We start from the raw sequence: 53,912 nt of genomic DNA, 5'->3' as shown, positions 1-53,912 counted from the left end.
ACTGGCTGGAAGACCGGCTGGGCCGCAACCGTTACCTGATGGGCGATCGCATCACCGAGGCCGACTGGCGGCTGTTCACCACGCTGATCCGGTTCGATCCGGTCTATCACCTGCATTTCAAATGCAACCGCCGGCGGCTGGTCGATTATCCGAACCTATGGGCCTATACCCGCGAGCTGTATCAGTGGCCCGGCGTGGCCCAGACGGTGCATATGGACCATATCGTGCGCCACTATCATTACAGCCATGACAGCATCAATCCGCACCGGATCATCCCGACAAACCCAGTTCTGGATTATTCAGAACCGCATCGGCGGGATCAGCGCCCGGCGGCGTAATGTTCGACCATCGCCGCCAAGTCCTCGGGCGGGGTCGAGCTTTGGACATAGGCGCAGGCATTGGCGCTGTGGGCAAAGATCGACCCGTCCGAGAAGAAGGTGGTGTTGGTGACAAAGATCACCCGCGCGTCCGGGCGGCGATAGCTGGCAAAATCGGCCACCGCCAGAGCGCTGCCGGTTTCCAGAACCAGATCCAACACGATGATATCGAAGGCCGTCCCGTAAAGCGCCAGAATGGCGGCCTCTTGCGTTTCGACCAATGTGACCTCGGCCCCCTGCCTTTGCAGATGCCGCTGCCAGACCCGACCGAGGTCGGGGTTACTCTCAACAATCAGTACTTTCATTTGCAACAACCTCGGCACGTGATATGGGTGAATAAGTGCCGACCCCTGTGGTCCGTGATCACGCGATTTCCTTAACAAAGTGTTAACGATGCCTGCACAGGCCCGTGATCCGGCGGATTCGCTTGTGCGAACGGCAAAAATCCGCTTGAAGCAGCAAGACTTGGCGATTCCGGCAGGGGCAGATGGTGGAAACGGTAGACAGATTGAATCCCCGGAGCGCACGCGATCATGGCGGCGGGCTGGACGGGGCAATGGCGCGCTTTGGCGGCGCGCGAGGCGACTGGATCGACCTGTCGACCGGGATCAACCCGCACGCTTACCCGGTCGCGGGGCTGCAGCCTGCGGATTGGATGGAACTGCCTGATCATGGCGCGTTTGAACGGCTGTCGGACGCAGCACGCAGCTTCTGGAGCGTACCGGACGAGGCAGTAATCCTGCCTGCACCCGGAGCGTCGGCTCTGATTGCGCGGATGCCCGCATTGGCGCAAGCGGGCCGGGTGCAAATCACCTCGCCCACCTATAACGAACACGCCGCCGCCTTTACCGCGCAAGGCTGGCAGGTGCAGGAGACCGGCCCGGCCGAAGCGCGCGTCATCGTGAACCCCAACAACCCCGATGGGCGTATCTGGGACACGGATGACGCCGATGCCCCCCTTACGGTGATTGACGAGAGCTTTTGCGATGTGACGCCCGAGGCTTCGCTGATCCATCTGGCGGGACAACCGGGCGTCGTGGTCCTGAAAAGCTTTGGCAAGTTCTGGGGGCTGGCGGGTCTGCGTCTGGGCTTTGCCATTGGCCATCCCGACCTGATCGCGCAGCTGAACGATCTGACCGGGCCGTGGGCGGTCTCCGGCCCCGCGCTGCGGATCGGCGCGCAGGCGTTGCGCGATGTGCACTGGGCCGAGGAAACGCGGGTGCATTTGGAGAATGAGGCGACGCGATTGGATCAGCTTGTGCTGGCAAAGGGCGCGCATCTGGTCGGCGGCACCAGCCTGTTCCGGCTCTATGAGGTTGATAACGCCGCCGCGTGGCAGGATCGCCTTGCCCACGCGCATATCTGGAGCCGCATCTTCCCCTATTCCACAGCTTATCTGCGCCTCGGCCTGCCGCCTGATACCGGCTGGACCCGGTTGGAGGCGGCGCTGTGAGCACCGCCTTCGTCCTGATCTGCGCACTGTGTCTGGACGCCGTTCTGGGCGAGCCGGACTGGCTGTGGTTGCGCCTTCACCATCCGGCGGTGTTGATCGGGAACATTATTGGCTGGTTGGACAAACGCCTGAACCACGGCACGCAGCGGCGACTCAAGGGGATCACGGTGGTTCTGCTGCTGGTGCTGGGGGCGTATGCTCTGGGTCGGGTTATTGCGCCGCTGGGACCGATTGCCGAGATCGTGATCTGCGCGATCCTGCTGGCGCAGAAGTCGCTGGTGCAACACGTCCGCGCCGTTGGCGACAGGTTGCGGGCCTCGCTGGCTGAGGGGCGCTTGCAGGTGGCGATGATCGTCTCGCGCGACACGCGTGACATGAGCGAGGCACAGGTCGCTCGATCCGCCATCGAAAGTGCAGCCGAGAACCTGAGTGACGGGGTGATTGCCCCAGCCTTCTGGTTTCTGGTCGCGGGACTGCCGGGGCTGTTGATCTATAAGGTGATCAATACTGCCGACAGCATGATCGGTTACCGCAACGAGAAATACGCGGCCTTTGGCTGGGCCGCCGCACGGCTGGACGATCTGCTGAACCTGATCCCGGCGCGGCTGACATTCTTGCTGATCGTTGCGCTGTCCGGCCAATGGTCCCGCTGGGCCGAGATGGTGCGGGATGCCCGCCGTCACGTCTCACCCAACGCAGGCTGGCCCGAGGCGGCGATGGCGCGCGCGCTCAACGTCGCGCTGGCCGGGCCGCGCAGCTATGACGGCCAGTTGCGTGATCTGGCCTGGGTCAACGGCGATGCCCCGCGTGACATCGGCACGGCGGAGATTTTCCGCGCCTGTGACATGCTGTGGCGCGTCTGGGGGCTTGCGCTTGGGCTGATCTCGGTGTGGGTTGGGATCAACATGATCTTTTGAAGGACGCCGGATGCGCTTTCTCTCTGCCCTCGTGGCCACCGCCCTGTTCGCCTCGCCCGCCTTTGCCCAATGCGGCGGCGGCTTCAATTCTTTCGTGAAGGGCCTGAAATCCGAAGCGGTGGAGCGCGGGTTCGACACCGCAACCGTCAACGCCTTCTTCCAAGGCGTCCAGCAGGACAATGCGGTGCTGAAAGCCGACCGGGCGCAGGGGGTGTTTCAGAAACCATTCATCGAGTTCTCACGCCATCTGATCTCGCAAAACCGGATCGACCGGGGCAAGGCGATGGCGCAGAAATACGATGCGGTGTTTGACCGGATCGAGGCGGAATACGGCGTCTCGCGCGGGGTGCTGCTGGCCTTCTGGGCGTTCGAGACCGACTACGGCGCGTTTCAGGGTGATTTCAACACCCGCAACGCGCTGGTGACGCTGGCCCATGACTGCCGCCGCCCCGAACTGTTCCGGCCGCAGATCTTCGCCGCCATCGAGCTGTACGATCAGGGCGATTTCGACCCTGCGCGCACCACCGGCGCTTGGGCCGGTGAGATCGGCATGGTGCAGATGCTGCCGCAGGACATTCTGGAGAACGGGGTGGATGGCGATGGGGATGGTCAGGTCTCGTTGAAAACCTCGGCCCCTGATGCGCTGATGTCAGGGGGCAAGATGCTGTCGCATCTGGGCTGGCAGCCGGGCCAGCCGTGGCTGCAAGAGGTTACAGTGCCCGCAGATATGGACTGGTCGCTATCGGGGCCGGGCAAGCCGCGCGCCGTGTCTGACTGGCAGGCGATGGGCGTCAAGGCGCGCAGCGGGTCGCTGACCAACCTGCCCGCGTCGCTGATCCTGCCGCAGGGGCACAAAGGGCCCGCCTTTCTGGCCTATCCCAATTTCGACGTCTATTTCGAATGGAACCAGAGCTTTGTCTATGTCCTGACCGCCGCCTATTTCGGGACGCGGCTGGAGGGTGGACAGATTTATGATGCAGGTAACCCGGCACCGGGCTTGTCGGGTGCGCAGATGAAACAGCTGCAGAGCAAGCTGCAGGCGCGCGGTCATGATGTCGGCAAGATCGACGGCATTCTGGGCGCGGGAACGCGGGCTGCGGTTCAGGCCGAGCAGGTGCGGCTGGGGTTGCCAGCGGATGCATGGCCGACGGCGGAGTTGTTGGGGCGGTTGTAGCAGATTGGGAGTTTCTGGCACGACCAAACAAAACTGAGCATTCGTAGACCAGTTAAAGCAGAAAAGAATGGACAAAAAACAGGAATAAAGTGCCAGTCTTGCCATGTGCCCTAAAGGCAGTCATACAACCTTTACGATAGTCGCGAATTCATTTTCTGAGGAACTAAAACTGTTACGCATTGCTGGTCTATTTATCTTACTGTCGTCGCTGCCACATCTGACACTGGCCCAAACTACAACGTCCAGATGTGGGCGCGTGAACGTCCCACCTCAGAGCGAAGCGCTTGTGCTTGATCGCAAGGGCGGCATTAAGCGCAAGCTGGGACCCGGAACGCACTTTTGTACCCCATTGCTGGAAAACGTAATTATTGAGGAAACCATACCTGAAAGATACGTAGGCGAAGAAAGCTCCGAAATGATTGATGGATGCAACATTACGGTATTTGTTGTCTGGAGGATCGCGGATTTGGAAGTTTATCATGCCAAAGGGCGCGAAGCTGCAACTCCGCTGATCCGGCAAAAGATCAAAGACGCAATTGATCGCGCGCACGCATCCGAATTGGAACAAGGAGAAATTCACTCTTTTGTTCAATCCACACTCCGAAAGGAAGCGCAGCCACTGAAACAAATCGGAGTGAGGTTAATCCGCGCCTTCCCGCGCTCTGGTAACTGTACGCTAAATTAAGAAGCAATCAGAGAAGGTCGGCATATTTGGGATGTGCCATACTTGCACATGGCGGCAGAACCCGAGGCTTTTGAAAGAGACGTCACTCTGGTCTGACCGGATACCGGTTCCCCTTCTCATCAATGAGGATCAACCGCTCGCCACTGCGCACATACAGATCACACCGGCTAAACCCGTTGCGATAGGCGATACAGATGCTGCCATCCTCGGCGATGGAATAGGTGCCAAAGGCGGATTCTCCGCTGGCGTATGTGTAGGAATAGGCCCCGCCGGCCGAGTATTTGGACTGACCGTCATCGAAAAAGGTCAGGGTGCGGCCAGCCAGACCGTTCAGTTCCTCGGCGGATAACGGGATATCTCCGGGTTTGGTGGCCCATTCGGCGGCGATCGCCGGGCTGGCAGCCAGCAAAGCGAGGATCAGATAGCGGGTCATGCGGGCAGTCTAGCCCGAAGCGCCCTGCAACAGGCATAACGATGCAGTTATCGGTCAGGCGACCATCTGCTCGGCCTTCTTCAGGTCAACCGAGACCAGCTGGCTGACGCCCTGTTCCTGCATGGTCACGCCAAACAGCCGGTCCATCCGCGCCATGGTCACCGCGTGGTGGGTGATGATCAGGAACCGTGTGTCGGTCTGCCGGCACATCTCGTCCAGCAGGTCGCAGAAGCGCGTCACGTTGGCATCATCCAGCGGGGCGTCGACCTCGTCCAGCACACAGATCGGGGCCGGGTTGGCGAGGAAGACGCCAAAGATCAGCGCGGTGGCGGTCAGGGTCTGTTCGCCGCCCGACAACAGGCTGAGGGTCGAGAGCTTCTTGCCCGGCGGCTGGCACATGATTTCCAGACCTGCATCCAGCGGATCGTCGCTTTCAACCATGACCAGATTGGCCTCACCACCGCCAAACAGGTGCTTGAACAGCATGGCGAAGTTCGAGTTCACCTGTTCAAACGCGGTCAGCAGGCGTTCGCGGCCTTCTCGGTTGAGGCTGGCGATGCCGCTGCGCAGGGCTTTGATCGCCTCTTCCAGATCCGCCTTTTCGCCGTTCAGCGTGTCGAATTCTTCCTGAACCTCTTTGCTATCTTCTTCAGCCCGTAGGTTCACTGCGCCCATAGCATCGCGCTGGCGTTTGTGGCGGTTGACCTCGGCCTCAAGCGCATCGGCAGCGGGCATCTGATCGGGATTCACGTCCAACTGGTTGAGCAACTGGTTGGGGGTCAGCTGCTGATCCTCGGCGATGCGTTCGGCGGCCGCCATCACGCTTTCCCTGGCGGCGTCACAGCGCGCCTCGGCTGCCGCGCGGCTTTCGCGAGCTTCCGAGGCCAGACGTTCCGCTTCGCGTTCGGCCAGCACAACCTCGCGCTGCGCGGTTTCGGCCTCGGCCAGCTCATCGGCGGCTTCGGCACGGCGGGTTTCGGCGGTTTCGATCAGCTCGTTCAGCTCTTCGCGCGCCTCGGCAATCTCGCCGGGGGCGGCCATGGCCTCTTGCAGTTCTTCTTCCGAGCTTTCCTTGCGTTCAGCCAGTTCCGCGATGCGTTTTTCCGCTGTTTCAAGACGATGCTTCCAGCCGCTGAGGTCTTTGGTGACTTCTTGGCTACGCCGGGTGCGGGCCTCGCCCTCACGGCGCAATTCGTCATGGGTCGAGCGGTGGGTCAGCATGGTGATCCGTGCGGCCTCGACCGTCTGCTTGAAGTCTTCGACCTGCGCGCGGGCGCTGTCGAGATCGCCCAGACCGGTCAACGCGCCTTCGGCCTCGCGCAGTTGGGCGCGGGCAGACATGGCGTCTTCTTTGTGGCGGTCGACGGCGAGGGTCAGGGTTTCCAGCTTGCCCTGCGCAAGATTGCGATCCGCCTCGGCCCGACTCAGCTGGCGCGCGGTGTCGGCCATGCGCTGATCGGCGGCGCGGCGGGCCTCGCGCGCGCGGCGGTCGGCTTCGGTCACGTCGGCCAGTTGCTGCGACAGCGCCTCATGCGCAGCGCGGGCCCCGTCAGCTTGCGCCTCGGTGCGGGCGAGTTCCTGTTTCAGCGTTTCCAGCTTGTTGAGCTGTTCCAAACGCAGGGCGGCGGCGCTTGGGGCATCCTCGGCCCAGGCGCGGAACCCGTCCCAGCGCCACAGGTCGCCCGAGCGCGAAACCAGCCGTTGACCCGGCTTCAGCGAGGCTTGCAGGCGAGCGCCCTGATCCGCGTCGACCAGACCAATCTGCGCAATGCGGCGGCTGAGGCGGTCGGGGCCGGAGATATGCAGGGCTAGCGGTTCAGCCCCATCGGGCAGCGGTTGATCGGCGTCATAGCCTGCAACCTGCACCCAGCCAGATGGCCCGTCGCCTTCGACCAAAGGCGCGCGCAGGTCATCGGCCAAAGCCGCGCCCAACGCCTTTTCATAGCCCGGTGCCACCCGCAGCAGGTCCAGCACCTGTCCGCCTTCGGCGGTGTCGCGTTCGACCAGTTTGGCCAGCGCGGTGGTTTCGGCCCGGATCGCGCCCAGCTCACCTTCGGCCTCTGACCGCTTGGCACGGGCCTCGGCCTCACGCGCCTGCGTATCATGGCGCAGCTCATCGGCGGCGGCGAGCGCTTCTTCGGCAGCCTCGGCGGCTTCGCGGGCTTCCTCTTCGCCCTCTTGCGCGGCCTCGAACGCCTCATTGGCGCGGATCAGGGCGGTTTTGGCGTCATCCACGGCAGCGCGGGCTTTTTCCTCTTCGCCCTCGGACCGGGCCAGAGTCTTGCGGCTGTCTTCAACCAGCCGCTGCGCCGATTGGTGACGGGCGACCAGGCGGGCCATGTCTTCGGTCTGCTGCGAGAGGTGATCTTCGCGATCCTGCAGAACCGACGCGGCCTCGCGGGCGATCTCGGCAGCCTCAGCGACCTTTTCGTCATAACCTTCGGCGGCTTTGGCAAGCTCCCGGGCCTCCCACTCCAGCCGTTCAATCATCTCTCCCGCATCCCGGTTCAGGCCGGATTCGCGTTCGATATCGTTGCCAAGCTGCTGGATGCGGTTGGTCAGGGTTTCAATGGTCTGGCGGGCGCGGGTTTCCTGATCGCTCAGCTGATCGCGCTGCACCATCTGGCGCTGCAGAACGGCGGCGGCGATGGCCTCTTCCTCGCGCAGGGGTGGCAGGGTTTCTTCGATCTGGGCGCGTTTAGCAGCGGCTTCGCGGGCCTCGGCCTCGGCGCGCGAGGCTTCGGTCAGCCGGTCACGCAGCTTTTCTTCTGCCGCTTGACGGGCCATGTCGGCCTCTTTCCAGCGGCGATAGAGCAGCATCCCTTCGGCTTGACGCAGCTGCTCGCCAATCTCGCGGTATCGCGCGGCCTGACGGGCCTGACGAGCGAGTTGCGCCAGTTGGCCGCCCAACTGTTCCAGCACGTCATCGACTCGGGTCAGGTTGGCCTCGGTGCCTTTCAGCTTCAACTCGGCCTCATGCCGACGTTGATAAAGACCGGAAATACCCGCAGCTTCTTCCAGAATGCGGCGGCGGGCGCGGGGTTTGGCGTTGATCAGTTCGGCAATGCGGTTCTGCCCCACCAGCGCAGGCGAATGCGCCCCGGTCGAGGCGTCGGCGAACAGCATCTGCACATCGCGGGCGCGGACGTCCTTGCCGTTGGTCTTATAGGCGCTGCCCACGTCGCGAGTGATGCGGCGCACGATCTCAAGCTGGTCGCTGTCGTTGAAGCCGGAAGGCGCCAGCCGTTCCGAGTTGTCCATGGTCAGGACCACCTCGGCAAAGTTCCTCGCTGGCCGGGTCGCGGCACCGGCAAAGATCACATCCTCCATCGCGCCACCGCGCATGGATTTGGGTCGGTTTTCGCCCATCACCCAGCGCAGGGCTTCCAGAAGGTTGGATTTGCCGCAGCCATTGGGACCCACCACACCGGTCAACCCGTCCGCGATGATCAGATCGGTCGGGTCGACAAAGCTTTTGAAGCCGGTCAGTTTGAGTTTGCTGAAACGCAATGGCTGCTCTTGATATGATTCCTCTGACTACAAAGTCTGCGCAAGGGATAGCGTAGGTGTCAACGTGATTGCGCAGGATATGGGTCATTCGCCCGAGTTATCCACAACATCTTGGCAAAACTACGCGCAGGCCCGCGTATCTCAGTACGGTGTGCATTCAAAGACCTGATAGCCGTATCCGCCCGAATAACCATAGTTGACGCATTCGTAGGAGCGCATCATCAGCGCGCCGAATATCAGCTTTTCACCCAGTTCGCGGTCGCAAGCCAGCACCCCCACGGTCACCGCTGCATCGCCCAGAACATCCAGCAACGGACAGCCCGAAACCTGCGCCATGGCCAGCGCGGCGCGGTCACGGATCGGACCCAGACGCGGGGCGTATTGGGGGTTTATGCGCACCGCCTCGGCCAGCGCGTCCCTGACGCGGACGTCAAAGACGCTGCCGTTGACCTCGACCCGCGTCGCGGGCAGGCCGTGGAAATGAGGCGAACCGCCCGAACAGGCGGCAAGAAACAGGAAGGCAAAGAGGCGGATCATGCCGCCTTTCTAGCGGCAGAATGGTTAACGAAACCTTTCGCAGGGTCAGCCGCGCAGCACCTCGCCCAGCCGACGGATACCTTCGCGGATCGTGGCCTCGTCCGAGTTGGAAAAGCTCAGCCGGATGGTGTTGGCCCCGGTCTCGTCGGGGTAGAACGCCTGACCGGGGACAAAGGCCAGTTTGACCGTCTCTAACGCCCGGGCGAGCAGGTCTGCCCCGTTCATACCCTTGGGCAGGGTGACCCAGACGAACATGCCGCCCTCGGGGCGGGTCCAGTCGACACCGTCGGGCATGTGGTCCTGAAGCGCCTCAAGCATCGCATCGCGGCGCGAGGAATAGGTCTGGCGCAGCATGGGAACGTGGGTATCGAACCGGTCCCGCGCCACCTGATACACCGCCATCTGGTTGATGGTCGAGGAATGCAGATCGGCCGCCTGTTTCAGCAGCACCAGTTGCGAGATCACCGGTTTCGCCGCAGCCACCCAACCCAACCGCAAACCCGGCGACAGGGTTTTCGAGAAACTGCCGCAATAGATCGTCCGGCAGTTCTCGATCGACCCCTTGCGCGCAATTTCCAGTGCGAGGATCGGAGGGATCGGGTCGCCGTCATAGCGCAAGGCCTGATAGGCTCCGTCCTCAATCACCGCACAGTCCAGATCGTCGGCCAGATCCAATAGGGCTTCCCTGCCCCGCTGATCAACGGTTTCGCCGGTGGGGTTCGAGAAATCGGCAGAGAGATAGGCGAACTTGATCGGGCTGCCCCCGGCGGCGGCCCGGTATTCGGCGGCGCCGCGATTGCCGTTGATGCTAAGCTGATCGAAGCGCGGTTCATAGGCGTCAAAGGCGTTGAGCGCGCCCAGATAGGTGGGCCAGCCGACCAGCGCAGTATCGCCCGGCGACAGGAACAGCTTACCCAAGTAGTCCAGCGCCTGCTGCGAGCCAGACGTGATCAGGATGTTGTCGCTGTCACAGTCCACTCCGATCCCGCGCATATGACCGGCCAGCCAGTCGCGCAGCGGCGCATAGCCTTCGCTGACCGAATATTGCAATGCCTGCGCCTGAAGATCGGGACCCAGTGCGCTTTGGAAAGCCTCGGCAAAGGCGTCTGCTGGAAACAGCGCCGGATCAGGGATGCCGCCCGCGAAGGAAATGATACCGGGCTGGCCCAGCAATTTCAGCAATTCGCGGATTTCGGATGCTTTCATCCGGGACGTGCGGGTGGAGAATAAGTGATCCATCGACTCGGGCCTCCTTTGCCTTGGTGGAGCCTAGGGAGGTCGCGCATTAAGTCAACATCTCTGACCTAGTGTTTCAATCAACGTGAGAGGGGTGTTCTTGAACGTGCCCCGGATACGTGGTCATATCACTTGACCAATTTGACATGATGACGTGATGCCTTTCCAGAAAGTTCAGACCGAGAAACTGTCTCTCGCCGTTGTGCGCCAGATCGAGTTGCTGATCCTGCGCGGCATCCTGCGCCCTGGCGAACGCCTGCCATCCGAACGCGAACTGGCCGAACGCATGGGTGTGTCGCGCCCGTCGCTGCGCGAGGCGATCTCGGACCTGCAGGATCAGGGATTGCTGGCCGCCAAGGCCGGATCGGGCATCTATGTGGCCGAGGTTCTGGGCTCGGCCTTTTCGCCCGCGCTGACCCGGCTGTTCGGCAATCATGACGAGGCGGTGTTCGACTACCTCTCATTCCGCCGCGATATGGAGGGGCTGGCGGCCGAGCGGGCCGCGCGGATGGGGTCGGGCAGCGATCTGAAGGTGGTACAGACCATTCTGGACAAGATGGAAGCCGCACACGCACGCAACGCTGCCGAGGAAGAGGCGCATCTGGACGCCGAGTTCCACATGGCGATCATTGAGGCCAGCCATAACGTGGTGATGCTGCATATGATGCGGTCGATGTTCGATCTGCTGCGGCAAGGCGTGTTCTACAACCGCCAGATCATGTTCCAGCAACGCACCACCCGCGACGCCATTCTGGACCAGCACCGCGCCATTAACACCGCCCTGCAGGACCGCGACCCCAAGGGCGCGCGGCGGGCGGTCGAAGATCACCTGAACTTTGTCAAAAGCTGCATGGCCGATCAGCAGAAGGCCCTGCGCAATGAAGAGATCGCACAGCAGCGGCTAAAGCACGAGACGGGCGAGGCCTGACGGCAGACCCGGACTTGACGCAACGTACGCGCGCCATATACTACTGAGTAGCATCGGAGAGCATCATGAGCGTCAAAGCCTCAGTATCCCTGACAGAGTCACAGGATTCCTATGCCCGCGAGCTTGTGGCGCAGGGCCATTACCCCAGCCTCAGTGCCGTGGTGCAACAGGGGCTGGAGCTGATGCGCGCGCAGTCCCAGACCACCGACGCGCTGCGCGAATTGCTGGATCGCCGTCGGAGGGGCGCATTTGTCGAACTGGACGATGGCAAACAGCGCACCCGGGACATGATCGCGCGCAAACGGGCAGAGCGTGGCCTATAAGATCCTTCGGGCCGCCGCAGTCGATCGCGATTTCGAACAGATATTCGACTTTCTTGTCGGAGACGGCGCTGCATTTCGGTGAAAGCGCCGAAGACGCCTTTCTGCGCGCCGAGACCCGGCTGGCCGAGATTGAAACCAGTCTGGAGCGATTGGCCGAGGTGCCACATCAAGGCACATTGCGCCCGCATCTGGGCGCGGGCATTCGCAACGTCACCAAGGACCGCGCCGTCATCTATTTTGACACCGATGACGAGGCGCACCTGCTGCGGGTCTTGGCCGTATTCTACAGCGGGCAGGATCATGACGCCCGCATCTTGCTGAGGCTGCTGTCGTAACGAAAAAACCCGAGCGCGGGGCGCTCGGGTTTCTCAATTCGTATGATCCAGCGGATCAGTGCAGCTTTTCACCAACATCCGCGATGGCGGCGTCGATCAGCTTGTTCGCCTGTGTGGCGGTCATCTGCTTGGCCAGAACCGCGTTGGCTGCGGAAACAGCCACCGTGATGGCCTGATCGCGCACCTCTTTCACAGCCGAAGCCTCGGCCGATGCGATCTGATCCTGCGCGGCTGCCAGACGGCGGGCGATGGATTGTTCCAGATCGGCCTTGGCCTGCTCGGCCGCGCGAACGGCGTCTTCGCGGGCTGCCTCGACGATGGCGTCGGCCTGACCCTGAACTTCGCGCTGCTTGCGCTCGTACGAGGCAAGCAGGCTGCGCGCTTCTTCATGCAGGGCGCGGGCTTCGTCCAGTTCGGACTTGATGCCTTCGGCCCGGTTGTCCAAAGCGCCGCCGATCATGCCGGGGACCTTGAAGTAGAACAGGACCGCGATGAAGACGATGAAGCCCAGAAGGACCACAAAGTCGGTGTTGCCAAGCGAGAAGAACGGGCCGCTTGCGGCCAGCGCGGGGCTGGCGGCACCGACGGTCAGGATAAGGGCAAGAGTGTTCCGCATGTCACTTATCCTTTCGTCTGCGCGTCTACGGCACTGTTGATGGCTTTGGCATCCGCCTCGCCGCCCAGTGCTGTGACCAGTTCAGCCGCCGTATCCTTGGCAACCACTTGAATGCTTTCCAGCGCACCGGCACGGATTTCGGCAATTGCCTTTTCCGATTCAGCCGCCTTTGCAGCGATTTCCGCATCCGCCTTGGCAATCGCGTCATCCAGACCAGACTGGATTTCGGCGCGCGCCTCAGCAGCGATACGCTGCGCTTCGGCACGGGCATCGGCCAGCGCCTTGTTATAGGCCTCTTCGGCCTCGACCGCCTTGGCCTTCAGATCTTCGGCCGCAGCCAGGTCATTTGTAATGGTCCCCTGACGCTCAGCCAGGATTGCCGCGATGCGGGGCAAAGCCACGCGAGACAGGACCAGAAAGATGACGACCAGCGTAATGACCAGCCAGAAAATCTGGTTGGGGAACCAATCGAAGCAGAGCTGCGGCATACCGATCGCCGACCCATGAGAGTCAACGCAGGTGCCAGCTACTTCTTTGGCAAGGGGTTCAGTCGCCATGATGTCCTCCGTCGGAACGTTGTCTTTACAACAGGTGGGCCGCTATGGCTTGGGCCCACCTGCGCGTAAGGATCAGGTTCCGCAGATTAGACGGCGAACATCAGCAGCAGCGAGACCAGGAATGCAAAGATGCCCAGCGCTTCTGCGAATGCGATACCGATGAAGAGGGTTGCGGTCTGCGAAGCAGCCGCCGAAGGGTTGCGCAGGGCGCCGGCCAGGAAGTTGCCTGCAACGTTGCCCACCCCGATTGCGGCTGCGCCGGAACCGATTGCTGCCAGGCCTGCGCCGATGTGTGCGAGATCGCCTTCCATGATGTGTCTCCTTACGAATTGGAAGTTTCGATGTTGGGTGTTCGGACCTTAGTGCGACGGATGCAGCGCATCCTTCAGGTAAACACAGGTCAGAATGGTGAAAACGTAGGCCTGAATGAAGGACACGAGGACCTCAAGGCCATACATTGCGGTGATCGCCAGAACCGACACGGGGGAGATCACGGCAATCGCGGCAAAGCCTGCGAACACTTTGATCACCGCGTGGCCTGCCATGACGTTACCGGCAAGACGAATGGAGTGGCTGACCGGGCGCACAAAGTACGAGATCAGCTCGATAATCGCCAGAACCGGGCGCAGCGCCAGCGGGGCGCTGGAGACCCAGAACAGGCCCAGAAACGCAGCACCGTTCTTGACGAAACCCAGAACGGTCACGGTCAGAAACACGGCCAGCGCCAGCGGGATGGTCACGGCGAAATGCGATGTGGTGGTGAAGGATGTGGGGATCATGCCCAGGAAGTTCGCGCAAACGATGAACATGAACAGGGTCATGACATAGGGGAAGTACTTGACGCCTTCCTTGCCGCAGATGTCTTCCAGCATCTTGTAGATAAAGCCATAGGCCAGTTCGGCCACCGACTGCATCCGGGTCGGAACAATCGCGCGCTTCGAAGTGCTGAGAACCAGCAGACCAAAGATCGCCGCAATCGCCAGGAACATCCACAGGGTCACGTTGGTGGGCGTGTACCAGGCAATCGCACCGTCGCCAAAGAGCGGCTTGACGATGAACTGGTCCATCGGGTGGAAAACCAGGCTGCTGCCTTCTGCTGCGGTGGTCTCGGTCGCCACGTTCAGTCCCTCTCGTCCTTCTCGGCAGCTGTCGCCGCCTCTTGTTTCTTTTGAACCTCAGTCGCGCTGCGGAGCATAACCTTCACGCCCGCGACAAGGCCCAGCAATGTGAACAGCACCAGAAAGATCGGGATCGTCCCGAGCAGGCTGTCCAGCCCGTATCCGATGCCAAATCCGATCCCCAGACCGGATACCATTTCGATGACCATCCTCCAGGCAAGCTCGCCCCCGGACACGTCAGCATCTGCGCGGGGCTTGGGCGCTTTGGCCTTTTTCGCCGCTTCGATCTTGGCCTCAAGCTGCGCCATACGCTGCTTTTGGTCGTCATCGGTCACGGGCGGGTCCCTCGTACAGTCTTGGGTAGGGTGCTAAGGGGCGATGGGCGCAGAGTCAACGGGGTTGAGGTCGCAGGAGAGATGCCGGTAAGTCCAAGATTTTTATGCTAAAAATCTTGGACCCCTGCGACCGGGCGGTGGCGCGAAACTGGTGGATTGGGTGAAATCACCGGAATCCTCATATTCAACCTTTTGGTTGATCTTTCTCTGCCGGACCCCGCCGCAGGCGCCGGACAATCCGCCCGTCGATCAGCAGCAGGCCCGCAAAAATCGCCGCCATGCCCAGCAGGTGTTCAGGCCGCAGGGTCTCGCTCAGAACCCATGTGCCCAGCACCAACGCCGAGACCGGGGCGATCAGCGTCACGGTCGATATATTGGTCGGCCCCACCTTGGGCAGCAGCCAGTAGAACACGATGAACGCCACCGAGGTCAGCACAAACCCGATCATCATCAGCGAGGCCCAGGTCTCGGCCCGGGTGATATGCGGCAGCCCCTCCCGCCAAAGCGCCAGCGGAGCGATCGACAGCGTCGCACCGGTCAGGGCCAGCGCCACCAGAACCACCGGCTGCATATCCCGGAACGCGCGGGCGAAATTCACAGAGAAGGCATAGCAGACCGGGGCGAGAAGGATGAGCAAAACCGCCCAGAACTCGGACTTTTCCCCCGATTGCAAAAGCGGCAGGGACAGCACCACGATACCGGCAAAGCCGCAGACCACGCCCAGCGATTTGAGCAGCGTGGCCCGTTCGCCTCCGGGCCAGAAATGCGAGACGATGACGGCAAAGGCGGGTGTTGTGGCGTTCACGATCCCCGCCACGCCTGCGCCGATATACTGCTGGCCCAGCGCGTAGAACGCAAACGGCGCGGCATAGCTGAGCGCGCCGAAGCCCAGCAGGCCCGCCGCCCGGCCAGCGGTCAGGCTGACGGGCAGGCGCCGGCCCAGCACATAGGCCCAGCAGCCCAGCGCCCCGAACCCGACCCGGCCCATCGACACCGACAGCGGCCCAAGTTCGCGCAGCAAAATGGCGTTGAACATGAAGGACATGCCCCAGCCGATGCCGAGGATGCAGATCACCAGCCAGTATTTCAGCGCCATTGCCGCCCCCTTGCACGTTCTGGCGCAGCATGGCGTGGGCTTGGAAATTGTCAAACCGCTTCCTGCGCATTAGGAAAGGGCCATGTCCAACGACCTCGACACCGTATTCGCGGCCCTCGCCGACCCCACCCGCCGCGCCATCCTTGCGATGCTGCTTGAGGATGACATGGCCGTCACAGATGTGGCCGAGCCGTTCGAGATGTCGCTAGCTGCGATCTCGAAGCATCTGGTCATTCTGACCCGCGCCGGGCTGATTTCTCAGGAAAAACGAGGCCGGGTGAAATGGTGCAAGCTGGAACCCGACGCGTTGCGGGCCGCGTCCGTGTGGATGCAGGGGTTCGGGCAGTTCGAACCGGTCAATCTGGATGCGTTTGAACGGTTTCTGGAAATCGAACTGCCCTCGGACGAGGCTTAACGGACGACAAAGACCGACATCGTCGCGTGTTTGGCCAGATGGCCCGCATGGCTTGAGAAGATGTAGTCGGTCAGCCGCGGCGCATGGGTGCCCACGACGATCAGATCGGCCCCGATCTCTTCCGCGGTGCGGGTCAGATCGCCATCGGCCTCGACCGAGACATCGACCGAGCGGAGCGTGCGCGTTTCGACCACCCCACCGCTGCGCGCGGCGATCTGGTCGGCAAGGCCCTGCAATTCAGTGCTGACGGCGCTGTCGGTCAACGCCGGGTCGCCGGGCTGGGTCCAGACCACGGTGGCAAGGGTGATCTTCGCGCCCTGCCATTTGGCAATATCGGCAGCGATATCAGCGGCCTTGCGCACCTCGGGCGGCAGGTGCAGATCGACGGGGATCATGATGTGGGTGAACATGGCAAACTCCTCCTCACATTAAAGCATAGGGAAATTTGCATGTTTATGCCTTGATCTGCCTCAAGGGTGCCGGGGCTATCCCTCGCGGCTGTATTCCACTCCGGTCACAACGCCGGTCGCATCAGCGCGGCAGAGCCACGGGGCCTCGGCCCCGGCCACGAAAACGCTGGTGACCGAGCCCGTCGGCCCGGATTGGGTCGAGGTCGCGCGGACCCCATCGGGTTGGGTGCCGGTCCCGGCGGCCACAAGGGCCTCGCAGCTGGCTTGCAGATCGGCCTCGGGCGACGGGCCGCCTGTTGCGCAGGCACCGAGCGCCAGCAGCGCCGGGAGGATAAGGGGTGTTTTCATGGCTCAGGTCCTTGGGCAATGCGCAGGCAGGCTGCCATATCCGGCGCAGAAGGCAAGGCTCAATCCCGGGTGGCGGGTCTGTTGGCCGGGGCCTCGTCGGTCTTGAGCAACAGCAGCAGCGCCACGGCCGTCAGAACCGCACCGACCAGCACCAGCGCGGTAGGCGCTGGGCGGCCCAGCGCGATCTCCCAAAGGATGACCCAGCTGGGGATTAGGTAGGTATAGGCCATCACCTTGGCAGCAGGCAGACAGAGCGCCGCGAACTGGACCAGAACAAAGCTGGCGGCGGTGGCAAACAGCGAGATATACAGCAAGGTCAGCCAGACAATGCCCGGCAGGTTGGCCCAATCGGTCGCGCGGATATCGGACCAGCCCCAGAGCGTCAGGATCAGGCATCCCGCGACCAGCGTGCCAAAGGCGAACACCACCGCAGGCTCGCCCCGGTTCAGTTTCCGCACCATCGGCGTATAGATCGCATGGGCGGCGCAGCCCCAGAAATAAATGATCTCTCCGCCGCCGATCTGGAAGGCGCGGAAGGCCTGCCAATCGGCCCGGAAGATGACCCAGAGCGCACCCACCGCCCCCACGGTCAACGCCAGCGCCATACGCGGCGTGGTGATCTGGCGCAGCAGCACCCATCCGGCCAGCGCCGACATGACAGGCGTCAGCGTAAAGACCGCCGCCGCGCTGACCGGCGGTGCGGTTTTGAGCCCATAGAACATCAGCACAAAATAGCTGCCGAACAACCCGCCCAGCACCAGATAGCGCCACGGCGCGCGCGCCGCGCTGCGCGATATCCCCGTGGTGGCAAGCGCCGCGATCCCGATGACCAGCGCCGCAACCCCAAACCGAGCCGCCGTGATCGCCGCGGGTGCGATTTCATTCGCCACCATCGAGCCCAGCGAGAAGCTGCCCGCCACCAGCGCCGAAAATGTCAGCATGGCCAGATGGCCGCGCGCCTGTGGTGTCACGGCAGCCAGTCCTTGGACTGGTCTTTCAGGAAGGACAGGAAAGCCTGCACCTTGGTGGTCCGGTGCAGGTCCACATGGGTCACCAGCCACAGCTTGCCGGACCATTCGGGCAGAGGCTCCATCACCTCGACCAGGTCGGGATCGCGCGCGGCCTCCCACCGGGCCATGAACCCGATACCCGCGCCGGCCAGAACCGCCTCGCGCATACAGAAGTTGTTGGTGCAACGGAAGGTGATCGCCTGTTCCGGCGCGTTGGCGCGCAGCCAGCGGGAAAACGGCGCGCGGCTGTTTTCGTCATCATTGCCGACGAAGTGGTGATTGGAGAAATCCTCGACGCCAGACGGTTTGCCGTGGCGCGCGATATAGGTCTTGCTGGCGAACAGCCCGACCTCTTGCGGGATGAAGGGCTGCACCACATTGTCCGGCTGATCCGGTGCAGCACCCGCACGGATGGCCACATGCGCCTCGCCATATTCCAGCCGGAACAGGCGGTCGCCGGTCAGATAGCGCACGATCAGATCCGGATGGGTCTGCTGAAATTCAGTCAGCGTCGGTACGATCAGCGGCGCAAGCGAGGCCAGCGATGTCACCACCAGCTCGCCCGAGACATCATCGCCGCGCCCTTTCATGCGGCCCACCAGCTGGTTGAACTGGTCCTCGGTCGCCTGTGCCACGCGCAGCAGGTCCTCTCCGGCTTCGGTGGGGGTATAGCCGCGCGCATGACGCTGGAACAGCTTGACACCCAGCCGCGCCTCGATCGCGTCGATATGGCGGATCACGGTGGCATGATGCACGCCCAGCACATCCGCCGCCCCGCTGACCGTTCCCATTCGCGCCACCTGATAGGCGGTTCTCACTTCGTCCCAATTGTCCATTGCATCTGATCCAATGTGCAAATTCCAACAATACCTGTTGGTATATCCGGGTTTTGTTCATGAGCGCAACAATCATATTCGAACAACAGACGATCATTCCCCTAAACAGGACACCCTGAAATGACCAAAACCATCCTGCATATCGACGCCTCGGCCCGCCGCACCGAGTCAACCACCCGCGACCTGTCGGACCGCGTGGTGCGCCACCTCAATGCCGCGCGCATCATCCGCCGTGATCTGGCCACGCCCCTGCCGCTGCTGACCGAAGACTGGATCGCCGCGAACTTCACCCCCGCCGATCAGCGTGACGCGGCGCAGCAAGACCTGCTGGCCCTGTCCGACGAGTTGGTGGCCGAGCTGCAAAAGGCCGACACCATCGTGATCGGCCTGCCGATCTACAACTTCTCGGTCCCCGCCGCGTTCAAGGCCTGGATCGATCTGGTCGCCCGCGCAGGCGTGACCTTCGCCTATTCCGAGAACGGTCCCAAAGGCCTGCTGGAGGGCAAACGCGCCATCCTCGCCGTGGCCTCAGGCGGCACGGCTGTAGGCTCCGAGATCGACTTTGCCACCACCTATGCCCGCCACGTTCTGGGCTTTATCGGCATCCAGGACGTCGAGGTCATCGCCGCCGACCGCATGGCGCTGGACCCCGAGGCCACTTTGGCGAACGCGCAAAAAGCGGTCACTGAACTGGCCGCCTGATTGACCTGCACCCCCTGAACCGTCCAGTCTGCCCCAAACAGGAATTGGCAGGCTGGGCGTTTACCATGAAAAAGATCGGAATTCTGGGCGGTGTGGGCTGGGCCTCGACCGTCGACTACTACCGGGCGATTGCCGAGGGCGCAGGTCGCCACTTCGCTGAGCGCGGCCACGGTTCCCCCCTGCCGATCCCACCCATGACCATTGAATCGGTGACGCAGGCCAAAACCCGCGCCCTGCGCGGCACCGCCGGAGACGAGGCCAGCTGGGCCGGTTTCGATGCCGTATTCCGCGAGGCGCTGCTGACGCTGGAACGCGCGGGCTGCGATTTCGGCATCATCGCCTCAAACACCCCCCACGCCCGGCTACACGCGATCCGGCAGGGCGTGTCGATGCCGATCCTCAGCATCTTTGACGCCACGGCTGAAGTGACGGCCCGGACCGGTGCGTCAAACGCGCTGATCCTCGGCACCACGGTCACGATGCAGGCCACCAACTACGCCGACCGCCTCGCCGCCGAGGGCATCACCGCCAACACCCGCCTGCCCGACCCCGACATCGCCGAAATGCAGGCGATGATCGACAGCGACTTCTACGGTGGCGCTTCTGATACCGCCCATACCCGCCTGCTGGCCTTCTGCAATACACACGCCACACCCGGCACGGCAATCCTGCTGGCCTGCACGGAACTGCCGCTGGCCTTCCCCGACCATCTCGACGACCCGGTGTTCGAGGCCGACGGCCACCTCTTCATCAACCCCTCAGCCGCCCATGTCGCGGCCGCACTCAAAGAAGCGCTGGACACGCAATAAAGCGCAGGCCCCTTCTTCTGTTCAAAAATACTTCCGCCGGAGGCACGCGCCGCAAGGCGCGTCCCGTCACGCCAACCAAGCCACCTCGCACCCGATCCGATCAAAGAACCCCATCAGATCACCGCGCGCCATCGCTACGGTCCGGTCATTGACCAAAGGGTGCATATAGATGACATCCGCCTGCTGCGCGGCGGCGTCCATGAAGAAGCGCACGTCCTTCCCCACTCCGTTGATCATCGCCAAAGGACTGACCGCCCCGGGCCGGATCCCCAGATTCTGAAACAACCGATCCGCCGAGCCGAAGGACAGGTTGCCAATCCCCAACTCCGCCCCCAGCGCCTTGAGGTCAATCTCACGGCTCTGCTCCAGCGTCACCAGATAGTTCCGCTTTTTCTTGTCGCGCAGATAGAGGTTCTTGAGCCGCAGCGCATTCTCACCCGGCACCATGAACTGGTCTTCGACCCCCTTGGCATCCTCAACCGTGCGCAGCGGGACATGGCTGTGCAACCGATAGGCCAGCCCCCATTCATCCAACTGGGCCAACAGCGCATCGGAGCTGAGCGGCAAAGTATCCTGATAGGCAGATGATGCGTCCATAGGAACCTCCTTTTGTGACGCGGTCATCGCTTAACCCACAGGCAAATTCAAGCCACGACAGGCGCGGTATTCGATGCTAGCGTGCCGCCATGAAAGTCACGCGCAACACTCCGAACCAACTGATCCTGTCCGACACCCCTTGGTTCATCGGCATCACGCTGGTTTTCTTCATTCTGGCCTTTGTCGGCGCAGGCGTGTTCATGGCCAGCGAAGGCGGCGAGGGTATCTTCTTTGGCATCTTCTTCGCGCTTTTCGGCGGCGGCATGGGGGTCGGGGCCTTCTGCGCCTTTGTGCGTCGCGTACAGGTCATACTGGACCGCAGCAACAACAGCATCACCATCCGCAGGCAATCGGTCTTTGGCTATCAAGCCGTCGAGCACGCGCTTGCAAACCTGTCCCACGCCGAGATCGAAAGCACCACATCGCGCAGCGACAAAGGAAGCTCCACCCTCTATCGTCCAGTCCTTGTCCTGCATCAGGGCATGAGCGCCGGACGGCATCCCATTGTCGAGGCCTTCTCGAACGGGCGCGGCGCGCATCGGCTGGTTGATGCGGTCAATGACTGGCTTCCGGCGCGCAAAGGTGTCTCGGCAGACACCCGCTCGGTTGACACCCATGGGTGTCTCGGGTAACACCCGCGCAAACATCCGGAAGCGTCTGATCTTCCGGTCCCTTGAGTCGTTCAGGGATCGCCCCCCACCAGCGAGTTTCGCCCGTGGGGGCGTTTGTGCATTTAGCCGACGCGTCCTATCTAGGGCACGCCACCAGATAACCGGCTAAGGAGGCCGAAGGCATGTTTGAAAATCTATCCGAACGCCTTTCCGGCGTCTTTGACCGGCTGACCAAGCAAGGCGCCCTGTCCGAAGAAGACGTGAAAACAGCCCTGCGTGAGGTGCGCGTCGCCCTTCTTGAGGCCGACGTCTCGCTTCCGGTGGCCCGCGAATTCGTCAAGAAGGTGCAGGAACAGGCGACTGGTCAGGCTGTCACCAAGTCGATCACTCCCGGCCAGCAGGTCGTCAAGATCGTACATGACGCGCTGGTCGATACCCTGCGCGGCGAGGAAGACCCTGGTAAGCTGAAGATCGACAACCCGCCTGCTCCGATCCTGATGGTCGGTCTGCAGGGATCGGGTAAAACGACGACAACCGGTAAGCTGGCGAAACGCCTGAAAGAGAAAGAGGGCAAGAAGGTCCTGATGGCCTCGCTGGACGTCTATCGCCCGGCGGCGATGGATCAGTTGGCGGTGCTGGGCACGCAGGTCGGCGTGGACACTCTGCCGATCGTTCCCGGCCAGAAGCCCGTTGATATCGCCAAGCGCGCCAAACAGCAGGCGACGCTGGGCGGCTATGACGTCTATATGCTCGACACCGCGGGCCGTCTGCATATCGACGAAGTCCTGATGGACGAGGTCGAGCAGGTCCGCAACGCCGTTGACCCGCGCGAAACCCTTCTGGTCGTCGACGGTTTGACCGGCCAGGTCGCCGTTGAAGTCGCCGAAGAGTTCGACGCCAAGGTCGGCATCTCAGGCGTGGTCCTGACCCGGATGGACGGTGACGGGCGTGGTGGCGCGGCGCTGTCGATGCGCGCCGTTACCGGCAAGCCGATCCGCTTTGTGGGCTTGGGCGAGAAGATGGACGCGCTCGAAACCTTCGAGCCGGACCGGATCGCCGGTCGTATTCTGGGCATGGGCGACATCGTTGCTCTGGTCGAAAAAGCCCAGGAAACGATGGAGATGGAACAGACCGAGCGCATGATGAAGCGCATGGTCAAAGGTCAGTTCAACATGAACGACCTGAAAATGCAGCTGGAACAGATGATCCAGATGGGCGGCATGCAGGGCATGATGGGTATGATGCCGGGCATGGGCAAGATGGCCAAGCAGATGGATCAGGCCGGTCTGGACGACAAAATCCTGCGCCAGCAAATCGCGCTGATCCAGTCGATGACCAAACGCGAACGCGCCAACCCGCAACTGCTGCAGGCGAGCCGTAAGAAACGCATCGCGGCCGGGTCTGGGATGGAGGTCAGCGACCTCAACAAGCTGCTCAAGATGCACCGGCAGATGTCGGACATGATGAAGAAGATGGGCAAGATGGGCAAAGGCAAGATGCTGAAACAGGCCATGAAAGGCATGTTCGGCAAAGGCGGCCCCAGCCCCGAGGAGATGGCCGCCGGCATGGACCCCAAGGCGCTGGAACAGGCGGCGAAAGCAATGGGCGGCAAGATGCCCGGCGGCCTGCCCGGTCTGGGCGGCGGCATGGGTCTGCCTCCGGGCCTCAGCGGGTTTGGTAAGAAGAAGTGAAACACGACATGAAATACCTCACTCTGATAACCTGCGCGGCACTGGCCGGTTGTGGTGATCTGGTCACCGTTGATCTGGACACCGCCCCGGACGGCCCCGTTCGCGGCGAATACCGCACGGTTCTGGACGGCATCCCGGCCGAAGTCACCGCCCGCGCCCACGAGGCCGAGGTAGGGTTTACCGAAACCGGTGGGTCCATCGGATATGCCAAGCTGTTCGCGCTGGCCGATTCCGAACTGCGCCGCAGCACGGGTTGCCGCGAGGTGAACATCCTCGACGATACAACCGAAACCCTGCAGGCGGGCGTCCACAGCACATTCGTGTTTGAACTGGACGAGTGCCCGGCTCTCTGAAGCATGATCCAGTGACCACCACCTCGCTTCATATCCCCCAGCTTGAGACCGAGCGCCTGATCATGCGCGCGCCGACCGAGGCTGATCTGGACGCGGATACCGCGTTCTTTGCCAGTGAGGCGGCGAAATTCGTCGGCGGCCCGCTGCGCCGGGACGAGGTATGGCGGGTCTTTGCCTCGCTTCTGGGGCACTGGGCCGTACGCGGTTACGGGTATTGGAGTGTCGATGAGAAGGACACCGGCGCTTATGTCGGGCGCATTGGCCTGTGGTTCCCCGAAGGCTGGCCCGAGCCCGAGGTCGGCTGGACCCTGCTGACCCACGCCACCGGCAAGGGCTATGCGACCGAGGCGGCGCTGGCCGCACGAGCGCACGCCTATGATGTGCTGGGCTGGGAAACGGCGATTTCGCTGATCGATCTGGACAATACCGCCAGCAAGGCCGTGGCCAAACGTCTGGGCGCACAGTTCGAATATCACTATGACCACCCCAAATACGGCAGATCCGAAATCTGGCGGCACCCGGCCCCGGGCGATCTGATCAATGGCGGGATCGAGGCCTACGCATGACCTCGTTCACCATCCCCTCCGTCGAGACCGACCGCCTGGTCCTGCGCGCGCCGCATCTGGATGACCTGCCGCAAATGATCGCGTTCTACGCGTCCGAGCGCAGCCATATGGTTGGCGGCCCAAGGGACGAACTGGGCAGTTGGAGCGCCTTGTCCGGCCGATTGGGCCACTGGGCGCTGCGCGGCTATGGCCTGTGGCATCTGACCGAGAAATCCAGCGGCGCGTTTGTCGGCTGGGCCGGTATCATCGACGTGCCGGGCTGGGCCGAACCTGAACTGGGCTGGGCGCTGATGGCCGAGGCCGAGGGCAAGGGACTGGCCCATGAGGCCGCTGAGGCCGCCCGCGACTATGCCGCGCGCCATCAGGGCCTGAACGGCGTCATCAGCTATATCGCTCATGCCAACGACCGCTCGCGCGCTTTGGCGCAACGCCTTGGCGCGACGTTGGAAGTTGAGAATGCCGAACTGCTGGGCCTGACCGCCCAGATCTGGCGGCACCCGCAGATCGACCTGACCACCGAAAGGACCGGCCAATGAACAACCCCGTGACGCGCGCCGCGACCCTGCTGAAAGAGCACCGCGAAAGCATCGACCGGCTGGATGCCATTCTGGTCTATACGCTGGGCGAGCGGTTCAAACACACGCAGGCCGTGGGCAAACTCAAGGCCGAACACAACCTTCCCCCGTCCGATCCTTCGCGCGAGGCAGCGCAGATCGCACGGTTAGAAGACCTGGCAAAGACGGCGGATCTGGACCCCGACTTCGCCAAGGCTGTTCTGAATTTCATCATTCAGGAAGTCATCCGACACCATAAGAAACACCAGAAATAACCGGGCAAGCACCGGTAAACGCCATCCAAAGGAGATACCACCATGGCAATGAAAATTCGTCTCGCCCGCGGCGGCTCGAAAAAGCGTCCCTTCTATCGCATTGTTGCGGCTGACAGCCGTATGCCGCGCGATGGCCGTTTCATCGAGAAGCTGGGCACCTACAACCCGCTGCTGCCGAAAGACAGCGAAGAGCGCGTGAAAATGAACCTCGAGCGCATCCAGTACTGGCTGGATCAGGGCGCACAGCCCACCGACCGGATCGCCCGTATGCTGGAAGCCGCCGGTGCCCGCGACAAGGCCGAGCGCAACAACCCCAACAAGGGCACCCCGGGCAAGAAAGCTCAGGAACGCGCGGAAGAAAAAGCAGCCAAGGCTGCTGAGGCAACTGAAGCCGCCGAAGCACCTGCTGAAGAAGCAGCGGCAGAAGAATAAGCAGGCGATCGCGTGCGGGATCAAGTTTTTTCGGACGATTTTCGCACGCAGTTCGATCTGTTGCTGCGGCTCCGGCGCGATGTACGCCGGTTCCGCACCGATCCTGTGGACGAGGCAGTGCTGACGCGCTGCCTCGACGCATTTCGGCTGGCCCCTTCGGTGGGGCTGAGCGAACCCTGGCGCGTCATTCGCGTCGAAAGTCAGGCCGCGCGCGACGCGGCGTTGCAGAATTTCCGAACCGCAAATGCTGACGCGCTGACCGGCTATTCCGGCGAGAAGGCGCAGCTATACAGCCAGTTGAAGCTGTCGGGGATGCAAGAGGCCCCGGTGCAACTGGCCGTATTCTGCGACGATGCCACCAACAAGGGGCAAGGGCTGGGCGCGGGTACTATGCCCGAGATGCGGCGCTATTCGGTGGTCTCGGCCATCACCCTGTTCTGGCTGGCCCTGCGGGCCGAGGGGCTGGGGTTGGGCTGGGTGTCCATTCTGGACCCAGACCAGATGGTGCGCGATCTGGATGTGTCTGATGACTGGCGACTGATCGGCTATTTCTGCGTGGGCTGGCCGGAAACCCTGTCGGACACGCCGGAACTGGAACAGGTCGGCTGGGAAAACCGTGACGACACTTTGCCGATCGAGGTGCGATAGACCCATGTTCGGATTGTTACGGCTTCCCATCCTGCTGATGATCGCCTTTATTGTCGGCGTGTTCTTCGAACGCAGCAACCAGCGCGAGGCGTGCGAGGTTATTGGTCAATGGCGGGACGGGCTATGTGTGACGGGTGGTCAAAATGAGTGATCTGATCTGCGTCGGCAGCATTGCCGGATCATACGGTGTGCGCGGCGAGGTGCGGCTGAAAAGCTTTTGCGCCGTTCCCGAGGATATCGAGACCTATTCCCCCCTGACGGACGAGGCCGGCAAGGAACGCTATCCGCTGGTCCTGACCCGGTCGATCAAGAACGGCTTTGCCGCCCGGCTGGGTGGGGTCGAGACCAAGGAACAGGCCGACGCGATCAACGGTCTGCGCCTTTACGCGCGCCGCGATCAGTTGCCCTCGCTGCCCGATGACGAATTCTACCACACCGACCTGATCGGGCTTGAGGTCTATGACACCGGCGGCACCCTGCTGGGCCGGGTGAAATCGGTGCAGAACCACGGCGCGGCGGACCTGTTGGAACTGCACGGGCCGGGGTTGAAGGCCACCGTATTCTTGCCCTTTACGCTCGAGGCGGTGCCGACGGTCGATCTGGACAAGGGCCGCATCATCGCCGACCCGCCCGAGGGTCTGCTATAATGCGGCGGGTTCTGCTGCATCTGGGGTTCCACAAGACCGGGACCACCGCTGCGCAGTCCTTTCTGTTCGAAAACCGCAGCCTGATCTGGCCGCACCACGCGCTGGTGCTGCCCTATCGGACCCGCCATTCGGGGCTGTCGGATGCCGCGACGCGCTATTCGCTATATGGCACGCCCGGGGCGCTTGAGGATTTCCGCGACCAGATGCGCCGCTTTCTGAAATCGCTGACCTTTGGCCGCAAACGCGGTTTGGTGCTGAGCGAAGAGAATTTCTCGGGCCTGCGCCCCAGCCGCAACCCGGCAGTGGGGTATGAAACCGCACCGGCGCTGGCCACCTGTCTGGTCGATCTGGTCCGCGAACGGTTCAAACGCGAAGAGGTCCAGATCACGCTGTATCTGTCGGTCCGCCAGCGCGAAAGCTGGCTGCGCAGTCTCTGGGCGCATGACCTGCAGCGCACCCGGCTGGTGCTGGATTTCGACACGTTCCGCGACCGGATGGCCCCGGTGGCAGCACCACAATCTGTCGCCGAAGAGATACGGGGCCGCCTGCCCTCGGTTCTGGTGCGCAGTCAGTGGCTTGAGGATCTGCAGACGCGGCCTTTCGGACCCGGCACGCCCTTTGCTGATTTCCTCGACCTGCCCAAAGCCGAGGCCGCAAAGCTGGTCGGCCCGACCCGCAGGAACGCGGGCCTGCCCGACGATCTGCTGGCGCAGATGCTGGATATGAACCGGTCCGCTCTGGACGACGCGGCGCTGATCGAGCAGAAGGCGGCTTTGGTGGAACGCGCCCAGACAGAGCTGATTGGCACAACATGACGGACACGCCCGGAAAATCTCATGGCCGCAAAGCCATCCGCCCGACGCTGAAACCGCGCGAGTTGATGACACCCACGCCCGACCTGCATGGGGTGTGGAAGGCCAAGATCATCACCCTGTTTCCATCCGCCTTTCCCGGTGTGCTGGGTGAAAGCCTTACGGGCAAGGCGCTGCAAGAAGGTCTGTGGCAGTTAGAAACCATCGACCTGCGCCAGTTCGGCGTCGGCAAGCACCGCAATGTCGATGATACGCCCGCAGGTGGCGGCGCAGGCATGGTGCTGCGCGCCGATGTGCTGGGCGAGGCGATCGAGCACACCATGGCCGGGGTGCAGGGCAACTGGCCGCTGATCTATCTCAGCCCGCGAGGCCGTCGGATGGACCAGCAGATGATGCAGAACCTTGCCCGCTGCGACGGCATGACCCTGCTGTGCGGCCGGTTCGAGGGCGTTGATGAACGCGTGCTGGAGCATTACGGCGTGCAAGAGGTGTCCTTGGGCGATTTCGTCATGACCGGAGGCGAGATCGCCGCACAGGCGCTGATCGACGCCACCGTCCGGCTGATCCCTGGCGTGTTGGGCAATCAGGCCTCGGCTGAGGAGGAAAGCTTTTCCTCTGGCCTGCTGGAACATCCGCAATACACCCGCCCCGCCGAGTGGAAGGGCCGCGCGATCCCGGATGTCCTGATGTCAGGGCACCATGGCCGCATCGCGGAATGGCGGCACGAGATGTCGGAACAGATCACCCGCGACCGGCGGCCCGATCTGTGGGGGCGCTATGAGGCATCGAAAGACGACGACTAGCCGCCCGCCTTCCACCGCGCCCAGATGTCGGGCGTGCCGTTGAACGTGTTGATATCCACCCTGCCAGGTACCCCCGGCACCAGCCCGGTACCCGTGTACTGCCAGAATCGCCAGACCGCGCGCGGATAGACATTGCGGGGGTGCCCCGCGACCGAGCGCAGCCAGAACTCGGTTTTGGGCAGGCGGCCAATATCGGTGTCCCCGTAGAAATCGACCGTTGTGTAGACAATCGGGCGACGTCCGTAGTGACGCTCGAGAATATCAAGGAATTTTTGCGCCTCGGCCCGGACGGTGCGGCCATCGGGACGCAGGGTGCAGGTCCTGGAATGGGGCGTCCATTCCATGTCCAGAACATGCGGCAGGTCCGCCCCTTTGGGGACGTTTTGGATGAACCAGCGGGCCTGCTCATGCGCCGGGCGGCAGAAATAGTAGTAGTGATAAGCGCCCCACGGCACCCCCGCCGCCTGCGCGCCGCGACGGTGTTCATCGAACATCGGGTCGGTGAAATCGCCCCCCTCGGTCGCCTTGATAAAGGCAAAACTGACGCCCGAGGCACGCGCGGTGTGCCAGTCGATCGGCGGCTGCCAGCGCGACACATCCAATCCGTGGACGGGGTAGTGGCCGGGATGCCGCCCGTCCCACGGATGCGGATCGGCGTCGCCGAAGGCCGGGTAGATCACCGACGGAGGGGTGGTGTCCGCAAAGGCCCTTGCCTCGACCTGTTGCGGTGGCGGGCTGCTGCGTCCGCAGGACAGAACGGCAAGGGCCAAGGCGGCCAGCAAGGGGGCATTGCGCATCATCTGTAAGGTCTCAAATCTGCTCTTATAATTCACTCCAGAATGCCTGATCGACAGCACAAGGCAATGGTGCAGTTTGCGGGCGGCGGAAACGCACCGTCCGGGCGCGGAGGCAAGGCAATTAGGGCTTGATCCCTGTCCGCAAATTCCTTAAACGACCGCAATCCGGTGCCGCATCACGCGACTCCGGTGTTTTGGTTTGCATCATGGCGCAACGCTTGGCTTTCTTCTGCCTTGGCGTGTCAATGCAGACCAGACCAAAGGAACATTCGATCTGACCTCTGGCGGGCTGCATCGCAGGACCCGGTGAAGACCAAGAGCTCTCAGCCCGTGCCCAAACTTCGTGGACCAACCACGAGCAGATAGGAGTAACTGCGATGGACCTGATCGCACAGCTTGAGGCGGAGCAAATTGCCGCCCTGGGGAAAGACATCCCCGATTTCAAAGCCGGTGACACCATCCGCGTCGGCTTTAAAGTGACCGAAGGGTCGCGTACCCGTGTGCAGAACTACGAAGGCGTCTGCATCGCGCGCAAAGGTGGCAGCGGCATCGCCGGTTCGTTCACCGTCCGCAAGATTTCGTTTGGCGAAGGCGTAGAGCGTGTATTCCCGCTGCATTCGACCAACATCGACAGCATCACCGTTGTCCGCCGTGGCCGCGTCCGTCGCGCCAAACTGTACTATCTGCGCACCCGTCGCGGTAAATCCGCACGTATCGCAGAGGTCACCAACTACAAGCCCAAGGCTGGCGCCGAGGCGTAAGGAGCGGAAAGATGAAAAAAGACATCCATCCCGATTATCACGTCATCAACGTCAAAATGACCGATGGCACCGTGGTTCAGATGAAATCCACCTGGGGTGCCGAGGGCGACCAGCTGGCCCTGGAAATCGACCCCTCCGTGCACCCCGCATGGACCGGCGGCGGCACGCGTCTGATGGACGCCGGCGGCCGTGTGTCGAAGTTCAAGAAGAAATACGAAGGTCTGGGCTTCTGAGCCTGACCCGGTTTCGACACGAAAGGCCGTCCATCAGGACGGCCTTTTTTGTTTGGACAGCGCACCCTGCCGTGCGAGCGATTTCATCAAATGAAATCGGGCCGGAAACTTTCAAAGTTTCCGGGCACCCATAGCAGCAGCGACACACGTCAAAAGTCGATCTCGACCCCGGGCAGATTCAGTTCCTTCATCATGTCCCGCAGTTCCTGCCGCGCGGCGATATTCGAGATATTGAGCTGCTTGACCCCGATATCCTTGAGATCCAGCAGCGTCAGCCCGCGCGGGAACAACTCGCGGAAGATCACCCGTTCGGAAAAACCCGAGGCGACACGGAAGCCGATGCGTTGGGACAGCATCTCGATGGCGCGCTGCATCTTTTCCTTGTTGACCATGCGCTGGGTACCCACCCGGTTGCGCACCACCACCCAGTCGATCGGCTTCAGCCCGGCCTGCGCGCGCAGCTGCCGCGCGTTCCAGACCATCTCGGAATAGACCGAGGGCCCGAGGATTTTCTCGCCCTTGGAATCGATCCGCGCCAACAGGTCGAAATCGATGAAACTGTCGTTCAGCGGTGTGACCAGCGTATCGGCCAGCGAATGCGCCACCTGGCTGAGCCGGGTGTGCGAACCGGGGCAGTCGATCAGGATGAAGTCGCTGTCGCTTTCCAGTTCGGCCACCGCAGCCGACAGGCGGTGATCATAGATATTCTCGCCTGGCTTCAGGGTGCTGGCGTCAATCTCGGGCAGGTCGTGATGTCGCGGGCTGGGCAGGGACAGGTCCGCGCCATTCAGGAAATTCAGCCGGTTCTCGAAATACCGCCCCAAACTGCGCTGCCGCAGGTCCAGATCCAGGGTGCTGACCTTGTGCCCCAGCCGCGCCAGAGCGGTGGCCACATGCATCGACACGGTCGATTTGCCAGCGCCGCCCTTTTCGTTCCCGACCACGATGATATGTGCCATGCCTGTATTCCCAAGTCCCGCCGTGTTTACCCACACGTTGTTGGCACCCACTATATGTTGTGTAGCAGGGGAAGGGAAGAACCTGAGGCCCTGATCATGCGCAATATCAGGCTCTGAATTGGAAAACCATGTGCTGGGCAGGGGTTAGGATGAAGCCTTGCTAAATTGATGCCTCTGTTTCACTGTCCCCGGCGGGGTTTCACGGGCAGGAGCACGCTTTGGACCATCTGTTTCTGAACGTCCTGAACGTGGTTCTGCCGGTGCTGATCTGCGCCGGAATCGGTTATGGGCTGGCCGTGATCAAAGCGCCCTTCGACAACAAAGTCATCGGCGGGATCGTCTCGAAAGTGGGATATCCGACGCTGATCCTGTCGCATCTGTCGACCACGAAGATCGCGATTGGTACCTTTCTGGACGTCATGACCGCGGCGGCGCTGGCAATCGCGGGCTTCGGCGTGTTGGGGTTCGCGGCCCTGAAGCTATTGCGGCTGCCGGTGCGGGCGTTCCTGACGCCGCTGATGCATGGCAATGTGGGCAATATCGGCCTGCCGATCACCCTGCTGGCGCTGGGGAATGCGGGGATGGCCTATACGATGGGCTTTGTGGTGGTGGTGCTGATCAGCATCTTCACCCTTGGCATGTGGATCCCCGCCGGAGCCTTCTCGATCAGGAAGCTGATAACCTCACCGATCATCTATGCGGTGGCTCTGTCGCTGGTGTTGATGGGAACCGGCTACAGCCTGCCGCAGCCGGTGGCCAAATCCTTCGACATTCTGGGCGGGCTGTCGATCCCGCTGATGCTGCTGACGCTGGGGCATACCCTGGCCACGCTGCGGATCAACAGCCTGGGCCGCGCCATTCTGCTGACGGGGCTGCATCTGCTGATGGCGGTGGTCATCGCCGGGACGCTGGTCTGGGCCTTCGGCTTTACCGGGGCCGAGCGCGGCGCGGTGATCCTGTGCTGTCTGATGCCGTCTTCGGTGGCGACCTATCTGTTCATCGACCAGCATGTGCCGGAATACGGGCCGGATGTCGCCGGGTTCATCCTGGTCTCAACGCTGGCGACGATTCTGGTGCTGCCGATGGTGCTGGCCTATTGGGTCTGACCGGCACCGCCGGGTCCCGGAAACTTTGAAAGTTTCCGGTTCGATTTCATTGAATGAAATCGCCTACTACGCGTCGGCGGCGTCATAGACGGTGAACAGCTCTTTCGGCTCAGCCACTCCACGCAGCATGTAGCGCCCGACCGAGATCAGCTCTTGCGGGCAAGGCTGCGCCGCGCGCGCCACGTCGTCCGACAGAAGGATACGCTGGCCCAGAGACCGGTGCATCCCCGAGATCCGCGCCGTCTGGTTCACCGCCGGACCGATCACCGTGAAATCCAGACGGCTGTCGGCACCGATATTGCCATAGAGAATCTCGCCCGAATGCAGCGCCAGCGTATAGTTCGCCACCGGCTGCCCCTGAGATTGGCGGCGCGTGTTCAGCGCGGCCATACGCTCCTGCAGCACCGAGACCGCGCCCAGCGCCGCGCGGGCGTCTTCGTCGATCTCGCCCACATCGAACATCGCCATCACCCCGTCGCCCATGAATTTCAGGATGCTGCCGCCGCAATCATGCACCACGTCCACCGCCACGGCGAGGTAGTCATTCAGCATGTCTATGATCTCGATCCCCGGCAATTCCTCGGACAGGCTGGTGAAGCCTTCCAGATCGAAATTCCAGATCACGGCATCGATTTGCTGCAGCGATCCGCGACGGATTTCACCCGACAACACGCGCTGCCCGGCATCGCGCCCCAGATAGACCCGCATCAGATCCTGTGACACCCGCGCGTTCGAGGCCGATTTCAGCGCCAGCCCCAGATGCGGCAGCGCGGCGTTGATCAGGTCCAGATCCGCGTCGCAAAACCCTTCGGGCGCATTGCTGGCCCAGGACATCAGCACCCCGTCAATAGCCTTTTTCGCATCGCGCCGGCTGCTGTGGCTGGGCACGTCAAAGCTTACGCCGGTGGCAAAATAATCGGTCGCACCATGTTCGCGCAGATCGTTCAGCAGAGGGAACCGGCTGGCCTCGTTCTGATCCACCAGCCGTTCACGTATCACGTCGGCGTCGTCGTTCAGAATGGCGTAGAGCGGGCTTTTCTGCCACTCTTCACTGGGCGTCTCGGAATACTCGTGGGTCCGAAAATCGCCCCCGCGCCCCTGATACCAGCTATAGCCGGTGCCGCCATAGACGGGGTGCAGCGCGGGCTGGGCGGCGTGGAACCGCATCAGCGGCACGCCCAAATCGACCAGCCGGTTGCAATAGCCGTCCAGCAGGTCTTCCTTATCCGCGCCCTCAAGGCCGCGCGTCACCAGCCAGTCGATCAGAGCATGGGATTTCGCCGCGTTGGGGTCCGGGGCTGTCATATCACGTTCCTGTGTCCGTTCTCCTGACAATCTGGGGGCGGTTGCCCGGAATTACCAGTGCGTCAGTCCATCCCCGCCAGACGCCGCAGCATCATGCGCAGCAAAGCGGCCTCACCGGTGGTAAAGCGCGCCGCCAGCTTTGCATCATAATCCCGGGCAATGCCGCGCAGTTCCCGATACACCGCCTGACCTGTGCTTGTCAGCGATAGCTGCTCAACCCGCCGGTCATTTTCATCCCGCAGCCTTTGCAAATACCGGCGCTGTTCCAGTTTGCGCACCGCGCGGCTGATCTTGGTCTTATGGATCTTGGCCCGCAGGCCGATGTCCTTGGCGTTCATCTCGCCATAATTGCCAAGGTGAAACAGCACCCGCCATTCCGTGCGTAACATCCCATAGCGGTCCTTGTAGACGCGCTGAAACTCTAACGAGCTTTCCTCGGCCGCCTGATTCAACAGGAACGGCAGGAAATTTCGCAGATCAAACTCATCTTTTTCGTCATTATTCTGCTGGGTCATTCTTGTTAGTTACAAAATCAACTATTATCCGACAAGCAGCAACTTGAAGGAGCGTCCGATGAATCGCCCCACCGATCCGCACAAGATGACCCAGGCCAGCACACCCGTTGGCACCCATCCCGGCTATATGCCCGGCTTTGGCAATGACTTCGAAACCGAGGCCCTGCCCGGTGCGCTGCCGCAGGGCATGAACAGCCCGCAGAAATGTAACTATGGCCTTTATGGCGAACAACTCAGCGGCACAGCCTTCACCGCCAACCCGCCCGAGCGGACTTGGTGCTATCGCATCCGGCCCTCGGTGAAGCATTCGCATCGGTATGAGAAGATCGATCTGCCCTACTGGAAATCGGCCCCCTGCGTCGATCCCGACGTGATCTCGCTGGGTCAGTACCGCTGGAACCCGGTGCCGCATTCGGAGGAAGGCCTGACATGGCTGACCGGGATGCGCACGATGACCACCGCGGGCGACGTGAACACGCAGGTCGGCATGGCCAGCCATATCTATCTGGTCACCGAGTCGATGGTGGATGACTATTTCTTCTCGGCCGATTCCGAACTGCTGGTGGTGCCGCAGGAAGGCCGCCTGCGCTTTGCCACCGAGATGGGCATCATCGACCTTGAACCAAAAGAGATCGCGATCATTCCCCGTGGCCTGCTGTACCGCGTCGAGGTGTTGGAAGGCCCCGCCCGCGGCTTTGTCTGCGAGAATTACGGCCAGAAATTCGAACTGCCGGGCCGCGGCCCGATCGGGGCCAACTGCATGGCCAACCTGCGCGATTTCAAGGCACCGGTGGCGGCATTTGAGGACCGCGAGGTGCCCTCGACCGTGACGATCAAATGGTGCGGGCAGTTCCACACGACAAAGATCGGCCACAGCCCGCTGGACGTGGTCGCATGGCATGGCAATTACACGCCCTACAAATACGACCTGCGCACCTATTGCCCGGTCGGCGCGATCCTGTTCGACCATCCCGACCCGTCGATTTTCACCGTGCTGACCGCGCCGTCGGGCCAGCCGGGCACGGCCAATATCGACTTTGTCCTGTTCCGCGAACGCTGGATGGTGATGGAGGACACGTTCCGCCCGCCCTGGTATCACAAGAACATCATGTCCGAGCTGATGGGCAACATCTATGGCCAATATGACGCCAAACCGCAGGGCTTCGTCCCCGGTGGCATGAGCCTGCACAACATGATGATCCCACATGGGCCGGACAAGGAAGCCTTTGAGAAAGCATCGAACTCGAACCTCGGCCCGGACAAGCTGGACAATACCATGTCGTTCATGTTCGAAACCCGTTTCCCGCAGCACCTGACCGCATTTGCGGCCACCGAAGCCCCGCTGCAGGATGATTACATCGACTGCTGGAGCGACATCGAAAAGAAATTCGACGGCACCCCCGGCAAGAAATGAACACCGTCTGTGGTCTGAGATTATTCGTCGAATAATCTCGACCCCTGACAAAGGTCTGGAGACACTATGTCCTTGAAGAAATCCTGGGTCACATCGGCCAATTCCGCCGACCACCCGTTTCCGCTGAACAACCTGCCCTATGGGGTTTTTTCGACCGAAAAAACCGAACCCCGCTGCGGCGTGGCCATCGGTGACATGATCCTCGACGTGACTGCGGCCGAGGCTGACGGGCTGATCGCGCTGGCTGACGAACCCCTGTTCGATCTGCCCTTCTGGAACCCGCTGATGGAGGAAGGCCCCGCCGTCTGGGCCGCCCTGCGCGACCGCCTGACCGCACTGCTGGCCGAAGGTTCGGACGAGCAGCATAAGGTCGAAGGGTTGCTGATCCCGCAGGACGAGGCCGAGATGCACATGCCCTTCGCGGTCAGCGAATACACCGATTTCTATGCGGGCCGGAACCATGCCCAGAATGTCGGCACCATGTTCCGCGGCCCCGAAAACGCGTTGCCGCCCAACTGGTTGCATATCCCGATCGGCTATAATGGGCGCGCCTCGTCCGTGGTGGTTTCAGGCACCGATATCCGCCGCCCATGGGGTCAGCTGAAATCCCCCGATCAGGACCTGCCCGCCTTCCTGCCCTGCCGGCGCTTTGACATCGAGCTTGAGATGGGTGCCATTGTCGGCACGCCCTCGGACGGCCCGATCTCGGTGCAGGAGGCAGATGACGCCATCTTTGGCTACGTGCTGCTAAACGACTGGTCCGCCCGCGACATTCAGGCGTGGGAATACCAGCCGCTGGGCCCGTTCCAGGCCAAGGCCACGGCCACATCGATCAGCCCCTGGATCGTAACCAAGGCCGCGCTGGAACCGTTCCGCTGCGACACGCCTGCGCGCGAGTTCGAACTGCTGGATCACCTGAAGGATTGCGGACCGATGCTCTATGACATCGACCTCACCATCACCATGGCCCCCGAGGGCCAGCCGGCAACGACCATCGCCGCGACGAACTACAACCAGATGTATTATTCGGCCGCGCAGCAACTGGCCCATCACACGACCTCGGGCTGCCCGATGAATACCGGCGACCTGCTGGGTTCGGGCACCATCTCGGGGCCGACCAAGCCCGAGCGCGGCTCGTTGCTGGAACTCAGCTGGGGCGGGAAAGAGCCTCTGACGCTCGACACCGGCGAGACCCGCAGCTTTATCGAGGACGGAGACACCCTGACCCTCACCGGCGCGGCCAAAGGCGACGGCTATACCATCGGCTTCGGTGATTGCACCGGCACCGTCCTGCCCGCCCTCAGCGATCTGTACGCGCGCTGATTGATGTTCGAGGTCGACCATATCCAGATAGCGATCCCCGAAAGCGGTGAGACCACCGCGCGGGCCTTCTGCAGCGATGCGCTGGGGCTGGAAGAGTTGCCAAAGCCCGAAGCCCTGCGCGCGCGTGGTGGTCTCTGGCTGGCGTTGAGTCGGTGCGAGCTACATTTGGGTGTCGAAGAAAAATTCTCACCAGCGCGCAAGGCCCATCCGGGTTTCGTCGTCAACGATCTGGATGCGGTTGCCGCAAAGATCGAAACCTACGGTCAGAAAGTACACTGGGACACAAAGCTAAATGACCGCCGTCGGTTTTTCACCGAAGACCCTTTCGGAAACCGGCTCGAATTTCTGCAAAAGGACTAAGAAATGGCCAAGGCATTCGCATCCCAGGGGGATATGACCGAAAAGAAGATCTCGTTCACCGAGGTGGGCGAGGGCCTTTACGCCTTTACCGCCGAGGGCGACCCGAACTCGGGCGTCATCATCGGTGATGACAGCGTGATGATTGTCGAGGCGCAGGCGACCCCGCGTCTGGCGCAAAAGGTGATCGAATGCGTGCGCTCGGTGACGGACAAGCCGATCACCCATGTGGCGCTGACTCATTACCACGCGGTCCGCGTCTTGGGCGCCAGCGCGTTCGGCGCGCAACAGATCCTGATGTCGGACATGGCCCGCGCCATGGTCGTGGAACGCGGGCAAGAGGATTGGGACAGTGAATTCCAACGCTTCCCGCGCCTGTTTGAAGGGCATGAAAGCATCCCCGGCCTCACATGGCCGACCACCACGTTCAGCGATACGATGACGGTCTATCTGGGTAACCGCCGGGTCGATCTGATGCATCTGGGCCGCGCCCACACGGCGGGCGATATCGTCATTCATGTGCCCGACCAGAACGTCATGTTCACCGGTGACATCGTCGAATACCACTCGGCCTGCTACTGCGGCGACGGGCATTTCAGCGACTGGGGCGACACGCTGGACGAGATCAAGTGGTTTGACGTGGACGCCATCGCTCCGGGTCGGGGCGACGCTCTGGTCGGTAAAGACATGGTCAACGCGGCCATCGAAAACACCCGCGATTTCGTCGAAAGCACCTATCGCCCCGCAGCCAAAGTCGCGGCCCGCGGCGGCAGCCTGAAAGAGGCCTGGGATGCGGTACGCGCGGAATGCGACCCGAAATTCGCCGACTACGCGATCTATGAACATTGCCTGCCGTTCAACGTCGCCCGCGCCTATGACGAGGCGCGCGCCATCGACACCCCCCGCATCTGGACCGCCCAGCGCGATCTTGAGATGTGGGAGGCCCTGCAGGGTTGAGAATTCCGGGCCGGATTTGATCCAGATCGTAGCGGCCCGGATTTGACGATGAAACGTTAAGACGAACCCTCCGCGCGGCACCGCGCCGGAGACCGGATGAGGTGCGCCCGGCGCGCAGAACACTGGGGAGAACGACCGTGAACAAGATCTTCGAAGTTCCACTTTATGCCTACGAGGCCAGCCCGGACCAGTCGGCTTCGGCACCGGTTCGCCATCAGGTCATCGTCATCGGTGCAGGCCCCGTGGGTCTGGCCGCCGCCATCGATCTGGCCCAGCAGGGGGTCGAGGTTCTGGTGCTGGACGACAATGACAAGGTCAGCTTCGGCAGCCGCGCCATCTGTTTTGCCAAACGCCCGCTGGAAATTCTGGATCGTCTGGGCTGTGGCCAGCCGATGGTGGACAAGGGCGTTCTGTGGAACACCGGCAAGGTGTTCTTCGACGAACGTCAGGTCTATGAGTTCGATCTGCAGCCCGACAGCGGCGATCAGCGCCCCGCTTTCATCAACCTGCAGCAATATTACTTCGAAGAATATCTGGTCGACCGGGTCCGCGAATTGCAGGCCCAGGGCGCGCCGATCGAGATCCGCGGTCGCAACAAGGTCGAGGCGGTCGGCACCCATCCCGACCACACTAAGCTTGAGGTCGAAACCCCCGAAGGGTCCTATACGGTCGAGGCCGACTGGGTGATCGCCTGCGACGGGGCCGCCTCGCCCATGCGCACCATGCTGGGCAAGGATTTCGTGGGCCGCGTGTTCGAAGACAACTTCCTGATCGCTGACGTGATCATGGAGGCGGATTTCCCCTCGGAGCGCTGGTTCTGGTTCGATCCGCCATTCAACAAGGGGCAATCGGCGCTGCTGCACAAGCAACCCGACGGGGTCTGGCGCATCGACCTGCAGCTGGGCTGGGACATCGACAAGGAACGCGAAAAGCGCCCCGAAAACGTGATCCCGCGCCTCAAGGCCATGCTAGGCGACGACGTGGAGTTCGAGCTGGAATGGGTCAGTATCTATACTTTCCAGTGCCGCCGGATGGAGCAGTTCCGCCATGGCCGCGTGATCTTTGCCGGCGACAGCGCCCATCAGGTCAGCCCGTTTGGCGCGCGCGGGGCGAATTCCGGTCTGCAAGACACCGACAACCTGTGCTGGAAGCTGAAGCTGGTGATCGACGGCAAAGCGCCTGAATCGCTGCTGGACAGCTACGATACCGAGCGTATCCACGGTGCGGATGAGAACATCCTGAACTCGACCCGCTCCACCGATTTCATCACGCCGAAATCGCAGATGTCCCGCCTGCTGCGCGATGCGGTGCTGGATCTGAGCGAGCATTACGATTTCGCCCGTCCCATGGTGAACTCGGGCCGGCTGAGCGTGCCTTGCGTCTATGACGGCTCGCCGCTGAACTCGGCGGATGCGCTGAATGGCCCGGCCCAGACCCGCCCCGGCGCGCCCTGCCCCGATGCACCCTTGGGCGACGGTTTCCTGCTGTCAAAGCTGGCCGGGCAGTTCACGCTGCTGACCATCGACGCCGACGCACCGGATGAGATTGAGGTCGACGGGGTCGTGGTCAAGCGCCTTGCGCTGTCGGTCAAGGACGACCCCACGCTGACGCTGAAGCGCCGCTATCTGGGCGAGGCCACCAGCGCGGTCTATCTGATCCGGCCCGATCAGCACGTGGCGGCGCGCCGCGACAGCTATGAAGAAAACGCATTCCGGCACGCGGTCCGCCGCGCCACCGGCAAGGAGTAAGCGATATGACCGATCTGATCCTGTCTCCCAACCTGACCCATGCGGATGATTTCTATGCCGACCTGCTGGCCGCGCATGAGGGTCTTGAGAAAGCCGACAGCGACGCGCTGAACGCGCGGCTGGTCTTGGTTCTGGCCAACCACATCGGCGACAACGCCGTGCTGAAACAGGCGCTGAATGCGGCCGCTCTGAAACAAGGATAAGCGTTATGAAAATCGAACAGATTCACCACGTCGCCTACCGCTGCAAGGACGCGAAAGAGACCGTCGAATGGTATGGCAAGATGCTGAACATGGATTTCATTCTGGCGATTGCCGAAGACCATGTCCCCTCGACCCATGAACCCGATCCTTACATGCACCTGTTTCTGGATGCCGGCAACGGCAACGTGCTGGCCTTCTTTGAGCTGCCCACCAAGCCCGAAATGGGCCGCGATCCCAACACGCCGAAATGGGTGCAGCACATTGCCTTCAAGGTGAAAGACCGCGACGAGTTGATCGCCTTCAAGGATCACCTCGAGGCCAACGGGGTCGAGGTTCTGGGCGTCACGGACCATTCGATCTTTCACTCGATCTATTTCTTCGATCCCAATGGACACCGCGTCGAACTGGCTTGCCCCGATCCGGAAGAAGAGGCCATGCTGGCCCGGCTGGATTCGGTCAAATGGGATATGCTCGAGGAATGGTCGCGCACCAAGAAGGCGCCTCAGCACGCCGACTGGCTGCACGCCAAGGAACTGAGCAAGGGCTGAACACTGAATGTCTGATGTGGTTCTCTATGACTACTGGCGATCCTCTGCCAGCTACCGGCTGCGGATCGCCCTAAATCTGGCAGGCATCACTTATCGCCCGGTGGTGGTCGATCTGGTCGGCGGAGCACATCGCGCGCCGGAGCATCTGGCGCGCAATCCGCAAGGGCTGGTGCCGGTGCTTGAGATTGACGGGCTGCGCCTGACGCAATCGCTGGCGATCCTCGATTATCTGGATGAGACCCGGCAAATGGGCCTGCTACCGCAGGACCCGGCCCGCCGAGCGGCGGCGCGGGCTTTGGCACACAGTATCGCGGTGGATATCCACCCGGTCTGCAACCTGTCGGTCGCGCGCCACGCGACCGCGCTGAGCGGCGGTGCAGGCGATATGCCCGGCGACTGGATGCGCCATTTCATCCGCCCCGGTCTGCTGGCTTTTGAGGCGCTGCTGGGCGGGTTCGAGCAGACACCATTTTGCACCGGCGACGCGCCCGGTCTCGCCGATATCTGCCTGATCCCGCAGCTATACAACGCCCGCCGCTGGGAGGTCGACCTGTCCGATATGCCCCGCCTGCTGGCGGTCGAAGCGGTCTGTGCGGACCATCCCGCCTTTGCGGCGGCGCACCCGGATATGCACGCCCCCGCCTGAGGCTGCGCACACGGTCTGTGTATCGGCGCGTGTGGGCAAAACACGGAAGCGGGCCTAAATTGGGTGCATCCGACACACGGGAGGTTCCCAATGCCAGAGATCACCGGCTATCACGCCCATGTCTATTTCGACGCCGAAACGCAGCAAACGGCGCAGCAGGTCTGCGAAGAGGCAGCGAGCCTGTTCCCGGACGTGCAGATGGGCCGGATGCACGCCCGAAATGTCGGCCCGCACCCGCGCTGGAGCTGCCAGTTGGGCTTTCCCGCAGGGGTGTTCGATCAGGTCTTTCCCTGGCTGATCCTGAACCGGAAGGGGCTGACAGTCTTTACCCACCCGGAAACCGGCGATCATCTGACCGATCACCGCGACCGCACCGTCTGGATGGGTGAGATGCTGGCGCTGGATCTGTCGATCTTCGACTGAATGCCTACGCTTGGCCGCCGGTTTGGGGGCTCTGCCCCGTCGCAGCAAGCTGCGCCTCCCCCGAAGTATTTTTGAACAGAAGAAGCAGGGGAGCATTGGGGCGGACGTGCGCCTTTGGGGGCTTGGCGGGATCGAACCGTGCGAAGCAAATCCGCAGGGATGGGTGATTTTGATACACTGGCGCTATTCTATGGGCTAATCTGGCCCTACTGCGCGGGTCTCATTCGCGCTGATCTACGGCATCACGTTCCTGCGCCTCCGACCGGGCTTCGCCTTGGCGCGCCACATTCTGAAAGGACCTGTCATGGACGGCACGTTCAACGAAAACGATCTTTCCCGCATTGTCGAAGCCGATCGCGCCCATATCTGGCATCATCTGATCCAGCATAAGCCCTTCGAGACCAATGATCCGCGCATCATTGTCGAGGGCAAGGGGATGCGCGTCTGGGACCAGAACGGCAAAGAGCATCTGGATGCGGTTTCCGGCGGGGTCTGGACGGTGAATGTGGGCTATGGCCGCGAAACCATCTGCAAGGCCGTTTATGATCAGTTGATGAAGCTATGTTATTTTGCGCAGTCTGCGGGTTCGATCCCGGGGTCGATCTTTGCCGAGAAGCTGATTGGCAAGATGCCAGGCATGAGCCGGGTCTACTATACCAACTCGGGTTCGGAGGCGAACGAGAAGGCATTCAAGATGGTTCGTCAGATCGCCCATAAGCGCTATGGCGGCAAGAAGACCAAGATCCTGTACCGCGACCGCGATTATCATGGCGGCACCCTGGCGGCGATGTCGGCGGGCGGTCAGGACGAGCGGAATGCGCAATACGGACCCTTCGCCCCCGATTTCGTGCGCGTGCCCCATTGCATGGAATACCGCAAGCACGAGCTGGACGGCGCGCCCGAAGAGAATTTCGGCGAATGGGCCGCCGATCAGATCGAAGAGGTCATCCTGCGCGAAGGCCCCGACACTGTCGGTGCGCTGTGCCTTGAACCGGTGACCGCGGGCGGCGGCGTCATCGAAGCGCCCGAAGGCTATTGGCAGCGGGTGCAGGAGATTTGCAAGAAATACGACATTCTGCTGCACATTGATGAGGTCGTCTGCGGCGTGGGCCGGACCGGCACATGGTTCGGCTATCAGCATTACGGTGTGAAGCCGGATTTCGTGACCATGGCCAAGGGCGTCGCCTCGGGCTATGCGGCGATCGCCTGTCTGGTGACCACCGAGGAGGTGTTCGAGATGTTCAAGGACGACGCCTCGGACCCGCTGAACTATTTCCGCGACATCTCGACCTTTGGCGGCTGCACCGCCGGGCCCGCCGCGGCGGTCGAGAACATGCGCATCATCGAGGATGAGAACCTGCTGGAAAACTGCACGGCGATGGGCGAGCGCATGAGGGGCAATCTTCAGGCGCTGATGGAAAAGCACAAGGTCGTCGGCGATGTGCGCGGCAAGGGCCTGTTTCTGGGGGCTGAACTGGTCTCGGATCGCTCGACGCGGGAACCCGTAGACGAGAAGCTGGCGCAGGCGGTTGTGGCCGACTGCATGGCACAGGGCGTGATCATCGGCGTCACCAACCGCTCGGTCCCCGGCAAGAACAACACGCTGTGCTTCTCGCCCGCGCTGATCGTCACACCGGACGACGTTGACCAGATCACCGACGCCGTGGATGGCGCGCTGGGTCGGGTGTTCGGCTGAGCAAACAGCTGTTGCCGGTTTCAGAAAACCCGCCGATCAACGGCGGGTTTTTTGTCCGCTGATCAGAAATTCCAGCTTAGACCGGCCAGGAAATTCGGCCCCTGAGCGGCATCGCCGATCTCATGCTCGGCGGTGACCTCGAACCGCATGTTGTTGGGCAGGTCATGCTCATATCCGACCAGCAGGCTGGCTCCGGTGAAATCGGTCGAGGCAAATGACAGGGTCTGCGTATCCGAGAAGACCGTCACCTCGGCATCGGTATCGCCAAGATCCCGCCGTACGACGCCGCTGAGCCGACCGATCAGAAGGCCACCATCGGCCAACGATTTTCTGGCCTCGACCCCCACACGCGCCTCGATGACCTCGGTGGTGGTATCGCCGACGCTTGCATTCGCGACCGAGCCGGTTTCGGTGTAGCTGTCATCTTCCTGACGAGTATAGCGGACATTGCCGAAGCCCAGCAGATCGAGGGTATCTTTGAGCTCAAAGCTGCGTTCCGCGCCGATATGGGCGGTGAACAGGGTGCTGTCGAAATCGGCCTCGGCGTCCGGGTTGCCGGCAACCTGACGCGAGCGATCGGTGTCGAGCCAGCCAAAGCCCACCCCGCCTTCGACCGTAAAGGCCCCGAACTGGCGACCAAAGGCAGCATCCAGATAGACACCCGTGGTGTCGAAATCGGTTGTGTCGGTATCCCCGTCAGACCGGAAAACGCCCAGCCCGAAGGCCATCGTCAGGCCGTTCTCGGCCTGACCGGAGTAACCGGCCACGCCGTTGAACACGGTCAGATCCGTATTGATGTCGGGGGTGTTCTCGAACCGGCGGAACTCGGCATCGATCATCGCGAAGGGGCGGAACCCGCCGAAATTGCCGGCAAAGGCCTGTCCCTGCGTGACCTGTTCCGGCGGATCATAGCGCAGGGCTTCGACTGTGCGGCCCACGACCGATCCGTAATACGCCGCGATATCGCCGGACGCGGCAATATCTGCCCCGTCTATGACAGCGTAGATCGGGTCAGACCCACCCTCGTCATCGACGAACCACGCCGAGCGGCCATCGGAAACCGTCGTCACAAAAGCGCCCGAGCCCGGGGCTGCATCTTCGAAGAAAAAGACCGCGCTACCGCCCTGAGCGTCCAGATTGACCGTGTGATCCTGAACGCGGATCAGCCCGGTCACATCATCCCGGCTGTCGATGTTCAGCGTGCCCGAGCCAGTGCCCAGATAGATCGCATATGCGTTGCCATTAGTTGCGGTGGCCGCAATACGACCCACATCGGTAATGACGCCGTCGAAGTTTTCAAACCGCACGCCAATCGCATTCCCTTGCCCCGGCCCCGAGGCTGCCGCCATGATGGACCCTTGGTTCGAGAACACGCCCTGCATGTCGTTGACCTCAACCGCCGTTGCAGTCCCGGTGCCCGATCCGGCGCTGACCACAGCCTCGGCCGAGATCGAACCGGTATTGCGAATATCCCCGCGCAGCTGCCCGCCGATGCCGACACCGGCGGCTGTTGCCGAAGTTGGGCTTTCCGCCCGGGCGCTGATCATGCCGGAGTTATGAATGTTGCCGTCGACGTCCGCAGTCAGCGAATAGGCCGTTGCGATCGCCGAGGTCGCCGCCTCGGCTTCGGCCATCGCCGAACCGCTGTTGTTCACATCCCCAGTCATCAGCGCTTGAATGCGGGTTCCCACTGCAAGTGCAGACTCCGCATTCTCGATACTCGCCCTGATTTCACCTGAGTTGCCGAAATCACCCGTCAGCGTATGCCCGAGCAGGATTTGCGTACCGATCGCCTCGACCGTGGCTCCATCGCGCCCTGTTGCGACAAGCGAGCCGCTGTTGGTGACGTTGGCTGTAACGTCCCGGTTGAACGCCAGCCCAAGGGCAAGCAGGTTGCTCGTTTCGCTGCCCTCAGCGAAAGCAGTAATGTTGCCCGAATTCTCCACCGACGCCCCGGCCACGACAACGCTGGCAAAGTTCAGGCCCGTTGCCACGGCCAAACCGCCCTGCCGAGTCGCCCCGGTGGTGATGTCGCCCGTGTTGATAACCGCGCCGCCCATCACATCGCCGAAGTTGATCCCGCGGGATACCACAAGGTTCACCGATTCCGAGACAACCTCAATAGACCCATTGTTGATAATCCGGCCCCCTGGCAGGAGCTGACTTTCCACAAACACCCCGGTGCCCTGCGAAATGGCCGGAATGGGTGCGATGATGGTACCATTATTGGTGAAGGTGCTTGAATAGTCCGTGTCCGGCGCGATCGTCACCGCAGGATCGGTGCCGCTGGTCAGTTCGACCGAACCCGTCGAGGTGATCGTAATATCCTCGTCATTGCTAAAATCGAGCGGAGTGGTCTGCTGATCCGAGATCACCTGTGCCGTCGCACCGCCCGCGATCAGTGCAGCGATCGACGCCGATGCCAGAAACAGGGACGGCGCAAGGCTTGCCACCTGCCCTTTCCACCTGATCAGACGACCGCCACGCGTAACGCGTACGCGTTCTGCCGCGCATCCATTCATGTTCCGACACCCCTACATATTTCATTCGTTAACAGATTGTAAATTTTCTACCCAGAGTCGAAGTTTGGCGCAAATGAGGCAACCGCTGCTAAACCTTTCGGCGGCCCTCTATTGCACATTCACCACACCACAGCCCTTTTGTTTCCGGAATCCGCACTATCACCAGCGCGGTTAACCATACCCGCCGCCAGACGCGATTCCCGCGCTTGACCGGCGTGGCTGGACAGGCTCGACCAGCAGAACTACCGTAGCTGCAAACAATCCAGCAGGAGGTTTCAGCTGATGTTCAGGGCGCTTTCGCTTGCGACAACTTCGTTTTTGGTTGTGTCAACAACCGCTTATGCCGATCACCACTGTGCCGCGGGCAAGACGCTGACCGAGGGCAAGTTCACCGTCGCGACCGGCAATCCGGCCTATTACCCCTGGGTCGTCGACGACGCGCCCGAAAAGGGTGAAGGGTTCGAGGCCGCCGTGGCCTTTGCCGTGGCCCAGCAGATGGGCTTTGCCCCCGAAGATGTGGTCTGGGTCAGATCCTCGTTCGACGAGGCGATCCAGCCCGGGGCCAAGGAATTCGACGTCAACATGCAGCAATACTCGATCACGCCCGAGCGCGATCAGGTCGTTGATTTCTCGACCCCCTATTACACCGCCCCGATGGCGGTTCTGGTCAGCGCCAACGCCGCCGAAACTGCCCTGACGCTCGAAGCCCTAAAGGGGCTGCAATGGGGGGCGGTGGGCACCACTACCGCCGTGCCGCAACTGGCCCGTATCATCCAGCCCGACAGCGACCCGCTGCTTTATGGTGACAATGCGGATGTCAACGCCGCGATGACCGCCAACCAGATCGACGCGGCGCTGTTCGACCTGCCCACCGCCCTGTTCCTGAGCGCGGTGATGATCGAGGGGTCAAAGGTTATCGGCCAGTTCCCCGCCGATCAAAGCGACAATCCCGACCAGTTCGGAATGCTGATGGAAGAAGGCAACCCGCTGAAGGCCTGCATCGACGCGGCGCTGGCGGCACTGACCGAAAGCGGCCAGCTGGCCGAGATCGAAGCCCGGTGGCTGCAGGATTCCACCGGTGTGCCCCTGATCCGGTAACATGAACAGTCGCAAGGCGGATGGCATGACCCGCCGCGAACGCTTTGAAGCGCAGCAGCGCCGCCGGTCGCTGCTGATCGCGGCGACCAGCACGATCACGGTCGTTGCCGCGCTCTGGCTTCTGGTGCCGCTGGCACCGGGCTGGGCCAAGGTCCAGCAGAGCTTTTTCAATGGCGCGGTTCTGGTCGAAACCTTCCCGAAGCTGCTGGACGCGTTCCGGATCAACGTGATGATCTTCGCCTGGTCAGCCCCGGCCATCGCCGTGCTTGGCCTGCTGATCGCGCTGGCGCGGGACGCCAAGTCGCCTGCGCTGTTTCCGCTGCGCATCTTCGGTGCCGCCTTCACCGATATCTTCCGCGGCGTGCCGGTGATCCTGACCGTCTATCTCATCGGGTTCGGGATCCCGGGGCTGGGCCTGCCGCGGCCCTGGAACTCGCCCTATATCTGGGGCACGCTGGCGCTGGTGCTGACCTATTCAGCCTATGTCGCCGAAATCTTCCGCTCGGGCATCGACAGCGTGCACCATAGTCAGCGCGCCGCAGCCCTGTCGCTGGGCCTGTCCGAGCGGCAGGTGATGCGCGACGTGGTGCTGCCGCAGGCCATCCGCAACGTGGTGCCCTCGCAGATGAACATGCTGATCGCGCTGCAAAAGGATGTCTCGCTGCTCAGCTTCATCGGCCCGGTCGAAATCTTCCGCCAGGCCGGGGTCTTCAAATCGCTGCTCGCCAACTTCACCCCGTATGTGGGCGCGGCCATCATCTTTCTGATCGTCACCGTTCCGGCGACCCGCTATGCCGATCACCTGATGGCCCGCCAGATGCGAGAGAGACGCTGATGCCCAAGCTGGAACTGCAGGGCGTGGTCAAACGCTTTGGCGATCGCACGGTCTGTGACGGGATCGACCTGACCGTGGACGAGGGCCAGATGGTCTGCCTGATCGGTGCGTCCGGGTCGGGCAAGTCCACCCTGCTGCGCTGCATCAACCTGCTGGAACCGATCGAGGACGGTGCGATCTTTCTGGATGGCGAGGATATCTCGGTCCCCGGCCTCAACCCGCAATCGGTCCGCGCCCGCATCGGCATCGTGTTCCAAAGCTTCAACCTGTTCCCCCACATGACCGCGCTGGACAATGTCCTGCTGGCCCCCCGCCGGGTCCGCGGCCTGTCCCGCAGCGCCCTGCTGCCCGAGGTCGAGGCCCTGTTCGCCCGGTTCGGTCTGACCGACCGGATGCAGAACTATCCCGACCAGCTTTCGGGCGGCCAGCAGCAGCGGGTGGCCATCGTCCGTGCGCTTGCGATGCAACCCGAGGTCATGTTGTTCGACGAGATCACCTCGGCGCTGGACCCGCAACTGGTGGGCGAGGTGCTGGACGTTCTGCTGCTGCTGAAACAGCAGGGCATGACAATGGTGATGGCAACGCATGAGATGGGTTTCGCCCGCGAGGCCGCCGACAAGGTGTGCTTTCTGGACAGCGGCCGCATCCTCGAGGAAGGCCCGCCAGGACAGCTGTTCAACGCACCATCAGAGCCCAGCACCCGCGCTTTTCTGGCCCGTGCGTTGAAGTAGACCTGACGAGGTCCGGGTGTGGGTTGAACAGTCGGTGAACTATTGTTGACCGAGCAGGCTTATCACATCCGTGCAGGTTTCAAAGGAACTCTCCTACAGCGCGGCCAACGCTAAGCGCGTTACCAATCAACCGTCTCTTAATACATTGCTTTCGTTGAGGAGAGTTTGGTTGCGGGAGAGGATTCACTCGCGGCGAAGGTCGACTCTAGCAATGCGACCTTAGCTTAGACCAAGCGCGGCTCAACAAGCTAGAGAATGAAGCCGGTTGGCTTGTCGCTACCTCGATTTGCCAGTGCAAAACGTAAACCGCAAAAGCTACCGGTGCTACGCGCGTGATCCCGTTTTAAACCGGGGCGCTGCCGGGCTTGTGTTCATTCACCGTCTTCTTTACTGGTGTCAAGGTGCCAGGGAATGAGCGCGATACCTATGGATTTTCGAATGAGTGCGAACAGTGCGGACAGCGTGCCGGATACCCTGTCGAGTGAACGCTGGGTCAGCAGCAGGAATGCCTACAACGACTTCTGCAAAAACCCATCCACGAGCCGTCTTTTCCGTGTTTTCGATGGCCTTGTCGGTGATACAGCTACCTGGGCACCCTCTGCCGACACCCATGCTCGCTCCTTATTTGTAGAGTTTGATCAAGCGCTTCTTCACCGTGATTTAAGCCAGGCAGGCTTGATCGCTAACGACATTGCACTCCAATCCGGCGAAGCGGCAGACATTGGGGCTGTTCGCATCGTGTTGGCGGCACGCGCCATTCTAACGCACTCAGCAGTGGTCCTGGCGGACCAGATACTTCTTGGCGCGCAGACCACGGATGACACACGAGGTGCGCGGCTGATGACGTCTTTTCTGCTCCGGGTCCGGTGCAGAGTTCACGATCAGAAGAACGAGGCGCTGGTCCTGGAGGTTTTAGAGCTCAAACCCGAAGGATATGGTGTCGTGCTGAGCGAGTGGCTGCACCATTTGTGGCGCTATGATGGCCCAAGCCGCACGTTGGCCCGTGATCTTTGGCAGATGTTTACAGCTCAACCCAAGGCAGACGCTGCCGCGCAACTAGCCTGCGCCGCTCTGGCCGCAAGAGTAGATGACTGGGATCTGGTCGAAGACGTATTAGCCTCTGAGCCGAAACTCCAGAAACGATTTACATCTGTTCTGCCGCTTGCTCGGTACTTGATGGCAAGCAGCCGGGGAACGGAAGCGATGCAACCCTACATAGCGCTTCACGATCATCTCGATGCGCAGACAGCTTTGCTGGCGGAACGCGTGGCCGCAGCGGACGTCTCTTTGGCCATCGTTGGCAATTCACCCTGCGAAATCGGCAAACACCGAGGGGCACAAATCGATGCGCACGATGAGGTGGTCAGGTTCAACTACTTCGAACTTAACGAGCAGTTTTCAGGCGACTACGGGCGGAAATTTACAATTCACGGACGGGGGCCTGGCGACAACGCGGGGCTCAACGCGAGAAGCGCCACGGCGCGTTGCGCCGTCATCTGCACGTATGATTTCGTGTTTGTGCCGCGCAATTGGGCGCGTTGGGTCGCATTGCATCAAAATGGTGTTCAGATGGCAGCGCTTCCCAGCGGCAGCCACCGCGCGTTGCAGCACAAATTGAAGGCTGAGCCGAGCTTGGGTCTTGCATTCTTGTCGTACGTGAAATCCCTACGGGGAACGCTCTCGAAAGACAGTTGCTTTGGCTTTTCGTTTTTGGATCAAATTGATCCGGCAGCACAATCTGCGCGATACTTTGGCGGGCCTCCTCCGGCCTTGACGCACCGATGGGCGTTAGAAGCCGATATCTTTCATGGACTAACCACTTAGAAGGGACGGCGCTTTAGGGCCGTCAAGGACACATATGAAAATCCAGATAGAAGGCGATCACACCGGGTATCACTGCGGGTCGGATGCGGTGTATCAGGTCATCTTAAAAGACGCACTGAGTTATGGTGAAGTTGTGGGCAGCGAAGAGGACTTCGATCTGCTCGTTGTGAATGGCGAAGGTTCCATGCATCACGACAGCAAAGCTTGCAAAAGGAAGATGGAGAAAATTCGTCAGACCATCGATTCCGGAAAGCGCGCGACTCTTGTAAACACCGTTTGGGAAGAAAACCCGAGGGAATACGCTGAAATTTTGAAACGCTGTGATCGTGTGATTGCCCGGGAAATATGTTCAGCCCGCGAACTGGCCAAAGTCGGGGTCGATGCGCAGGTATATCTTGATGCCGCATACTCATGTGAGATCGATGATGTCGAGCCTTACGACTTTGACGGGGCCGTTCTGGTCACTGATTTTTTCTCGCGCGAATTCGGCACATTCGCGAAAGTTACCGGAGCCTGGGCGAAACGCTTTGTCTACATCGATCTCAAAGAATGGTCATGGTCACATCTCGTCCGGTCGATGTCCACAGCATCGATGTTGATTACCGGTCGACATCATGCGGTTTACGCGTCCTGCAAGGCCCGGCTGCCGTTTGTCGCGCTTACCGGAAACACACATAAAATCACCGGGCTCATAGAAACCGCGCAGAGCGATATCCCGATTTTTACGGAATTTGCGGATTTGAAAGCAAATCTATCGTGGCCAACAAAGAACACTGAAAGCTATGAGCGCCTATTCGATTGGATGGAAGCGCAACCCAAATGGACCATGTCCCTTTAGTGCACGTTCTGCCTGCCAACAGTGTCCATGGCAAAGCGTTCTTCAGCAGATGGGCTGTGGGGGCCCGGGCGGTTGATCATATTGTAGGCCGTTGGAGATCTCCAAAAGTCAAAACCGTATAAATGCAGGCTTCCGGATTCTATCATCCGGGCCATCATATGAATGCCCATACATCCCGTTGAGGGTCTTTCACCTATCGCTGTATGCAATTCTTCCCACCAATCAACCGGATAAAAATGCAGTTTCGCTTTGTGCTCAGGTGGAATTCTGTCGCGTTTCGCAGGGCTCATGTAAACGATCTTGGCACCTTGAGTTATCAAGTCCGGAAGTAATTCAGTGAAGGCCGACAACAGCAGAATGTCGGTACGATCACAGCCGGTTTTTGATGCGGTCTCCATACCGCGGTTCATCCGAACAATAACGTCGTAATTGGCGAGTTCAGGCTTTGGATTCTCCAGAAGGCTTTGGGCGTTGCCGACAAGCGCCACCCGGCGCCCTTTTACAAACCTGGTCAAAGCCTCCAAGCCGAAGGTTTCAGTCATAAAAAAGCACCTTCCGAACAGCGCATATAAGGATACACTCCGGGTACAGACCCGAAGACCTACTACATTTGACCTGACACAGTTGGGCGACGGTCGTGTTTCCTAGTTTTTCTTTTGAGATGGATGCGGTCAAGGCCCGTTTTCAATGCCTCTGACACGCGCGCGGCCGGTCCAGTTTCTGCGAGGGTGGTGTCAGGCGAATTCTAACCAGCCTCAGTTTGCCGCGGGAACCGTGTTCCTATCCGGAACAAAGTTGGCGCCACTCAGCAAGAGCAGCGGTACGCGTCAGCTCGACGGTGTCTCGGCTGCTGGGGGCTCTTTCGTGATTGAAATGGTTGTAGACGGAGGAGTGGACGGAAGCGAATTTCTGTAAACTTCGCACACGCCTGAAGCGCTGCATGGCGCGTTCGTCGCAAGATAGTCTCCGAGAGCTCGGATCTGAAGCGAAATAGCGGCGGGGGATAAACAGAACTCATCTGCGGCATCTTGGAAACTTTGATGTCGCGCCGCGGCCTCGAATGCTTTCACGGCCAAGAATGGAAGTATCCGCTATTTCTTCACGCGCAAATCTTTCTCATCAGGCGATGAAAAACTGTCTTTTGCCGTCGAGTGTACTGGCCAGCTAGGCTTGCGGCAAATCCATACTTGCTCGGTCGGAGGGGCTGCTGTTCTCTTTAAAACGCATCACACTTGCCGTGATCGCCCCGCTTTTTGTTGCCGTTTCCAGCCAAGCACTGGCTGATGCACCGGACTTTCAGAAACTCTAATTGAAGAACTTCACGCTTGGATCGATTCCGCTGCGGATCTCCCAAGAGCAGGAAAACCATAAGCGTTGCATCTGCCCCCCTAATTAGCCTCTGATCTGTCTCTGGCCGCCATGGCATGCTGCCAAAAAAACGAGAGGCGGCAGCCATGTGGGGCAATTCCCACGGTCATTCCAAGTCTATGGCTTCACCATCGAAGTGCACGCGGGCGGACGCCGTGTCTGGCCGCCCAGCTTCAAGCGGTTTGTCAAAACCAAACTTGAACTGGGCAAACTGACTGTTGGTGACATCATGGAGGATTGCAACGTTTCGCAATCCCTCGTCTATAAATGGAGGTCAGACGTGAAATCGTCACGGGTCAGAAGCGTCGCGCGGAGCGAAGAACGGATCTTTTCGGAAGTTGTCGTTAACGAAGCGGCACAGCCAAACCGCGATCCGGAAACTGACAATCGCATTCTACTGACGCGCCGGGAAAGCACTTTGTCTTTTCCAGTCGATTACCCGGTGAACGACCTAGTCAAAATCGCACTCGCGATGGGTAGCCAATCATGATTTCCCCAGCCGGTAACTTCAAATTTTACGTCGCCAGCAAGCCGGTTGATTTTCGTAAAGGCATGGATGGTTTGGCTGCGAACGTTCTAAATGAATTCGACCTCGATCCCTTCAGCGGCGCCATATTTGTTTTCCGTCCAAAACGCGCGGACCGGATGAAGCTCATAGTTTGGGATGGGACCGGTTTTGTCCTGCTCAATAAACGGATCGAGAATATCGGCAGTTGTGGGGCACCAAGCCCTGAGCAAGAGCGCAGTCTCTGCTGTTTTGCTTGGCTTTATCGGGGCGCTGTTCCTCATACGGGATACCGTGCAACCTTCCCAACCTGCGGGTGTTGTGGCGGCGGCGTCATCCAAGTCGGCAACCACTATTTCGGCTGCTCCACCCAACGGAACAAAGGCACCTGCGATAATCGGCTGACGATCAAATGCGCGGAGCTCGAAGACCGTGTTCTCTCCGGCCTCAAGGAACAGTTGCTGCATCCTGATCTGATCGCGGAATTCACCAAAGCCTATCAAGAGGAATGCAACCGTCTTGCCGGTTCCATTCAACAGGAACGGAGTAACGCGACACGTGATCTGGCGCAGATCGAGCGCAAGATCGCACATCTCATAGACGCCATCAGCGATGGCATGTTTCACGCCAGCATGAAGGATAAGTTGACTGCGTTGGAGGTTCGCAAATCGGAACTCGAAGCCCTGATCGCCTCCGCCTCTGATGAACCACCGGTTTTGCTGCATCCCGGATTGTCCGATGTGTATCAGGAACAAGTCGCCAATTTGACCACAGCATTGCGGAATCCTTCTTCGCAAGCTGAGGCAACACCCATCATTCGTGGCCTATTGTCGGAGATCCGGTTAGTCCCGGAAGATGGGACGTATGCAATTGAACTCATTGGAGAGCTGGCGGGATTGCTTGCGCTGGGAGCATCCCAGAATGAACAAGGCCGCCCTGCGGCGGCTTGTTCGACTCTAATGGTTGCGGGAGTAGGATTTGAACCTACGACCTTCAGGTTATGAGCCTGACGAGCTACCGGGCTGCTCCATCCCGCGACACTTTTGGTTGG

The 53,912-nt window shown here is 61.3% G+C and carries 65 protein-coding genes, 1 tRNA gene and 2 pseudogenes (1 of these 68 running past the window's edge); 43 read left to right on the top strand and 25 right to left on the bottom strand.

The features are described 5' to 3' along the window. Positions 1-338: the 3' end of a glutathione S-transferase family protein gene (locus ACR1XV_RS19025; RefSeq protein ID WP_480534342.1), read on the top strand. The gene continues 652 nt to the left of window position 1, outside the view; only the last 338 of its 990 coding nucleotides appear in the window; the start codon falls outside the window, past its left edge; its stop codon occupies positions 336-338. Here ACR1XV_RS19025 and ACR1XV_RS19020 read toward each other — a convergent pair. Further along, positions 320-682, bottom strand: coding sequence for a response regulator transcription factor (locus tag ACR1XV_RS19020; protein WP_480534241.1), 363 nt, complete (start codon positions 680-682; stop codon positions 320-322). The genes ACR1XV_RS19025 and ACR1XV_RS19020 overlap by 19 nt on opposite strands. Before the next feature lie 182 nt (positions 683-864). On the opposite strand from ACR1XV_RS19020, the gene cobD reads away from it, so the two are divergent. The 4 genes from cobD to ACR1XV_RS19000 all read left to right on the top strand — a co-directional run bounded on the left by cobD (position 865) and on the right by ACR1XV_RS19000 (position 4,606). Next, positions 865-1,830 carry a threonine-phosphate decarboxylase CobD gene (cobD, locus tag ACR1XV_RS19015; protein ID WP_480534239.1) on the top strand — a complete coding sequence of 322 codons (966 nt, stop codon included), beginning with the start codon at positions 865-867 and terminating at the stop codon, positions 1,828-1,830. After that, positions 1,827-2,747 (top strand): adenosylcobinamide-phosphate synthase CbiB, encoded by a 921-nt coding sequence (gene cbiB, locus ACR1XV_RS19010; RefSeq protein WP_480534237.1) that lies wholly within the window; start codon positions 1,827-1,829, stop codon positions 2,745-2,747. Before cobD ends, cbiB begins: the two co-directional genes overlap by 4 nt. Positions 2,748-2,757: 10 nt before the next feature. Then, positions 2,758-3,921: a lytic murein transglycosylase gene (locus ACR1XV_RS19005; RefSeq protein ID WP_480534235.1), complete on the top strand. Its 1,164-nt coding sequence runs from the start codon at positions 2,758-2,760 to the stop codon at positions 3,919-3,921. A 256-nt stretch (positions 3,922-4,177) separates the two neighbouring features. Further along, complete coding sequence (locus ACR1XV_RS19000) at positions 4,178-4,606, top strand: SPFH domain-containing protein (protein WP_480534233.1); 429 nt, start codon at positions 4,178-4,180, stop codon at positions 4,604-4,606. A gap of 82 nt (positions 4,607-4,688) precedes the next feature. Here the strand turns inward: ACR1XV_RS19000 and ACR1XV_RS18995 are convergent, their stop codons facing one another. The 4 genes from ACR1XV_RS18995 to ACR1XV_RS18980 all read right to left on the bottom strand — a co-directional run bounded on the left by ACR1XV_RS18995 (position 4,689) and on the right by ACR1XV_RS18980 (position 10,325). Beyond that, positions 4,689-5,039, bottom strand: coding sequence for a hypothetical protein (locus ACR1XV_RS18995; RefSeq protein ID WP_480534231.1), 351 nt, complete (start codon positions 5,037-5,039; stop codon positions 4,689-4,691). A 54-nt stretch (positions 5,040-5,093) separates the two neighbouring features. Continuing rightward, positions 5,094-8,549 (bottom strand): chromosome segregation SMC family protein, encoded by a 3,456-nt coding sequence (locus ACR1XV_RS18990; protein WP_480534229.1) that lies wholly within the window; start codon positions 8,547-8,549, stop codon positions 5,094-5,096. 141 nt (positions 8,550-8,690) lie between these two features. After that, positions 8,691-9,086: a hypothetical protein gene (locus ACR1XV_RS18985; RefSeq protein WP_480534227.1), complete on the bottom strand. Its 396-nt coding sequence runs from the start codon at positions 9,084-9,086 to the stop codon at positions 8,691-8,693. 45 nt (positions 9,087-9,131) lie between these two features. Beyond that, positions 9,132-10,325 (bottom strand): aminotransferase-like domain-containing protein, encoded by a 1,194-nt coding sequence (locus ACR1XV_RS18980; RefSeq protein ID WP_480534225.1) that lies wholly within the window; start codon positions 10,323-10,325, stop codon positions 9,132-9,134. Positions 10,326-10,479: 154 nt separating this feature from the next. Between ACR1XV_RS18980 and ACR1XV_RS18975 the strand changes: the two genes are divergently transcribed. From ACR1XV_RS18975 to ACR1XV_RS18965, 3 genes are all read left to right on the top strand, one after another. After that, positions 10,480-11,250, top strand: a complete 771-nt coding sequence (locus ACR1XV_RS18975) for a FadR/GntR family transcriptional regulator (RefSeq protein WP_480534223.1) — start codon at positions 10,480-10,482, stop codon at positions 11,248-11,250. Between the two features lie 65 nt (positions 11,251-11,315). Further along, positions 11,316-11,573 carry a type II toxin-antitoxin system ParD family antitoxin gene (locus ACR1XV_RS18970; RefSeq protein WP_480534221.1) on the top strand — a complete coding sequence of 86 codons (258 nt, stop codon included), beginning with the start codon at positions 11,316-11,318 and terminating at the stop codon, positions 11,571-11,573. 53 nt (positions 11,574-11,626) lie between these two features. Further along, complete coding sequence (locus ACR1XV_RS18965) at positions 11,627-11,908, top strand: type II toxin-antitoxin system RelE/ParE family toxin (protein WP_480534219.1); 282 nt, start codon at positions 11,627-11,629, stop codon at positions 11,906-11,908. A 55-nt stretch (positions 11,909-11,963) separates the two neighbouring features. On the opposite strand, the gene ACR1XV_RS18960 is transcribed toward ACR1XV_RS18965, so the two are convergent. From ACR1XV_RS18960 to ACR1XV_RS18935, 6 genes are all read right to left on the bottom strand, one after another. Next, positions 11,964-12,524, bottom strand: coding sequence for a F0F1 ATP synthase subunit B (locus ACR1XV_RS18960; RefSeq protein WP_480534217.1), 561 nt, complete (start codon positions 12,522-12,524; stop codon positions 11,964-11,966). A 5-nt stretch (positions 12,525-12,529) separates the two neighbouring features. Further along, on the bottom strand, positions 12,530-13,081 hold the full coding sequence (locus ACR1XV_RS18955) for a F0F1 ATP synthase subunit B' (protein WP_480534215.1): 552 nt from the start codon (positions 13,079-13,081) through the stop codon (positions 12,530-12,532). Positions 13,082-13,167: 86 nt separating this feature from the next. Then, positions 13,168-13,392, bottom strand: coding sequence for a F0F1 ATP synthase subunit C (locus ACR1XV_RS18950; protein WP_005981269.1), 225 nt, complete (start codon positions 13,390-13,392; stop codon positions 13,168-13,170). A 48-nt stretch (positions 13,393-13,440) separates the two neighbouring features. Further along, positions 13,441-14,199, bottom strand: a complete 759-nt coding sequence (locus ACR1XV_RS18945) for a F0F1 ATP synthase subunit A (protein ID WP_170587982.1) — start codon at positions 14,197-14,199, stop codon at positions 13,441-13,443. Positions 14,200-14,201: 2 nt separating this feature from the next. After that, positions 14,202-14,534, bottom strand: a complete 333-nt coding sequence (locus tag ACR1XV_RS18940; RefSeq protein ID WP_480534213.1) for an AtpZ/AtpI family protein — start codon at positions 14,532-14,534, stop codon at positions 14,202-14,204. 184 nt (positions 14,535-14,718) lie between these two features. Then, positions 14,719-15,630 carry a DMT family transporter gene (locus tag ACR1XV_RS18935; protein WP_480534211.1) on the bottom strand — a complete coding sequence of 304 codons (912 nt, stop codon included), beginning with the start codon at positions 15,628-15,630 and terminating at the stop codon, positions 14,719-14,721. Positions 15,631-15,712: 82 nt separating this feature from the next. On the opposite strand from ACR1XV_RS18935, the gene ACR1XV_RS18930 reads away from it, so the two are divergent. Further along, positions 15,713-16,045: an ArsR/SmtB family transcription factor gene (locus tag ACR1XV_RS18930; RefSeq protein ID WP_480534209.1), complete on the top strand. Its 333-nt coding sequence runs from the start codon at positions 15,713-15,715 to the stop codon at positions 16,043-16,045. Here ACR1XV_RS18930 and ACR1XV_RS18925 read toward each other — a convergent pair. The 4 genes from ACR1XV_RS18925 to ACR1XV_RS18910 form a co-directional block, all read right to left on the bottom strand. Further along, the gene (locus ACR1XV_RS18925) at positions 16,042-16,455 is read right to left on the bottom strand and encodes a universal stress protein (RefSeq protein WP_480534207.1); all 414 of its coding nucleotides are present in this window, start codon (positions 16,453-16,455) and stop codon (positions 16,042-16,044) included. The genes ACR1XV_RS18930 and ACR1XV_RS18925 overlap by 4 nt on opposite strands. 75 nt (positions 16,456-16,530) lie before the next feature. Beyond that, positions 16,531-16,803, bottom strand: coding sequence for a hypothetical protein (locus tag ACR1XV_RS18920; RefSeq protein WP_480534205.1), 273 nt, complete (start codon positions 16,801-16,803; stop codon positions 16,531-16,533). A 59-nt stretch (positions 16,804-16,862) separates the two neighbouring features. Further along, entirely contained in the window at positions 16,863-17,774 is a 912-nt protein-coding gene (locus ACR1XV_RS18915) for a DMT family transporter (protein ID WP_480534203.1), read from the bottom strand. After that, positions 17,771-18,649: a LysR family transcriptional regulator gene (locus tag ACR1XV_RS18910; protein WP_480534201.1), complete on the bottom strand. Its 879-nt coding sequence runs from the start codon at positions 18,647-18,649 to the stop codon at positions 17,771-17,773. The genes ACR1XV_RS18915 and ACR1XV_RS18910 overlap by 4 nt, the downstream gene beginning before the upstream one ends. Before the next feature lie 120 nt (positions 18,650-18,769). On the opposite strand from ACR1XV_RS18910, the gene ACR1XV_RS18905 reads away from it, so the two are divergent. Beyond that, positions 18,770-19,351 carry an FMN-dependent NADH-azoreductase gene (locus ACR1XV_RS18905; RefSeq protein ID WP_480534199.1) on the top strand — a complete coding sequence of 194 codons (582 nt, stop codon included), beginning with the start codon at positions 18,770-18,772 and terminating at the stop codon, positions 19,349-19,351. 65 nt (positions 19,352-19,416) lie between these two features. Continuing rightward, entirely contained in the window at positions 19,417-20,160 is a 744-nt protein-coding gene (locus ACR1XV_RS18900) for an aspartate/glutamate racemase family protein (protein ID WP_480534197.1), read from the top strand. 66 nt (positions 20,161-20,226) lie between these two features. On the opposite strand, the gene ACR1XV_RS18895 is transcribed toward ACR1XV_RS18900, so the two are convergent. Further along, positions 20,227-20,757, bottom strand: a complete 531-nt coding sequence (locus ACR1XV_RS18895; protein WP_480534195.1) for a prolyl-tRNA synthetase associated domain-containing protein — start codon at positions 20,755-20,757, stop codon at positions 20,227-20,229. 89 nt (positions 20,758-20,846) lie between these two features. On the opposite strand from ACR1XV_RS18895, the gene ACR1XV_RS18890 reads away from it, so the two are divergent. The 12 genes from ACR1XV_RS18890 to trmD all read left to right on the top strand — a co-directional run bounded on the left by ACR1XV_RS18890 (position 20,847) and on the right by trmD (position 28,149). Then, positions 20,847-21,389 (top strand): hypothetical protein, encoded by a 543-nt coding sequence (locus tag ACR1XV_RS18890; protein ID WP_480534193.1) that lies wholly within the window; start codon positions 20,847-20,849, stop codon positions 21,387-21,389. A gap of 161 nt (positions 21,390-21,550) precedes the next feature. Further along, on the top strand, positions 21,551-23,059 hold the full coding sequence (ffh, locus tag ACR1XV_RS18885; RefSeq protein WP_480534191.1) for a signal recognition particle protein: 1,509 nt from the start codon (positions 21,551-21,553) through the stop codon (positions 23,057-23,059). Between the two features lie 8 nt (positions 23,060-23,067). Continuing rightward, positions 23,068-23,412: a hypothetical protein gene (locus tag ACR1XV_RS18880; protein ID WP_480534189.1), complete on the top strand. Its 345-nt coding sequence runs from the start codon at positions 23,068-23,070 to the stop codon at positions 23,410-23,412. 62 nt (positions 23,413-23,474) lie between these two features. Further along, positions 23,475-23,978 carry a GNAT family N-acetyltransferase gene (locus tag ACR1XV_RS18875; RefSeq protein WP_480534340.1) on the top strand — a complete coding sequence of 168 codons (504 nt, stop codon included), beginning with the start codon at positions 23,475-23,477 and terminating at the stop codon, positions 23,976-23,978. Continuing rightward, complete coding sequence (locus tag ACR1XV_RS18870; protein ID WP_480534187.1) at positions 23,975-24,514, top strand: GNAT family N-acetyltransferase; 540 nt, start codon at positions 23,975-23,977, stop codon at positions 24,512-24,514. The genes ACR1XV_RS18875 and ACR1XV_RS18870 overlap by 4 nt, the downstream gene beginning before the upstream one ends. After that, positions 24,511-24,807, top strand: coding sequence for a chorismate mutase (locus tag ACR1XV_RS18865; protein WP_480534185.1), 297 nt, complete (start codon positions 24,511-24,513; stop codon positions 24,805-24,807). Before ACR1XV_RS18870 ends, ACR1XV_RS18865 begins: the two co-directional genes overlap by 4 nt. A 42-nt stretch (positions 24,808-24,849) precedes the next feature. After that, positions 24,850-25,239, top strand: coding sequence for a 30S ribosomal protein S16 (gene rpsP / locus ACR1XV_RS18860; RefSeq protein ID WP_480534183.1), 390 nt, complete (start codon positions 24,850-24,852; stop codon positions 25,237-25,239). Positions 25,240-25,251: 12 nt separating this feature from the next. After that, positions 25,252-25,887 (top strand): 5,6-dimethylbenzimidazole synthase, encoded by a 636-nt coding sequence (bluB, locus tag ACR1XV_RS18855; protein WP_480534181.1) that lies wholly within the window; start codon positions 25,252-25,254, stop codon positions 25,885-25,887. A gap of 4 nt (positions 25,888-25,891) precedes the next feature. Beyond that, entirely contained in the window at positions 25,892-26,038 is a 147-nt protein-coding gene (locus ACR1XV_RS18850; RefSeq protein ID WP_480534179.1) for a hypothetical protein, read from the top strand. Beyond that, positions 26,031-26,534 carry a ribosome maturation factor RimM gene (rimM, locus tag ACR1XV_RS18845; RefSeq protein ID WP_480534177.1) on the top strand — a complete coding sequence of 168 codons (504 nt, stop codon included), beginning with the start codon at positions 26,031-26,033 and terminating at the stop codon, positions 26,532-26,534. The genes ACR1XV_RS18850 and rimM overlap by 8 nt, the downstream gene beginning before the upstream one ends. Further along, on the top strand, positions 26,534-27,349 hold the full coding sequence (locus ACR1XV_RS18840; protein ID WP_480534175.1) for a hypothetical protein: 816 nt from the start codon (positions 26,534-26,536) through the stop codon (positions 27,347-27,349). Before rimM ends, ACR1XV_RS18840 begins: the two co-directional genes overlap by 1 nt. After that, positions 27,346-28,149 (top strand): tRNA (guanosine(37)-N1)-methyltransferase TrmD, encoded by an 804-nt coding sequence (gene trmD / locus ACR1XV_RS18835; protein WP_480534173.1) that lies wholly within the window; start codon positions 27,346-27,348, stop codon positions 28,147-28,149. Before ACR1XV_RS18840 ends, trmD begins: the two co-directional genes overlap by 4 nt. Here trmD and ACR1XV_RS18830 read toward each other — a convergent pair. Then, entirely contained in the window at positions 28,146-28,946 is an 801-nt protein-coding gene (locus ACR1XV_RS18830; RefSeq protein ID WP_480534339.1) for a glycoside hydrolase family 25 protein, read from the bottom strand. The genes trmD and ACR1XV_RS18830 overlap by 4 nt on opposite strands. 377 nt (positions 28,947-29,323) lie before the next feature. On the opposite strand from ACR1XV_RS18830, the gene rplS reads away from it, so the two are divergent. Both rplS and rpmE read left to right on the top strand, forming a co-directional pair. Next, positions 29,324-29,707: a 50S ribosomal protein L19 gene (gene rplS, locus ACR1XV_RS18825; RefSeq protein ID WP_039541573.1), complete on the top strand. Its 384-nt coding sequence runs from the start codon at positions 29,324-29,326 to the stop codon at positions 29,705-29,707. 11 nt (positions 29,708-29,718) lie between these two features. Further along, entirely contained in the window at positions 29,719-29,940 is a 222-nt protein-coding gene (gene rpmE / locus ACR1XV_RS18820; protein WP_480534171.1) for a 50S ribosomal protein L31, read from the top strand. Positions 29,941-30,089: 149 nt separating this feature from the next. Here the strand turns inward: rpmE and ACR1XV_RS18815 are convergent, their stop codons facing one another. Then, the gene (locus ACR1XV_RS18815; protein WP_480534168.1) at positions 30,090-30,899 is read right to left on the bottom strand and encodes a division plane positioning ATPase MipZ; all 810 of its coding nucleotides are present in this window, start codon (positions 30,897-30,899) and stop codon (positions 30,090-30,092) included. 218 nt (positions 30,900-31,117) lie between these two features. On the opposite strand from ACR1XV_RS18815, the gene ACR1XV_RS18810 reads away from it, so the two are divergent. Beyond that, positions 31,118-32,005, top strand: a complete 888-nt coding sequence (locus ACR1XV_RS18810) for an AEC family transporter (protein WP_480534166.1) — start codon at positions 31,118-31,120, stop codon at positions 32,003-32,005. 66 nt (positions 32,006-32,071) lie between these two features. Here the strand turns inward: ACR1XV_RS18810 and ACR1XV_RS18805 are convergent, their stop codons facing one another. After that, positions 32,072-33,310 (bottom strand): adenylate/guanylate cyclase domain-containing protein, encoded by a 1,239-nt coding sequence (locus ACR1XV_RS18805; protein WP_480534164.1) that lies wholly within the window; start codon positions 33,308-33,310, stop codon positions 32,072-32,074. A 62-nt stretch (positions 33,311-33,372) separates the two neighbouring features. Then, positions 33,373-33,825 carry a MarR family winged helix-turn-helix transcriptional regulator gene (locus ACR1XV_RS18800; RefSeq protein ID WP_480534162.1) on the bottom strand — a complete coding sequence of 151 codons (453 nt, stop codon included), beginning with the start codon at positions 33,823-33,825 and terminating at the stop codon, positions 33,373-33,375. Between the two features lie 58 nt (positions 33,826-33,883). Here ACR1XV_RS18800 and hmgA point away from each other — a divergent pair, with 58 nt between their 5' ends. From hmgA to ACR1XV_RS18750, 10 genes are all read left to right on the top strand, one after another. Continuing rightward, the gene (hmgA, locus tag ACR1XV_RS18795; protein ID WP_480534160.1) at positions 33,884-35,239 is read left to right on the top strand and encodes a homogentisate 1,2-dioxygenase; all 1,356 of its coding nucleotides are present in this window, start codon (positions 33,884-33,886) and stop codon (positions 35,237-35,239) included. 66 nt (positions 35,240-35,305) lie between these two features. Then, positions 35,306-36,562, top strand: a complete 1,257-nt coding sequence (gene fahA / locus ACR1XV_RS18790; RefSeq protein ID WP_480534158.1) for a fumarylacetoacetase — start codon at positions 35,306-35,308, stop codon at positions 36,560-36,562. Positions 36,563-36,565: 3 nt separating this feature from the next. Next, entirely contained in the window at positions 36,566-36,922 is a 357-nt protein-coding gene (locus tag ACR1XV_RS18785; RefSeq protein ID WP_480534156.1) for a VOC family protein, read from the top strand. Positions 36,923-36,925: 3 nt separating this feature from the next. After that, entirely contained in the window at positions 36,926-37,876 is a 951-nt protein-coding gene (locus ACR1XV_RS18780; RefSeq protein WP_480534154.1) for an MBL fold metallo-hydrolase, read from the top strand. Positions 37,877-38,013: 137 nt separating this feature from the next. Further along, complete coding sequence (locus tag ACR1XV_RS18775; protein ID WP_480534152.1) at positions 38,014-39,624, top strand: FAD-dependent oxidoreductase; 1,611 nt, start codon at positions 38,014-38,016, stop codon at positions 39,622-39,624. A gap of 5 nt (positions 39,625-39,629) precedes the next feature. After that, positions 39,630-39,827 (top strand): DUF2783 domain-containing protein, encoded by a 198-nt coding sequence (locus ACR1XV_RS18770; RefSeq protein WP_480534150.1) that lies wholly within the window; start codon positions 39,630-39,632, stop codon positions 39,825-39,827. A gap of 5 nt (positions 39,828-39,832) precedes the next feature. After that, the gene (locus ACR1XV_RS18765; protein ID WP_170671183.1) at positions 39,833-40,375 is read left to right on the top strand and encodes a VOC family protein; all 543 of its coding nucleotides are present in this window, start codon (positions 39,833-39,835) and stop codon (positions 40,373-40,375) included. Between the two features lie 7 nt (positions 40,376-40,382). After that, positions 40,383-41,021: a maleylacetoacetate isomerase gene (gene maiA / locus ACR1XV_RS18760; RefSeq protein WP_480534149.1), complete on the top strand. Its 639-nt coding sequence runs from the start codon at positions 40,383-40,385 to the stop codon at positions 41,019-41,021. A gap of 90 nt (positions 41,022-41,111) precedes the next feature. Beyond that, positions 41,112-41,444, top strand: coding sequence for a DOPA 4,5-dioxygenase family protein (locus ACR1XV_RS18755; RefSeq protein ID WP_480534148.1), 333 nt, complete (start codon positions 41,112-41,114; stop codon positions 41,442-41,444). 304 nt (positions 41,445-41,748) lie between these two features. Beyond that, entirely contained in the window at positions 41,749-43,140 is a 1,392-nt protein-coding gene (locus tag ACR1XV_RS18750; protein WP_480534146.1) for an aminotransferase family protein, read from the top strand. A 62-nt stretch (positions 43,141-43,202) separates the two neighbouring features. Here the strand turns inward: ACR1XV_RS18750 and ACR1XV_RS18745 are convergent, their stop codons facing one another. Beyond that, a complete protein-coding gene (locus ACR1XV_RS18745; protein ID WP_480534144.1) occupies positions 43,203-45,593 on the bottom strand; it encodes an autotransporter family protein in 2,391 nt (796 codons plus the stop codon). A gap of 351 nt (positions 45,594-45,944) precedes the next feature. Between ACR1XV_RS18745 and ACR1XV_RS18740 the strand changes: the two genes are divergently transcribed. From ACR1XV_RS18740 to ACR1XV_RS18720, 5 genes are all read left to right on the top strand, one after another. Beyond that, the gene (locus tag ACR1XV_RS18740; protein ID WP_480534142.1) at positions 45,945-46,760 is read left to right on the top strand and encodes an ABC transporter substrate-binding protein; all 816 of its coding nucleotides are present in this window, start codon (positions 45,945-45,947) and stop codon (positions 46,758-46,760) included. Position 46,761: 1 nt separating this feature from the next. Further along, a complete protein-coding gene (locus ACR1XV_RS18735; RefSeq protein ID WP_480534140.1) occupies positions 46,762-47,595 on the top strand; it encodes an amino acid ABC transporter permease in 834 nt (277 codons plus the stop codon). After that, positions 47,595-48,326 carry an amino acid ABC transporter ATP-binding protein gene (locus tag ACR1XV_RS18730; protein ID WP_480534138.1) on the top strand — a complete coding sequence of 244 codons (732 nt, stop codon included), beginning with the start codon at positions 47,595-47,597 and terminating at the stop codon, positions 48,324-48,326. Before ACR1XV_RS18735 ends, ACR1XV_RS18730 begins: the two co-directional genes overlap by 1 nt. Before the next feature lie 411 nt (positions 48,327-48,737). Then, positions 48,738-50,150, top strand: a complete 1,413-nt coding sequence (locus tag ACR1XV_RS18725; protein WP_480534136.1) for a glycosyltransferase family 29 protein — start codon at positions 48,738-48,740, stop codon at positions 50,148-50,150. A 34-nt stretch (positions 50,151-50,184) separates the two neighbouring features. After that, positions 50,185-50,988, top strand: a complete 804-nt coding sequence (locus tag ACR1XV_RS18720) for a polysaccharide pyruvyl transferase family protein (protein ID WP_480534134.1) — start codon at positions 50,185-50,187, stop codon at positions 50,986-50,988. On the opposite strand, the gene ACR1XV_RS18715 is transcribed toward ACR1XV_RS18720, so the two are convergent. From ACR1XV_RS18715 to ACR1XV_RS18705, 3 genes and pseudogenes are all read right to left on the bottom strand, one after another. Then, the gene (locus tag ACR1XV_RS18715) at positions 50,985-51,530 is read right to left on the bottom strand and encodes a hypothetical protein (RefSeq protein ID WP_480534132.1); all 546 of its coding nucleotides are present in this window, start codon (positions 51,528-51,530) and stop codon (positions 50,985-50,987) included. The two genes, ACR1XV_RS18720 and ACR1XV_RS18715, sit on opposite strands and share 4 nt — an antisense overlap. A gap of 238 nt (positions 51,531-51,768) precedes the next feature. Beyond that, a pseudogene (locus tag ACR1XV_RS18710) lies at positions 51,769-51,939 on the bottom strand (IS6 family transposase); the annotation flags it as partial. Positions 51,940-51,995: 56 nt separating this feature from the next. Then, positions 51,996-52,058, bottom strand: a pseudogene (locus ACR1XV_RS18705) (hypothetical protein); the annotation flags it as partial. A gap of 386 nt (positions 52,059-52,444) precedes the next feature. Between ACR1XV_RS18705 and ACR1XV_RS18700 the strand changes: the two are divergent. Together ACR1XV_RS18700 and tnpB are read left to right on the top strand one after the other, a co-directional pair. After that, positions 52,445-52,846 carry a transposase gene (locus ACR1XV_RS18700; RefSeq protein ID WP_480534130.1) on the top strand — a complete coding sequence of 134 codons (402 nt, stop codon included), beginning with the start codon at positions 52,445-52,447 and terminating at the stop codon, positions 52,844-52,846. After that, positions 52,843-53,865, top strand: a complete 1,023-nt coding sequence (gene tnpB / locus ACR1XV_RS18695) for an IS66 family insertion sequence element accessory protein TnpB (RefSeq protein ID WP_480534337.1) — start codon at positions 52,843-52,845, stop codon at positions 53,863-53,865. The genes ACR1XV_RS18700 and tnpB overlap by 4 nt, the downstream gene beginning before the upstream one ends. Here tnpB and ACR1XV_RS18690 read toward each other — a convergent pair. Continuing rightward, a tRNA-Met gene (locus ACR1XV_RS18690) sits at positions 53,822-53,898 on the bottom strand. The two genes, tnpB and ACR1XV_RS18690, sit on opposite strands and share 44 nt — an antisense overlap. Positions 53,899-53,912 lie beyond the last annotated feature (14 nt).

This window comes from Ruegeria sp. AD2(2025) (genome assembly GCF_056542385.1).
Note: the sequence above shows the minus strand (reverse complement) of the source record. Positions and strands in the feature narration are given on the sequence as shown.

Coding starts and splice junctions, on each gene's coding strand:
- ACR1XV_RS18720 (WP_480534134.1), top strand. CDS start 50,185: ATGAAAATCCAGATAGAAGGCGATCACACCGGGTATCACTGCGGGTCG.
- ACR1XV_RS18870 (WP_480534187.1), top strand. CDS start 23,975: ATGACCTCGTTCACCATCCCCTCCGTCGAGACCGACCGCCTGGTCCTG.
- ACR1XV_RS19005 (WP_480534235.1), top strand. CDS start 2,758: ATGCGCTTTCTCTCTGCCCTCGTGGCCACCGCCCTGTTCGCCTCGCCC.
- ACR1XV_RS18970 (WP_480534221.1), top strand. CDS start 11,316: ATGAGCGTCAAAGCCTCAGTATCCCTGACAGAGTCACAGGATTCCTAT.
- ACR1XV_RS18715 (WP_480534132.1), bottom strand. CDS start 51,530: ATGACTGAAACCTTCGGCTTGGAGGCTTTGACCAGGTTTGTAAAAGGG.
- ACR1XV_RS18785 (WP_480534156.1), top strand. CDS start 36,566: ATGTTCGAGGTCGACCATATCCAGATAGCGATCCCCGAAAGCGGTGAG.
- ACR1XV_RS18780 (WP_480534154.1), top strand. CDS start 36,926: ATGGCCAAGGCATTCGCATCCCAGGGGGATATGACCGAAAAGAAGATC.
- tnpB (WP_480534337.1), top strand. CDS start 52,843: ATGATTTCCCCAGCCGGTAACTTCAAATTTTACGTCGCCAGCAAGCCG.
- ACR1XV_RS18725 (WP_480534136.1), top strand. CDS start 48,738: ATGAGCGCGATACCTATGGATTTTCGAATGAGTGCGAACAGTGCGGAC.
- ACR1XV_RS18950 (WP_005981269.1), bottom strand. CDS start 13,392: ATGGAAGGCGATCTCGCACACATCGGCGCAGGCCTGGCAGCAATCGGT.
- ACR1XV_RS18905 (WP_480534199.1), top strand. CDS start 18,770: ATGACCAAAACCATCCTGCATATCGACGCCTCGGCCCGCCGCACCGAG.
- ACR1XV_RS18770 (WP_480534150.1), top strand. CDS start 39,630: ATGACCGATCTGATCCTGTCTCCCAACCTGACCCATGCGGATGATTTC.
- ACR1XV_RS18875 (WP_480534340.1), top strand. CDS start 23,475: ATGCGCGCGCCGACCGAGGCTGATCTGGACGCGGATACCGCGTTCTTT.
- maiA (WP_480534149.1), top strand. CDS start 40,383: ATGTCTGATGTGGTTCTCTATGACTACTGGCGATCCTCTGCCAGCTAC.
- ACR1XV_RS18995 (WP_480534231.1), bottom strand. CDS start 5,039: ATGACCCGCTATCTGATCCTCGCTTTGCTGGCTGCCAGCCCGGCGATC.
- ACR1XV_RS18755 (WP_480534148.1), top strand. CDS start 41,112: ATGCCAGAGATCACCGGCTATCACGCCCATGTCTATTTCGACGCCGAA.
- fahA (WP_480534158.1), top strand. CDS start 35,306: ATGTCCTTGAAGAAATCCTGGGTCACATCGGCCAATTCCGCCGACCAC.
- ACR1XV_RS18975 (WP_480534223.1), top strand. CDS start 10,480: ATGCCTTTCCAGAAAGTTCAGACCGAGAAACTGTCTCTCGCCGTTGTG.
- ACR1XV_RS18880 (WP_480534189.1), top strand. CDS start 23,068: ATGAAATACCTCACTCTGATAACCTGCGCGGCACTGGCCGGTTGTGGT.
- ACR1XV_RS18815 (WP_480534168.1), bottom strand. CDS start 30,899: ATGGCACATATCATCGTGGTCGGGAACGAAAAGGGCGGCGCTGGCAAA.
- ACR1XV_RS18955 (WP_480534215.1), bottom strand. CDS start 13,081: ATGGCGACTGAACCCCTTGCCAAAGAAGTAGCTGGCACCTGCGTTGAC.
- ACR1XV_RS18865 (WP_480534185.1), top strand. CDS start 24,511: ATGAACAACCCCGTGACGCGCGCCGCGACCCTGCTGAAAGAGCACCGC.
- ACR1XV_RS18840 (WP_480534175.1), top strand. CDS start 26,534: ATGCGGCGGGTTCTGCTGCATCTGGGGTTCCACAAGACCGGGACCACC.
- ACR1XV_RS18740 (WP_480534142.1), top strand. CDS start 45,945: ATGTTCAGGGCGCTTTCGCTTGCGACAACTTCGTTTTTGGTTGTGTCA.
- ffh (WP_480534191.1), top strand. CDS start 21,551: ATGTTTGAAAATCTATCCGAACGCCTTTCCGGCGTCTTTGACCGGCTG.
- ACR1XV_RS18850 (WP_480534179.1), top strand. CDS start 25,892: ATGTTCGGATTGTTACGGCTTCCCATCCTGCTGATGATCGCCTTTATT.
- rpmE (WP_480534171.1), top strand. CDS start 29,719: ATGAAAAAAGACATCCATCCCGATTATCACGTCATCAACGTCAAAATG.
- ACR1XV_RS18895 (WP_480534195.1), bottom strand. CDS start 20,757: ATGGACGCATCATCTGCCTATCAGGATACTTTGCCGCTCAGCTCCGAT.
- ACR1XV_RS18800 (WP_480534162.1), bottom strand. CDS start 33,825: ATGACCCAGCAGAATAATGACGAAAAAGATGAGTTTGATCTGCGAAAT.
- ACR1XV_RS18980 (WP_480534225.1), bottom strand. CDS start 10,325: ATGGATCACTTATTCTCCACCCGCACGTCCCGGATGAAAGCATCCGAA.
- ACR1XV_RS18730 (WP_480534138.1), top strand. CDS start 47,595: ATGCCCAAGCTGGAACTGCAGGGCGTGGTCAAACGCTTTGGCGATCGC.
- rpsP (WP_480534183.1), top strand. CDS start 24,850: ATGGCAATGAAAATTCGTCTCGCCCGCGGCGGCTCGAAAAAGCGTCCC.
- rplS (WP_039541573.1), top strand. CDS start 29,324: ATGGACCTGATCGCACAGCTTGAGGCGGAGCAAATTGCCGCCCTGGGG.
- ACR1XV_RS18805 (WP_480534164.1), bottom strand. CDS start 33,310: ATGACAGCCCCGGACCCCAACGCGGCGAAATCCCATGCTCTGATCGAC.
- ACR1XV_RS18920 (WP_480534205.1), bottom strand. CDS start 16,803: ATGAAAACACCCCTTATCCTCCCGGCGCTGCTGGCGCTCGGTGCCTGC.
- ACR1XV_RS18900 (WP_480534197.1), top strand. CDS start 19,417: ATGAAAAAGATCGGAATTCTGGGCGGTGTGGGCTGGGCCTCGACCGTC.
- cobD (WP_480534239.1), top strand. CDS start 865: ATGGTGGAAACGGTAGACAGATTGAATCCCCGGAGCGCACGCGATCAT.
- ACR1XV_RS18830 (WP_480534339.1), bottom strand. CDS start 28,946: ATGCGCAATGCCCCCTTGCTGGCCGCCTTGGCCCTTGCCGTTCTGTCC.
- ACR1XV_RS18930 (WP_480534209.1), top strand. CDS start 15,713: ATGTCCAACGACCTCGACACCGTATTCGCGGCCCTCGCCGACCCCACC.
- ACR1XV_RS18960 (WP_480534217.1), bottom strand. CDS start 12,524: ATGCGGAACACTCTTGCCCTTATCCTGACCGTCGGTGCCGCCAGCCCC.
- rimM (WP_480534177.1), top strand. CDS start 26,031: ATGAGTGATCTGATCTGCGTCGGCAGCATTGCCGGATCATACGGTGTG.
- ACR1XV_RS19020 (WP_480534241.1), bottom strand. CDS start 682: ATGAAAGTACTGATTGTTGAGAGTAACCCCGACCTCGGTCGGGTCTGG.
- hmgA (WP_480534160.1), top strand. CDS start 33,884: ATGAATCGCCCCACCGATCCGCACAAGATGACCCAGGCCAGCACACCC.
- ACR1XV_RS18735 (WP_480534140.1), top strand. CDS start 46,762: ATGAACAGTCGCAAGGCGGATGGCATGACCCGCCGCGAACGCTTTGAA.
- ACR1XV_RS18910 (WP_480534201.1), bottom strand. CDS start 18,649: ATGGACAATTGGGACGAAGTGAGAACCGCCTATCAGGTGGCGCGAATG.
- ACR1XV_RS18935 (WP_480534211.1), bottom strand. CDS start 15,630: ATGGCGCTGAAATACTGGCTGGTGATCTGCATCCTCGGCATCGGCTGG.
- ACR1XV_RS18750 (WP_480534146.1), top strand. CDS start 41,749: ATGGACGGCACGTTCAACGAAAACGATCTTTCCCGCATTGTCGAAGCC.
- ACR1XV_RS18765 (WP_170671183.1), top strand. CDS start 39,833: ATGAAAATCGAACAGATTCACCACGTCGCCTACCGCTGCAAGGACGCG.
- ACR1XV_RS18890 (WP_480534193.1), top strand. CDS start 20,847: ATGAAAGTCACGCGCAACACTCCGAACCAACTGATCCTGTCCGACACC.
- ACR1XV_RS18925 (WP_480534207.1), bottom strand. CDS start 16,455: ATGTTCACCCACATCATGATCCCCGTCGATCTGCACCTGCCGCCCGAG.
- trmD (WP_480534173.1), top strand. CDS start 27,346: ATGACGGACACGCCCGGAAAATCTCATGGCCGCAAAGCCATCCGCCCG.
- ACR1XV_RS18985 (WP_480534227.1), bottom strand. CDS start 9,086: ATGATCCGCCTCTTTGCCTTCCTGTTTCTTGCCGCCTGTTCGGGCGGT.